This is a genomic window from Pyxidicoccus xibeiensis (assembly GCF_024198175.1).
In the GTDB taxonomy this organism is placed as follows: Bacteria; Myxococcota; Myxococcia; order Myxococcales; family Myxococcaceae; genus Myxococcus; species Myxococcus xibeiensis.
On record NZ_JAJVKV010000004.1, the window covers coordinates 57,672 to 115,342 of the forward strand.

Annotated in this window: 41 protein-coding genes and 2 pseudogenes (1 of these 43 only partly in view); 24 read left to right on the forward strand and 19 right to left on the reverse strand. The window is 69.9% G+C overall.

All coding sequences use genetic code 11. The features are described from left to right. The first annotated feature begins 101 nt into the window (after positions 1-101). Positions 102-317: a hypothetical protein gene (locus LXT23_RS18090; protein WP_253981448.1), complete on the forward strand. Its 216-nt coding sequence runs from the start codon at positions 102-104 to the stop codon at positions 315-317. Positions 318-334: 17 nt separating this feature from the next. On the opposite strand, the gene LXT23_RS18095 is transcribed toward LXT23_RS18090, so the two are convergent. Continuing rightward, positions 335-1,387, reverse strand: coding sequence for a Rieske 2Fe-2S domain-containing protein (locus LXT23_RS18095; protein ID WP_253981449.1), 1,053 nt, complete (start codon positions 1,385-1,387; stop codon positions 335-337). Between the two features lie 167 nt (positions 1,388-1,554). On the opposite strand from LXT23_RS18095, the gene LXT23_RS18100 reads away from it, so the two are divergent. Then, entirely contained in the window at positions 1,555-2,451 is an 897-nt protein-coding gene (locus tag LXT23_RS18100; protein WP_253981450.1) for a DUF547 domain-containing protein, read from the forward strand. Between the two features lie 2 nt (positions 2,452-2,453). Here the strand turns inward: LXT23_RS18100 and LXT23_RS18105 are convergent, their stop codons facing one another. Then, positions 2,454-5,297, reverse strand: a complete 2,844-nt coding sequence (locus LXT23_RS18105) for a cation-translocating P-type ATPase (protein WP_253981451.1) — start codon at positions 5,295-5,297, stop codon at positions 2,454-2,456. Between the two features lie 281 nt (positions 5,298-5,578). Between LXT23_RS18105 and LXT23_RS18110 the strand changes: the two genes are divergently transcribed. Then, the gene (locus LXT23_RS18110; RefSeq protein ID WP_253981452.1) at positions 5,579-7,576 is read left to right on the forward strand and encodes a CBM96 family carbohydrate-binding protein; all 1,998 of its coding nucleotides are present in this window, start codon (positions 5,579-5,581) and stop codon (positions 7,574-7,576) included. Between the two features lie 155 nt (positions 7,577-7,731). Next, entirely contained in the window at positions 7,732-8,031 is a 300-nt protein-coding gene (locus LXT23_RS18115; protein ID WP_253981453.1) for a hypothetical protein, read from the forward strand. Between the two features lie 27 nt (positions 8,032-8,058). Here LXT23_RS18115 and LXT23_RS18120 read toward each other — a convergent pair whose 3' ends face one another. Further along, positions 8,059-11,667: a hypothetical protein gene (locus tag LXT23_RS18120; RefSeq protein WP_253981454.1), complete on the reverse strand. Its 3,609-nt coding sequence runs from the start codon at positions 11,665-11,667 to the stop codon at positions 8,059-8,061. Between the two features lie 87 nt (positions 11,668-11,754). Between LXT23_RS18120 and LXT23_RS18125 the strand changes: the two genes are divergently transcribed. The 6 genes from LXT23_RS18125 to LXT23_RS18150 all read left to right on the forward strand — a co-directional run bounded on the left by LXT23_RS18125 (position 11,755) and on the right by LXT23_RS18150 (position 19,147). After that, on the forward strand, positions 11,755-13,188 hold the full coding sequence (locus LXT23_RS18125; RefSeq protein WP_253981455.1) for a right-handed parallel beta-helix repeat-containing protein: 1,434 nt from the start codon (positions 11,755-11,757) through the stop codon (positions 13,186-13,188). Between the two features lie 157 nt (positions 13,189-13,345). Continuing rightward, on the forward strand, positions 13,346-15,034 hold the full coding sequence (locus LXT23_RS18130; RefSeq protein ID WP_253981456.1) for an isovaleryl-CoA dehydrogenase: 1,689 nt from the start codon (positions 13,346-13,348) through the stop codon (positions 15,032-15,034). Between the two features lie 91 nt (positions 15,035-15,125). Continuing rightward, positions 15,126-16,277, forward strand: coding sequence for a pectinacetylesterase family protein (locus LXT23_RS18135; protein WP_253981457.1), 1,152 nt, complete (start codon positions 15,126-15,128; stop codon positions 16,275-16,277). A 155-nt stretch (positions 16,278-16,432) separates the two neighbouring features. Further along, positions 16,433-17,551 carry a HEAT repeat domain-containing protein gene (locus LXT23_RS18140; RefSeq protein WP_323379008.1) on the forward strand — a complete coding sequence of 373 codons (1,119 nt, stop codon included), beginning with the start codon at positions 16,433-16,435 and terminating at the stop codon, positions 17,549-17,551. Beyond that, positions 17,551-18,546: a HEAT repeat domain-containing protein gene (locus LXT23_RS18145; protein ID WP_253981459.1), complete on the forward strand. Its 996-nt coding sequence runs from the start codon at positions 17,551-17,553 to the stop codon at positions 18,544-18,546. Before LXT23_RS18140 ends, LXT23_RS18145 begins: the two co-directional genes overlap by 1 nt. Before the next feature lie 52 nt (positions 18,547-18,598). Continuing rightward, a complete protein-coding gene (locus tag LXT23_RS18150) occupies positions 18,599-19,147 on the forward strand; it encodes a peptidase M23 (protein WP_253981460.1) in 549 nt (182 codons plus the stop codon). Between the two features lie 75 nt (positions 19,148-19,222). Here the strand turns inward: LXT23_RS18150 and LXT23_RS18155 are convergent, their stop codons facing one another. After that, positions 19,223-20,017 (reverse strand): helix-turn-helix domain-containing protein, encoded by a 795-nt coding sequence (locus LXT23_RS18155; RefSeq protein WP_253981461.1) that lies wholly within the window; start codon positions 20,015-20,017, stop codon positions 19,223-19,225. Positions 20,018-20,221: 204 nt separating this feature from the next. Between LXT23_RS18155 and LXT23_RS18160 the strand changes: the two genes are divergently transcribed. Beyond that, a complete protein-coding gene (locus LXT23_RS18160) occupies positions 20,222-20,626 on the forward strand; it encodes a hypothetical protein (RefSeq protein WP_253981462.1) in 405 nt (134 codons plus the stop codon). 1 nt (position 20,627) lies between these two features. On the opposite strand, the gene tpx is transcribed toward LXT23_RS18160, so the two are convergent. Genes tpx through LXT23_RS18180 form a run of 4 tightly spaced genes read right to left on the reverse strand, consistent with a single transcriptional unit; the run spans position 20,628 to position 24,028 of the window. Then, positions 20,628-21,143: a thiol peroxidase gene (tpx, locus tag LXT23_RS18165; RefSeq protein ID WP_253981463.1), complete on the reverse strand. Its 516-nt coding sequence runs from the start codon at positions 21,141-21,143 to the stop codon at positions 20,628-20,630. Between the two features lie 14 nt (positions 21,144-21,157). Continuing rightward, complete coding sequence (locus tag LXT23_RS18170) at positions 21,158-22,090, reverse strand: ROK family protein (RefSeq protein ID WP_253981464.1); 933 nt, start codon at positions 22,088-22,090, stop codon at positions 21,158-21,160. Positions 22,091-22,104: 14 nt separating this feature from the next. Continuing rightward, positions 22,105-22,656: an NADPH-dependent FMN reductase gene (locus LXT23_RS18175; RefSeq protein ID WP_253981465.1), complete on the reverse strand. Its 552-nt coding sequence runs from the start codon at positions 22,654-22,656 to the stop codon at positions 22,105-22,107. Between the two features lies 1 nt (position 22,657). Next, positions 22,658-24,028, reverse strand: a complete 1,371-nt coding sequence (locus LXT23_RS18180; RefSeq protein WP_253981466.1) for a phosphomannomutase/phosphoglucomutase — start codon at positions 24,026-24,028, stop codon at positions 22,658-22,660. Positions 24,029-24,341: 313 nt separating this feature from the next. Between LXT23_RS18180 and LXT23_RS18185 the strand changes: the two genes are divergently transcribed. Together LXT23_RS18185 and LXT23_RS18190 are read left to right on the forward strand one after the other, a co-directional pair. Then, positions 24,342-26,543: a toll/interleukin-1 receptor domain-containing protein gene (locus LXT23_RS18185; RefSeq protein ID WP_253981467.1), complete on the forward strand. Its 2,202-nt coding sequence runs from the start codon at positions 24,342-24,344 to the stop codon at positions 26,541-26,543. Between the two features lie 27 nt (positions 26,544-26,570). Further along, positions 26,571-28,322 carry a DUF4231 domain-containing protein gene (locus tag LXT23_RS18190; protein ID WP_267146697.1) on the forward strand — a complete coding sequence of 584 codons (1,752 nt, stop codon included), beginning with the start codon at positions 26,571-26,573 and terminating at the stop codon, positions 28,320-28,322. A gap of 9 nt (positions 28,323-28,331) precedes the next feature. Here the strand turns inward: LXT23_RS18190 and sitI6 are convergent, their stop codons facing one another. Further along, on the reverse strand, positions 28,332-29,054 hold the full coding sequence (gene sitI6, locus LXT23_RS18195; protein WP_253981468.1) for a SitI6 family double-CXXCG motif immunity protein: 723 nt from the start codon (positions 29,052-29,054) through the stop codon (positions 28,332-28,334). Between the two features lie 31 nt (positions 29,055-29,085). Continuing rightward, positions 29,086-29,223: pseudogene (locus tag LXT23_RS18200) on the reverse strand (SitA family polymorphic toxin lipoprotein); the annotation flags it as partial. A 215-nt stretch (positions 29,224-29,438) separates the two neighbouring features. Between LXT23_RS18200 and LXT23_RS18205 the strand changes: the two are divergent. Then, positions 29,439-30,476, forward strand: a complete 1,038-nt coding sequence (locus LXT23_RS18205; protein WP_253981470.1) for a vWA domain-containing protein — start codon at positions 29,439-29,441, stop codon at positions 30,474-30,476. A 189-nt stretch (positions 30,477-30,665) separates the two neighbouring features. Here LXT23_RS18205 and LXT23_RS50645 read toward each other — a convergent pair. Together LXT23_RS50645 and LXT23_RS18210 are read right to left on the reverse strand one after the other, a co-directional pair. Then, positions 30,666-31,013: pseudogene (locus LXT23_RS50645) on the reverse strand (transposase); the annotation flags it as partial. After that, complete coding sequence (locus LXT23_RS18210; RefSeq protein WP_253981471.1) at positions 30,977-31,528, reverse strand: winged helix-turn-helix domain-containing protein; 552 nt, start codon at positions 31,526-31,528, stop codon at positions 30,977-30,979. The pseudogene LXT23_RS50645 and the gene LXT23_RS18210, both read right to left, overlap by 37 nt. A gap of 322 nt (positions 31,529-31,850) precedes the next feature. Between LXT23_RS18210 and LXT23_RS18215 the strand changes: the two genes are divergently transcribed. Together LXT23_RS18215 and LXT23_RS18220 are read left to right on the forward strand one after the other, a co-directional pair. Next, on the forward strand, positions 31,851-33,773 hold the full coding sequence (locus LXT23_RS18215) for a serine/threonine protein kinase (RefSeq protein WP_253981472.1): 1,923 nt from the start codon (positions 31,851-31,853) through the stop codon (positions 33,771-33,773). 113 nt (positions 33,774-33,886) lie between these two features. Next, the gene (locus LXT23_RS18220; protein WP_253981473.1) at positions 33,887-34,810 is read left to right on the forward strand and encodes a DUF2381 family protein; all 924 of its coding nucleotides are present in this window, start codon (positions 33,887-33,889) and stop codon (positions 34,808-34,810) included. A 95-nt stretch (positions 34,811-34,905) separates the two neighbouring features. Here the strand turns inward: LXT23_RS18220 and LXT23_RS18225 are convergent, their stop codons facing one another. Then, a complete protein-coding gene (locus LXT23_RS18225) occupies positions 34,906-36,726 on the reverse strand; it encodes a CotH kinase family protein (protein WP_267146698.1) in 1,821 nt (606 codons plus the stop codon). A gap of 119 nt (positions 36,727-36,845) precedes the next feature. After that, positions 36,846-39,011 carry a serine/threonine-protein kinase gene (locus tag LXT23_RS18230; RefSeq protein WP_253981474.1) on the reverse strand — a complete coding sequence of 722 codons (2,166 nt, stop codon included), beginning with the start codon at positions 39,009-39,011 and terminating at the stop codon, positions 36,846-36,848. Positions 39,012-39,269: 258 nt separating this feature from the next. Here LXT23_RS18230 and LXT23_RS18235 point away from each other — a divergent pair, with 258 nt between their 5' ends. Then, positions 39,270-40,592: a hypothetical protein gene (locus tag LXT23_RS18235; protein ID WP_253981475.1), complete on the forward strand. Its 1,323-nt coding sequence runs from the start codon at positions 39,270-39,272 to the stop codon at positions 40,590-40,592. 43 nt (positions 40,593-40,635) lie between these two features. Here LXT23_RS18235 and LXT23_RS18240 read toward each other — a convergent pair whose 3' ends face one another. After that, positions 40,636-41,700 carry a mannose-1-phosphate guanylyltransferase gene (locus LXT23_RS18240; RefSeq protein ID WP_253981476.1) on the reverse strand — a complete coding sequence of 355 codons (1,065 nt, stop codon included), beginning with the start codon at positions 41,698-41,700 and terminating at the stop codon, positions 40,636-40,638. Between the two features lie 70 nt (positions 41,701-41,770). On the opposite strand from LXT23_RS18240, the gene LXT23_RS18245 reads away from it, so the two are divergent. The 6 genes from LXT23_RS18245 to LXT23_RS18270 all read left to right on the forward strand — a co-directional run bounded on the left by LXT23_RS18245 (position 41,771) and on the right by LXT23_RS18270 (position 53,391). After that, a complete protein-coding gene (locus tag LXT23_RS18245; protein WP_253981477.1) occupies positions 41,771-43,042 on the forward strand; it encodes a metallophosphoesterase family protein in 1,272 nt (423 codons plus the stop codon). A 12-nt stretch (positions 43,043-43,054) separates the two neighbouring features. Continuing rightward, positions 43,055-44,008 carry a trypsin-like serine peptidase gene (locus LXT23_RS18250; RefSeq protein WP_253981478.1) on the forward strand — a complete coding sequence of 318 codons (954 nt, stop codon included), beginning with the start codon at positions 43,055-43,057 and terminating at the stop codon, positions 44,006-44,008. Positions 44,009-44,016: 8 nt separating this feature from the next. Then, positions 44,017-46,566, forward strand: coding sequence for a caspase family protein (locus LXT23_RS18255; RefSeq protein ID WP_253981479.1), 2,550 nt, complete (start codon positions 44,017-44,019; stop codon positions 46,564-46,566). 147 nt (positions 46,567-46,713) lie between these two features. Next, positions 46,714-49,455 carry a GDSL-type esterase/lipase family protein gene (locus LXT23_RS18260; protein ID WP_253981480.1) on the forward strand — a complete coding sequence of 914 codons (2,742 nt, stop codon included), beginning with the start codon at positions 46,714-46,716 and terminating at the stop codon, positions 49,453-49,455. A 1-nt stretch (position 49,456) separates the two neighbouring features. Further along, entirely contained in the window at positions 49,457-50,872 is a 1,416-nt protein-coding gene (locus tag LXT23_RS18265) for an MBOAT family O-acyltransferase (RefSeq protein WP_253981481.1), read from the forward strand. A 146-nt stretch (positions 50,873-51,018) separates the two neighbouring features. Further along, positions 51,019-53,391, forward strand: coding sequence for a glycoside hydrolase family 140 protein (locus LXT23_RS18270; RefSeq protein WP_253981482.1), 2,373 nt, complete (start codon positions 51,019-51,021; stop codon positions 53,389-53,391). A gap of 42 nt (positions 53,392-53,433) precedes the next feature. Here LXT23_RS18270 and LXT23_RS18275 read toward each other — a convergent pair whose 3' ends face one another. Further along, on the reverse strand, positions 53,434-54,045 hold the full coding sequence (locus LXT23_RS18275) for a CoA pyrophosphatase (protein ID WP_253981483.1): 612 nt from the start codon (positions 54,043-54,045) through the stop codon (positions 53,434-53,436). A gap of 16 nt (positions 54,046-54,061) precedes the next feature. Further along, positions 54,062-54,955, reverse strand: coding sequence for an undecaprenyl-diphosphate phosphatase (locus LXT23_RS18280; RefSeq protein ID WP_253981484.1), 894 nt, complete (start codon positions 54,953-54,955; stop codon positions 54,062-54,064). A 124-nt stretch (positions 54,956-55,079) separates the two neighbouring features. On the opposite strand from LXT23_RS18280, the gene LXT23_RS18285 reads away from it, so the two are divergent. Further along, positions 55,080-55,553, forward strand: coding sequence for a YchJ family protein (locus LXT23_RS18285; protein WP_253981485.1), 474 nt, complete (start codon positions 55,080-55,082; stop codon positions 55,551-55,553). A 544-nt stretch (positions 55,554-56,097) separates the two neighbouring features. On the opposite strand, the gene LXT23_RS18290 is transcribed toward LXT23_RS18285, so the two are convergent. Both LXT23_RS18290 and LXT23_RS18295 read right to left on the reverse strand, forming a co-directional pair. Continuing rightward, positions 56,098-56,730 (reverse strand): hypothetical protein, encoded by a 633-nt coding sequence (locus LXT23_RS18290; protein WP_253981486.1) that lies wholly within the window; start codon positions 56,728-56,730, stop codon positions 56,098-56,100. Positions 56,731-56,772: 42 nt separating this feature from the next. Next, a protein-coding gene (locus tag LXT23_RS18295; protein WP_253981487.1) for a CHAT domain-containing protein crosses the window boundary here: on the reverse strand, positions 56,773-57,671 show its final stretch. Its footprint extends 1,573 nt past the window's final position; the window shows 899 of its 2,472 coding nt (coding positions 1,574-2,472); the start codon falls outside the window, past its right edge; it ends in the stop codon at positions 56,773-56,775.

Sequence of the window (57,671 nt, forward strand, 5' to 3'; positions counted from 1 at the left end):
GCCCGCCCTGGAGCGCGGGTGGCGAGCGCCGCTTGTGGGCGCCCACCACCGGCCCCACCCTCGGTGGAGAGGAACTCACCCCTTTCCCGAAGGAGCAGGTCATGGCGGACGGACAGTGGGGAAACTGCAAGGGCTGCCGGCACTTCGCCAGCCACAACGCCCAGCCGAGCGAAGACGAGACGAGCCGGTGCATGCAGCCGGACCTCAGCGAGTTCGAGCTGGAGGTGTCCGGCAACAGCGGCTGCAACGCGTACGAGGCCCGCGCCGGCATGGGCACTCCCGCCACGTACCACGAGCCCGCCCCCTCGGTGCACTGAAGGGGCCCCCGGGGCCTTCAGCCGCCCGAGACTTCGCGCACGAGCGGCACCGGGGCCGGAGGCTGCGCCTCCGCGCCCACCCGGTAGTAGATGCGCTCCATGAGCTTGCGCTGGTGGACGAGCGGCTTGTCGTACTTGTCCAGGCGCATGCCCTTGTGGCTGTAGGGCGTGTCCGCCACCGTGGGAATGAAGCGCGAGTCGTCGCGCACCTCCCACCAGGTCAGCGCGACGGCCGCCTTCGCCGCCAACGGCAGCAGCGGGCGCATCGACGGCACCTCCGTGCGCAGGAACGAGAAGACGACGAGGCGCGTGGTGCGCACCGTCTCCGGCACGAAGAAGATGTTGGCGCGGGTGATGAAGGGCCGCGCCTTGCCGGACGGGGACGTCCAGCTCACCGTGTACTGGCTGCGCACCGGGTCGAAGCGCGTCACCCACTGGTTCTCGAAGAAGTCGCCGTCGCGCACGCCCAGCAGCTTGATGAGCGGCGCGGCCCGCTGGGGCGCGCGGTAGCGCACCTCGGTGCGGTCCTCCAAGGTGCGCGCCTCGTACTGCACCTGGTCCGCGCGCGGGTCGTCCCAGCCCAGGCGCGTGTGGACGTAGGGCGTGTGCTCGTCCTCACTGAAGTTGTCGAGTGACACGTGCAACGGCGCCTCGAAGAGCGTGGAGAAATGCCCGCCGTAGACGTAGCCCTCCGCCTCCATGTCCGGCAGCGCGGACAGCGGCGTGCTCCGCTCCGCCAGCCACAGGTAGCCATGGTGCTCCGCCACCTGGAAGCTGCGCGCGTCGCAGTGCTTCAGCTCCGGCTGGCTGGGGTTGACGCCCTTGCCCTCCGCGTCGAAGCGCCAGCCGTGGTACGGGCACTGGAGCCGCCCGTCCGCGCGCACCTTGCCCTTGGACAGCGGCGCGAAGCGGTGGGGACAGGCGTCCGCCAGCGCGGCGGGCCGGCCGGACGCATCCCGGAAGAGGGCATAGGCGCGACCGGCCACCTCCACTCGCACGGGCTGCTTGCCGAGCGCGCGGGCGGGGAGCACGGGATGGAAGTGACGGATGACGTCGGGCGTGGGCTCCATGACGCCTCAAGTATAGCGACGTCCAGCGCGGGGCCGAGTGCGGACCGCGTCACGACGCCTGAATCCGAACGCTGCGCCGGCCCACGGGGCTCTGTTGCACGCCATGCAGCCTGGGTGCCCGGCGGGGCAGACGCCTGCGGGGCGCCCTGGATTATGCTGAGCCTTCCGTGGACGCTCCCCTCTCCCACCGCCGCCGCTTCCTGGTGCTGGCCGTGTTCCTCATCGCGACGGGTGTGCTCGTCGCGAGCGGGGCGCTGTACGTCCAGGGACTGCTGCCCGCGCGGGTGCCCTCCGCCGACGAGCCCTTCCACTACCAGGGCTATGCGCGGGTGCTGCGGCACGTGCGCTCGGACGGGGACGTGGACTTCGCCTCCGTGGGACGCGAGCGCCAGGCGCTGGATGGCTTCGTGCGCTCACTGGCCTCCTTCTCGCCCCACAACCGGCCGGACGTCTTCCCCACCTCCGAGGACGCGCTGGCCTACTGGCTCAACACCTACAACGCGCTCGTCCTCCAGCAGGTGGTGGACGGCTACCCCTATCTGGAGTCCGTCCGGCAGCCCTGGCTGGGGCGCTTCTTCTGGGGCCGCGCCTGGCCGGTGGGCGGAGAGCGGCTGACGCTCTGGGCGCTGGAGCACCGCGTGCTGCGCGCGGAGTTCGCCGACCCGCGCATCCACTTCGCCCTCTTCCAGGCCGCGCGCGGCGGGGCCCGGCTGGACGGCTCGCACTACCAGCCGGAGTTCCTGGACGCCCAGCTCAACGATGCCGGCCGCCGCTTCGTCGGCGACCAGCGCAACGTGGACCTCGACGGCGACACCGTGCGCCTGGCCCGCCTGTTCGACACGTACCGCGACGACTTCCTCACCGCGGTGCCGGAGGGCCGGGACGGCAACGTGCTCCAGATCGTGTGGGCCTTCCTCCCGGACACCTGCGAGGAGCGGCCCGGCTGCACCACGCGTGGAGACCTGGACCGCGCCTGCGGCCCCAGGCTGGACCGCTGCCGAATCACCTTCGCGCCGGAGGACTGGACGCTCCCGGACGCCGCCGCCCGCGAGCCCCGGCCCTGACGTCACGCCGGCAGGCGCTCCCCCCGTGACGTCCCGGTGGGAGGCGGCGGGCGCGGCCCCTCCTCGTCGCGGTGTACCTGCTTCACCACCGAGTAGCCGCCCCGGTGCAAGAGCCACTTCTCCAGCCCCACCACCGGCAGCACCACCGCGCCAATCAGCACGCACAGGCCGATGGACTCCACGCTCAGCGGCGCGGTGCCGAACACCCGCTGCATGAAGGGCAGGTACATGAAGGCCGCCTGCAGCAGCACCAGCACGGCGATGCCGGCGAAGACGGTGCGGTTGCTGAACAGCCCCACCTCCCGCAGCGAGCCGGTGAGGGTGCGGCACATCCAGAGATAGAAGATTTGAAAGCTGATGACGGTGTTGACGGCCATCGTCTGCGCCTCGGCCAGCGCCACCCCGTGACCCACGCGCGGCAGCTCGCGCCGGTACTCCCAGAGGAACAGGCCGATGGCGCCCGCGCCCATCAGCAGCGCCACCAGCCCGGTGCGCATCAGCACGAAGCGGTTGAGCACCGGCGCGTCCGGGTCCCTGGGGGCCCGGCGCATGACGTCCGCCTCCGGCGCCTCGAAGGCCAGCGGCAGGGCCAGCGTCACCGTGGCCACCAGGTTTATCCAGAGCAGCTGCGTGGGGAGCATGGCCATCAGCGGCACCAGGTCCCCGCCAATGGCCTGGATGGGGAAGAAGGCCACGCCGAACATGAGGATGAGGGCCAGGCCCAGGTTGGTGGGCAGCACGAAGGCCAGCGACTTGATGAGGTTGTCGTAGACGCGCCGCCCCTCCTCCACCGCCGCGGCGATGGACGCGAAGTTGTCGTCCGCCAGCACGATGTCCGCCGCCTCCTTGGAGACCGCCGTGCCGGTGATGCCCATGGCCACGCCGATGTTGGCCTGCTTGAGGGCGGGCGCGTCGTTCACCCCGTCTCCCGTCATGGCCGCCACGTGCCGCCGCGCCTGGAGCGCCTTCACCAGCCGCAGCTTGTGCTCCGGCGCCACGCGCGCGAAGACGTGGTGGCTCACCGCCACCTCCCGCAGCGCCGCGTCGTCCAGCTGCGCCAGCTGCGCGCCGGTGATGCCGCGCGTCCCCTCCGCCTGGAGCCCCAGCTGCGCGCCAATGGCCTCCGCCGTCGCAGGGTGGTCACCGGTAATCATCTTCACGACGATGCCGGCCTCGTGGCACGTCCTCACCGCGGCGATGACCTCCTCGCGCGGCGGGTCAATCATTCCCTCCAGCCCCACCAGCCGCAGGCCCCCGGCCACGTCCTCCTCGCGAATCTGCGCCTGTGAGGCGGGCACGTCCCGGACGGCCACCGCCAGCACGCGCATGCCCTCGCTGGCCAGGCGCTCCACCTCGGCGAGCACCTCCTCGGAGGTGACGCCGTCAGCCGGGGCGCAGCGGCGCAGGACGACCTCGGGGGCCCCCTTGAGGAGGATGCGCCGGCGGCCGGGCCCTTCGTCGTGGAGGGTGGCCATGAACTGGTGCTCCGACTCGAAGGGGATGGCGTCCAGGCGCGGGCACTCCGAGCGCACCGCGTCCACGCGCAGCCCGGCCTTCTCCGCGGCCACCACCAGCGCGCCCTCCGTCGGGTCCCCCGTCATCTCCCACCCGTCACCCTGGCCGCGCAGCGCGGCGTCGTTGCACAGCGCGCCGGCCACGAGCAGCTCGCGCACGTCCCCGGGCAGCTCGCGCAGCGCGTCCGCGCCGCGCCGCAGCTCCCCCGTCGGCGCGTAGCCGACGCCGGTGACGTCGTAGCGGCCCGCGGGCGTCCACAGCGCCTGCACCGTCATCTCGTTGCGGGTGAGGGTGCCCGTCTTGTCGGAGCAGATGACGGTGGTGCTGCCCAGCGTCTCCACCGCCGGCAGCTTGCGGATGACGGCGCGCCGGGCGGCCATGCGCTGCACGCCGATGGCCAGGGCGATGGTGACGATGGCGGGCAGCCCCTCGGGGATGGCGGCCACCGCCAGGGTAATCGCCACCACCACCGCCTCGCTCAGCTCGTAGCCGCGCCACAGCCCCACGCCCAGCAGCACCACGGACACCACCAGGATGGCCCCGGTGATGTACTTGGCGATGGTGGCCAGCGCCTTCGTCAGCGGCGTCTGGAGGTCGGTGGCTTCGCTGAGCATCTGCGAGATGCGCCCCAGCTCGGTGGCGCCGCCGGTGGCCACCACGCTCGCGGTGCCCGTGCCGGACGTCACCAGCGTGCCGCCGAAGACGAGGCTCGTCCGGTCTCCCAGCTCGGCCCCCGCGTCCACCGCCTCCACCCGCTTGTGTGCCGGCACCGACTCGCCCGTGAGCGCGGCCTCCTCCACCTGGAGGTTGCGCGAGGACAACAGCCGCATGTCCGCCGGCACCTTGTCCCCCGAGGCCAGCTCCACGATGTCCCCGGGCACCAGCCGCGACGCCGGGACGGACAGCTTCCGCCCTCCGCGAAGCACCGTCGCGTTCTCCGGCACCATCCGGCTGAGGGCCTCAATCGCCTTGCCCGCCCGGTACTCCTGCACGAAGCCGATGAGGGTGTTGAGCACCACCACCGCGGCCACTACCAGGCCGTCCGTCACCTTGCCCATGGCGATGGCCAGCACGGCGGAGGCGATGAGCACCCAGATGAAGGGGCTGTTGACCTGACGCCACAGGAGCTTGAGCGGCCCCTCGCCCTTCTGGCGCTCGATGACGTTGGGCCCATGGCGCTCCAGCCGCGCGCGCGCCTCCTCCTCCGTCAGCCCCTCCTGGCGGCTGCCGAGCAGCGACAGCACCTCGTCCGGTGTCCGTGCATGCCAGGAAGGCGAGGTGGCAGGCAGTCCATCGGCGGGGGAGCCACGCGTGGGCGGCGCGTCTGTCATGGGGCGCATCCTCCTCGCGGCAATCTGGGGATGCGGGGACCGCCGAGGCGCGCATGCTCCCTCGTATCCCCACCGCGCGGGCGGCGCCGTCCGTCGTCGGATGGACACCCCGGTGCCCTCGCAGGCCGCCTGGATGTCACATGCAGGGAAGTTCGCCACTGCGCGTCTTCCCGGACACTTCCCTTTCCACCCTCGATTCGCCGGCCCCAGCTGCAAATGCAACTGGCACCACGAGTGCAATACGGGCTCGCAGGACATCCGTCCGGGAGGAGCACGTGAACATGAAGGGATGGAGGAAGGGGCTGGGGTTGCTGCCCGCCCTTGGGATGATGGTGGGTTGCGGCGGCGTGGCGGGACCCGAGGAGACGGCAGAAGCGCCTGCGCTGAAGTCAGCGGAGGCCGCGGCGGTGACGGAGGCGTGCGAGCCGAGGACTGTCCATACGGACGAAAGCTACGGTGTGACGTACGACACCTATGTCGAACAGGACGCAGCGGGGACGGCGCACGGCACGTCCACGAAGCTGGTGTCAGACGGCTCGCCCCGGCAGGACACCTACCTGGACTTCAGGTTCTCGCTCCTGGACGAGAGCTTCATCCGGGCGCGCATCCGGCTCTACGCGACGGACGGCTCCACCAATGGCCCGGCCCTGTACCGCACCAGCTCGGGCTGGACGGACACCCTGACCTGGAGCACGCGTCCGGCCCCCATCGGCGGCGCGGTGGCCAACGTGGGTGAGGTGGCCTCCGGAAGCTGGGTGGAATACGACGTGACCTCCGTCGTCACCGGCAGCGGCGCGCACGCCTTCGTCCTGATTCCCGAGGGCGGCAACGGCGTGGACTTCGTCTCCCGGGAGGACTCGCGCCAGGACCTGCGCCCGCAGCTGGTGCTGACCTACGCCCATACCGTGTGCACCTACCAGGGCACGGGCGGAGAGGTCACCGACGTGCAGCTGGAGGGTGGCGCGGGTGACGAGACGATGCAGGCCCTGGCCACCGACAGCACCGGTGCCTACGTCGTCGCGGGCTACTACAACGGGTCCGGCAACCTCGGCGGTGCGACGTTCCCCGGGCCGAAGGGGCTGCTGCTCGGCCGCTTCCGCGCGGATGGCACGCACGAGTGGTCCAGCGGCTTCCCGCAGGACTCCGCGGAGATGAACGTCACCGGCGTGACGCTCACCCCGCTGGGCAACGTGCTGGTGGTGGGCTACTACATGGGCACGCCGCAGCTCGGCACCTTCACGCTGCCCACGGCTCCGCTCTACGGCACCTTCCTCGCCAAGTTCTCCCCCAGCGGCCGCCTCACCTGGGCGCGGGGCTTCACCGCGAGCTACGGCCATGGCGAGGACATTGACCACCTGAGCGTCATCCCCAGGGCCGTGGCCACCGACGCCAATGGCAGCCTCATCGTCACGGGTTTCTTCTTCGGCAACACCAACCTGGGCGGTGGCCTCCTGTACGCGGGCCCCTCGAGCACGCCCTACAACGACGCGTACCCGGGTCTGTTCATCGCGAAGTACTCCTGGGAAGGCAACCACCTCTGGTCCAAGGCCTACGACGCCGGTAGCTATGGCACGTGGGGCGAGTCGCTGGCCACGGACAGCGCGGGCAACGTGCTGCTCGGTGGCTATGCGAGCAGCACCTCCGGTGGCGCCCCGGTGCTGGGCGCCACGAGCCGGGAGACCCCCGTCATCGCGAAGTTCTCTCCGGACGGGACGCTCCTGTGGAACCGGGCGCTCAATGGCGCCAGAGGCACCGTGGTGGGCGTGGCGGCGCTGCCTGGAGACGCGGTGGCCTTCGCCGGTCGATTCAACAGGACCTTCACCTTCGCGGGCCAGACCCTGGCGAGCAGCCAGGCGAACGAGCCCGATGGTGGCAACACGGACGTGATGCTCGGCGTGCTGGAGGCGGTCGGCACGGACCGCTGGGCGCGCCGCCACGGTGACGACAACACCGAGAGCGTGACGCGGATGGTGGTGGACGCGCAGGGGAACTTCCGGCTGGCGGGAACCCACGTCGACCCGGTGAACCTGGGGGGTGGCACCATCGGCGCGCCGAGGGGAACGAGCGCGCATGTCTTCGTGGCGAGCTACGGCCCCGATGGCGTCCACCAGTGGTCCCGCAGCGTGGGTCCGAGCTTCAGCTGGCAGCCCCTGCTCGGTGTGACGCCCGACGGCTCCACCCTCTTCGGCGGCACCATCAGCGGCCCCACGTTCGTGCATACGACGCAGTACGGCCCGCCCCAGGGCGCGGACCTGTTCCTGCTGAAGCTCACGCCGTGAGGCGTGCGGCAGCGGTGTGATTGAACACGCGAGGCCGGGGGCACCACGCTCCCGGCCTCGCGACTTTCCGAAGCCGCTGGACGAATTCTGGGACGCCACCAACTGGCCGGCCTCTTCGGAAGGGAGTGCATCCCATCCGCAGTGGAGGAACCCCCATGAAGCGTCTGCTCGCGTGCGTCCTGCTGTTCTCGGCTCCCCTCGTGGCCTGTGGCGGAGAAGAGTTGCCGTTGGCGGAGACGGAAGAAGTGCAGCAGGAGCAGGTCACCCCCGCTCCGGAAGCAGCGGTGGCGGAGGAGGGCGAGGTGGAAGCCGCCGCGGGGTGCTGGGTCACCCTGCGCACGTGCAGACTCATTCCAATCGCCGGGGGCAGCATCCCGGACTGCTCGGCGACGAACTGCACCGTGTCGCAGCGGCTCAGCCACTGCTGGGGGCTCTGGAACGACATCTGTAGCTGACAGGGCCGGTGTGTCGGCCCTCCCTGGCTACACCGCAGGGAGGGCACGCTTCCGGGCCGAGGGCCGCCAGCTGAACTTCACCCGCCGGAGCGGCTCGAGGACCAGCGTCCGGTCCGACACGCGGAGCATCTCTCCGCTGTCGAGCGTCACCCCGCGCCCGCCGTCCGCGAGCAGGAGGAAGTCGCCAGGGCGGGGCTTCGCTCCGAGCAGGACACCCTCGCCGTACTCCATGAACCAGGCGAGCCAGTCATTCGTCTCCGAGGGGCCCCTGCGCAGCAGGGCCTTCAGCTCGGGCTTCAGCTTCGACTCGGACAGGTACGCGTCGTGCCGGAAGAAGGGGTTGTCGCTGAACGTCTCCTCCGCCTGGGCATGGGCCCAGAGCCGCAGCCGGCCGAGCTCCGCGCCCAGGTCGGAGTAGGCCTCGTCGTTGGTGTCGTCGGTGTAGCGCCGCGGCGTGACGGAGGGCCTCCAGAACGAGTGGGGCCCCACCGCGTCGAAGGGCTCGTAGCTCAGCTCCTTGTCAGCGTACGTGAGCAGCACCGCCGGCAGGCCCTCCTCCGTGCTCGCCACCAGCACGCCGAAGGCGTCGTCCGAGAAGCACCACGTGCCTGTCGGGAGCTGCGTTCCCGGCGTGTAGCGGACCACGCCCTCTCCGAGCGTATCCACGGCGACGCGGACGCCTTCGAAGCTCGCGCGCGGAACGATGCGCGCGCGAATCCAGGCCGGCGCCTTCAGGGAGACGAGCGCCGCCAGGTCCTTCGGCTCCTTGTAGAAGAAGGTCCGCTCGGCCCCGTCCACCGTGCGGTCCTCCCAGCTCTTGTCCGGGTCTCGGCGGGCGACGAACTCCGCCAAGGCCGAGGAAGCACCGTAGAACTCGCGGGCTCCCCCTTCGCCCGCCAGCTCCCGGGGCTGGAGCGACGGGGTGAAGACCTCGGTGAGGGCCGCCCGGGAGATGGGCGCGTCGGACACCTGGAGCACGCCCTGCTCCGTCAGGGCCAGCGTCTTCGCCGGCGCTCCATCCGGGCGCGCCTCCAGCACGAGCCCCTCCCGCCGCACGCCGCCGTCATCCGTCCAGGAGAAGAGGTCGCCGGGCTTCACCCCGGAGCGCCCCCGTGCACCGGCGTGACGGTAGAAGAAGTTCCGGAGGGCGGAGCGGGGCGCCTGCCAGCACAGGGGCCCCAGGGCCCGGCGTGCCTCGGGCGTGCTCCCCTTCTCCAGCATCAGGCCGAGGAGGACCTGGAGCGCGGTGTGCTTCGAGAAGTCATGGGTCTTCTCGCCCCGGCGGACCTCATCGAGGCCCACATGGCCGCGAGCATGGTTGAGCGCGGCGTTCAGGTCGCTGAAGACAGCAGGCATGGAGTCCTCGAGGCCCCGCGTCCAGGAGCGGGGCTGGGGTGAAGGCACCCAGATGAAGTGGAAGTCGGCGGCGTCCACGCCGTGGCTCAGCTTCACGGCGGCCGGAGCCTCGCCGATGCGGCCCGGCGCGTGGGTGCCGCCGGTGAGGACATCCACCGGCTCGCCCTTCGCGCTGACCCGCGTGACGACGGCGAGCGTGTTCCGGTGGAAGGGGATGAGCACGTCACCCACGCGCACGCGGTCCGTGCCCGGCACGTAGGGCCTGAGCCCCTCTCCGTGCGTGTCCAGGTACGCGAGCACGCCGTGCAGGTCCTCGGTGCCCTGGAGCGCGCGGGACGCGTCGGCGAGCCCGGCCGTGGTGACGAGCTCGCGAAGGAAGCCGCCCATGGACCGCAGGCTGCGCTCCTCCTTCGCGCCGGGGACCTCCTCCTCGCCCCACAGCCGGATGAGCGTGCGCAGCGTGGCGTTGACGTCCGCGTAGGCGGGAGAGGCCGTGTCGCCGGAGGCGAAGAAGCGCGGCTCGACGGTGGGCGGCCAGTGGTAGACGAGTTGCTCCTTCGGCACCGTCAGGTCCTTCTCCGCCAGGCCGGGCTCGGTCGCTACCCGCCCCGTCGCGGCCGTCACCCGGCCCCGCGCATCCACGTGGGTGACCATCCAGACGGTGGCGTCCCCGCCGAGCAGCAGGTCGCCCTCCGCCGCGGGGTGGGGCGCCGCTTCCGTCTCCGCGTACCGGCGCAGGCCGTCTCCATGCAGCTCGGCGTTGCGCGCGAGCGTGACGGCCGTAGGCGTCTCCGTGGGCGGCAGGATGACCTGGAGGATGTCGCGGTTGCGCTCGACGTGCCTGCCGGGGCCCTCCTTCCAGTCGGCCAGGAGCTGCCGCACGCCCTCCATGTCCCGGGCGTGCGCGGCCCGGGCCTTCACGGCCTCGGTGCTCGCGGTGCTCGTTCCCTCCGGAGGCTTCGGGTCGACCTTCCACCACGTGGACCGGGGGGCCTGCAGGTGGTCCACGTCGTACCGGCGCTTCGGAAGCGCGGGTGGCACGGCGGGCGCGGGAGGCTGCCACCCCTTGGGAAGCAAGCCCTCGTCGGTGAAGAAGGTGAGGCGCTTGCCGCCGAGCGTTCCCAGGTCCCCGGGCCGCTCGGTGTGGACGATGTGGCTCTTGCCCACCAGCGCGAACATGAGGGAGTCGGCGAAGTCCTCCTGGGGCGAGGCCGCGGCATACAGGGAAGGCATGCCCGCGGCGGAGAGCTGCTGGGTCATCTGCGCCGCTGGAAGCAGGCCCAGCGCGTCGTGCTGGTCCACGAGCTTCGTGTTCCTCATGTTGAGGAGCCAGGGACTCATGGTGGCCGCGATGTAGTTGGGCGGCTGCGTGCGGAGCCACGGGAGGATGAGGCCCAGCAGGGGCACCTTCGTCGCGCTCCAGTCGTTCATCACCCAGTCTGTGTCTTCGGAGTACTCCGACATGAAGTCGCGGGCGCGGTGCTCGTCCACCTTGGAGCCCATGAAGCCCAGCACGATGCCCGCGGGCACCAGCGGCCACACGAAGAAGGACCCGATGCCCGCCAGCTGCGTCCCAATCGCGGAGATGACCGCGCCAATCAACCCGGCGATGTCACCGATGCGCTTGGGATGCCCGCCACAGCGCTCGGACATCACCGCGTGCGCGAGCTCGTGCAGCAGCATGTCGCCGAGGCCCCGGTAGTCATTGCTCGAAGGCGGGTACTTCTCCAGGTACTCGTAGGGGCGGCTCTTCTTGGGGAGCGAGGCGGGCTTGGGGTCTGGCTCCCTGTCCAGGAAGTCGAGGGCGCCCTCCTCGGGCAGGTCGATGAAGTCCGAGGTGAGGTGGTAGTAGTAGCGGGCCCCCACGTCCGGCCCCAGCCCCGTCGCGCGCCGGATGGGCCAGGGCCTCAGCTCCCGCTGCAGCTCGGGAGGCAGGTTGGACAGGACGTCGTAGAGGATGCGCGCCACCCAGCTCCGGACCGGCTCGTCCCAGGGATGCAGCTCATCCGACAGGTACGGCCATCCCTCCGGCCAGGGGATGACCAGCTCCACCTTCGCGGTGGCCGTCTCACCGGTGGCCGGGTTCGTGGCCCTGACGGTGACGACGTTGTCCGAGGGCTTCGTGCTGCTCGCGGTGAAGGTGCCGTCCGGCTCCAGGACACCGACATCGGAAGGAACAGACGCGTCCAGGCTGAGCGTGGCGGAAGAGTCGTTGACGGTGAAACGGACACTCTTGCCGAGGTGGACCTCGGCCTGGGACGACTGAATCGCGAGCGGCATCGCACTCCGGAGGAAGGGAGGGCGCACAGTATGCCCCTTCCGGGTGTCACTGGCCGGCCCCGGGCGTCCGTGTTAACGCGGCGGGCCATGCACCCCTCCTCGGTTCTTCATCGCTGGAAGCACTCCCTGCTGGCACTGGCCCTGGGAGCGCTCGTCGCGGCCTGTTCCTCCAACCCGGGCACGAAGCCTGATGGCGTCACGCAGGATGAGGACTCGGGCACGACGGATGGAGTCGAGGATGGCGGTCCCACGCCAGCGGGCGACGCGGGCACGGACGATGCGGGCACCGATGCCGGAACGGGGGCGGGCACGGACGCGGGCACCGATGCCGGAACGAGCGCGGGCACGGACGCGGGCACCGATGCAGGCTCGGACGGTGGCACGGGAGGCGGCGCGGACGCGGGGCCCGTCATCCCCGTGCCGACGGACGGAGGCACCGTCATCACCAGCACGCTGTCGGGCCGGCTGACGGCGGCGGGCTCGCCCTACCGCGTGGTGGGGGATGCGAACGGCGTCGTCACCATTCCGCGCGGCCAGAGCCTCACGGTGGAGCCGGGCGTCATCCTCGACTTCCGCGGCCGCCCGGACGTGACGGAGGCGGACGTGGACCGGGCCTCTCCCAACAGCGTGATGAACCACCAACGCGGCCGGGTGGAGGTGCGCGTGTACGGCGCCATCCGCGTCCAGGGCACCGCGCAGCAGCCGGTGCTGCTCACGTCCACCAACCCGTATGGCTGGTGGGGGGTGAACTTCTACGGCCAGAACTCGGTGGGCGACGGCCACCCCGTCTTCGCGCACATGGTCTTCGAGAAGGTGCGGAAGAATCAGTACAACGGCGACCGTGACTGGACGCGTGGCGCGCTGTGGGCCTACTACCCGGGGCCGGTGACGATTACGGACTCGGTGTTCCGCGACAACGAGGCGTCTGCCCACTGCGGCGCCGTGGACCTGATGTTCACGGACGGCTCGCGCATCGAGAACACCGTCTTCGACAACAACCGCATCGTCGAAATCGACCGCTTCGCCCAGCCTGGCACCTTCTCCATGTCCGGAGGCGGAGCGCTGTGCATCACCCACGGCCGCAACTCGGTGGTGCGCGGCAACACCTTCCGCGACAACACCGTCGAGGCCTACGGCGGCTTCGTCACCACGGCCCTCCAGCCCCGGCCGCTGCTCACCTACCCCAACCCGCAGGGCATCGTGGACCTGGGCGGCGGCGGCGCCATCCTCTACTTCCAGCCGGACAATGACCTGCTGGAGGACAACCTCTTCGAGGCCAACGAAGTCGTCCTCGGGCCGGGCGCGGCCATCTACCTGGAGGACGTGGGCACGCGCACAGTCACCATGCGCCGCAACCGCTTCGTGAACAACCGGGGCGGCGCCGGGGGCACCCTCGTCTGCAACCGGGGCGCGGGCACCGTGGAGCTGGTGGTGACGGCCGACAACGTCTTCACCGGCAACACGCTGAACGGCCAGCCCGCCGCCAACCTGACGGGCGACTGCAACTCCGCCACGCAGTAGCGGGACTGAAAACTTCGGCTGCCTCCGAATCGCCAGGAGGCAAGCCGGCGAGCGGAGCCGCGCCGGCCGGGTCAGGTCTTCCGGACCCGGGTGGCCCGGTGCGCCCGTTCACGGTAAGCCAGCACCTGGGCCCCAGGCCCGCGGAAGGACCTCCACCATGACCGAACACAACGCCATCGCCGCCGGCTTCGTCACCCACGACGTCACCAACCAGCCGCCGCCGCTCGTCTACGACGCCTGGAAGACGGACACCGTGCTCCGGGAAGTCGTCGCTCGCGAGGGTGGCGGCTGGGCGGAGGCCGAGCTGGCGAAGTACGGCCCCGTGGTGGGCGGCGAGATGCAGCAGCTGGCCGTCCTCGCCAACGAGAACAAGCCGAAGTTCCGCCCGTTCGACCGCTATGGCCACCGCCGCGACGAGGTGGAGTTCCATCCCGCCTACCACCGCCTGATGGAGCTGGGCATCGCCCATGGCGTGCCCGGCTTCGCCTGGCGCAATGAAGAGAAGCCCGGGGCCCACGTGGCCCGCATGGCGCTCTTCTACCTGCACAACCAGGCCGACCAGGGGACGAGCTGCCCACTCACCATGACGTACGCGTGCGTGCCCGCGCTGCGCCACCAGCCGGAGCTGGCGCGCGAGTGGGTGCCGCGCGTGAGCTCGGCCTCGTATGACGCCCGCTTCATCCCCGCGTCGCAGAAGACGGGCGCCACCGTCGGCATGGGCATGACGGAGAAGCAGGGCGGCTCGGACGTGCGCACCAACACCACGCGGGCCCAGCCGCTGGGCAGCGCCCGGGGGCCCGGGCAGGCGTACGCGCTGGTGGGCCACAAGTGGTTCTTCTCCGCGCCCATGTGTGACGCCTTCCTCGTGCTGGCCCAGGCCGACAAGGGCATCTCCTGCTTCCTCATGCCGCGCTTCACGCCGGACGGCGAGCTGAACGCCATCCGCATCCAGCGCCTGAAGGACAAGCTGGGCGACTGGAGCAACGCCTCGTCCGAGGTGGAGCTGCACGGCGCCTTCGCGTGGATGGTGGGTGAGGAGGGCCGGGGCGTGGCCACCATCCTGGAGATGGTCGCGATGACGCGCCAGGACTGCATGATTGGCTCCAGCGGGCAGATGCGGCAGGCGCTGGTGCAGGCACTCCACCACACCCGGCACCGGACGGCCTTCGGCAAGCGGCTCATCGACCAGCCGCTGATGCGCAACGTCCTCGCGGACCTGGCGCTGGAGTCGGAGGCGCACCTGGCGCTCACCGCGCGCGTGGCCCGGGCCGTGGACGCGGGCCGGCGCGACGCGAAGGAGGCCGCCTTCGGCCGCATCGCCACCGCCGTGGGCAAGTACTGGGTGTGCAAGCGCACGCCCGTCTTCATCAACGAGGCGCAGGAGTGCCTGGGCGGCGCGGGCTACGTCGAGGACGCCCCGCTGGCGCGCCTGTACCGGCAGGCGCCGCTGAACTCCATCTGGGAGGGCAGCGGCAACATCCAGTGCCTGGACGTGCTGCGCGCGGCCTCGCGAGAGCCGGCCAGCCGCGAGGCCCTCTTCGCCGAGCTGCTGGCGGCGCAGGGCGGGCACGCCGCGTACGACGCGGCCACGGCGCGCCTGGGCAAGGAGCTGGCCAACACCGACGCGGTGGAGACGCGCGCGCGCTTCATCACCGAGGGGCTCGCCGTGGCACTGCAGGCGTCCCTGCTCATCCGCGCGGGCAACACCGCGGTGTCGGACGCCTTCTGCGAGTCGCGCCTGGGCGGCGCCCACGGGCAGACGTTCGGCACCCTCCCCGCCCACGCCCCCATGCAGGCGCTCCTCGAGCGCGCCTTCGCCGGCGAGGAAGCGGCACCGCGCCCCTGACGTCGGGAGCGTGCAGAAGTCCACGGCCTCCCGGGCGCGCCGGCAATGGACGATTGCCGGCCGCCCATGCCGCGGGGACACTTCCGCTCCCATGCGCAAGCCCCTCCTCGTCCTCCTCCTCGCCTCGATATCCCTGTGGTCCACCGCGTGCGGTGACGACAACGAAGACAAGGACCCGTGCGACACCGCGGGCGACTTCGACGTCGCCTGCGCAGACCCCGACGCCGGCACGCCCCCACCCGACGCAGGTGGCACCGACGCCGGCACGGATGCGGGCACCGACGGCGGACTGGTCATCGTCGCGGCCCCGGAGGTCTGGACCTGGGTGGACATCCAGGGCACGGCGTGCGGCAACGGCGCGCAGACGGGCATCGGCGTCAATCCCACCGACGCGAGCACCGACCTCTACCTCTACATGCAGGGCGGCGGCGCCTGCTGGGACGAGCAGACGTGCTTCATCTGGGCGACCGCGAGCAACCTGAGCACGGGCTACCAGGCGGCCCAGTTCCAGACTGAGAGCTCCCGCAACCTCTACATGTTCAACCGGGCCCAGGACGCGAACCCCTTCCGGGACATGTCCTACGTCTTCGTCCCGTACTGCACGGGCGACGTCCACGCGGGTGACGCGGTCCAGACCTACGGCTCGCGGCAGGTGCACCACAAGGGCGCCGCCAACGTGGAGGCGTTGCTCCCGCGCCTCGTCGCCACGTTCCCGAACACCCAGCGCGTGTTCCTCGCCGGCAGCAGCGCGGGGGCCTTCGGAGCGCAGCTCAACTACGAGCAGGTCGCCGCCGCCTTCCCCACCGCCCGGGTGCACGTCCTCGCCGACTCGGGACAGATGCTCACGCCCGCCGGCAACCTCTACAGCACCTGGGTTGCCAGCTGGGGCCTGACGCTCCCGGAGGCGTGCCCCGACTGCGACACGGACTTCACGAGGTTCCCCGCGTACCTGACGGACACGTATCCCGACTCGCGCTTCGGGCTGCTCGCCTGGGACCAGGACACCGTGCTGCGCACCTTCTTCGGCTACAACGCCACCACCTACGAGACGCTGACGCGCCAGCTGCTCGTGTCCGCCTATGACGGCCGCGCCAACGCGAGGTACTTCCTGAAGAACGGCGCCCAGCACACCTTCCTGAGCGGGCTCGGCACCATCACCAGCACCACCGGGGTGACGCTCAATGCCTGGGTCTCCGGGTGGGTCTCCGGTGACGCGTCCTGGAGCAACGCGCTGGAGCCGTGACGCGCGCAGGGGTCTCGTGACAAAGCCGTTGCCATATTCTCGAATTCTAAGTATTCAGGAATTCGCAGGTATCAACGGCTGGCTCATTTCCCCTGATGACCCCAAAAAACCTTCGTTGGACCGCTCTCGCGGGCGTCCTCCTGCTGGCAGCAGCCGTGGCCCTGCTGCTGCCCTGGGGCGCCCGCGCTCCCTCCCCTGGTGACGGCCTGTCGGCCGCGGCGCCGTCCTCCCTGACCGCGAGCGCGGCGGGTGGCGGGGCCTCGGAGCCGGGCACCACCACGCCCTCGCCCGAGGAGCAGCCTCCGGCGGTGGAGCAGATTCCGATGCCGGGGTGCTGGGACGGGCTCCAGGCCTTCGACCGCACCGCGTCCATGGACACGTTCCGCGACGCGCTGCGGGCGGCCATCGCCAACCGGGACAGGTACCTGGCCGGCTACCTCCAGGAGCGGCTGACGGAGCTGGTGGGCAACGACGCCAGCCGCGCGCTCCAGGTCATCGAGTGGGCGCAGGGCACGCACCACCCGGAGCTGGGCGTGTACCTGGAGGCGCTGAAGGCGGCGCCCGCGGTGCACGACGCGAAGGTGGCCGACCGCCTGATGAAGATGGGCGAGGACAAGGCCGGCACGCTGCAGAGCCGCTCCGCCGCGCTGGACGCGCTGGAGACGCAGCGGCGCCTGGGCCCGGCGGACCTCAAGCGGCTGAAGGCCGTGGCGCTGGACGAGACGGTGGACTCGGTGGCCTGGGTGGCCACGCGCACCCTGGGCCGCGTCATGAAGGAGGACTTCGAGCGCACCGGCAACTACGCGCCGTACTGGAAGGAGCTGCTCGACGTCAGCACGAAGTCGGACGACATGGCCGTCCGGCTGCTCGCGCTGGAGATGCCGTCGTACTCCAACCCCCTCATCGAGGAGGACTCCTTCGACGAGCTGGCGAAGATTCTCTCCAGCGACCGCGAGCGTGACGTGCGGGAGATGGCCGCCTTCCGCCTGGGCGTCACCAGCGAGCCGAAGAAGGCGCTCGAAATCTACCGCGCCGCCTTCGACAAGGAGCATGACGTCTGCGTGCGCTGGGCCATCTTCCGCTTCGCGGTGCGGGTGGCCGGCGCGGACGCGCTGCCGCTGCTCCTGGAGTTCTCCCAGAAGGACCCGCGCTTCGTGCGCGACTACACCGAGTTCAGGGACCTCTACGCCTCCGGCACGGTGGACTTCGCCCGCATCTGGCTGGGCAAGGGCGAGCACCACTCCTGCCTCGTCGAGGAAGGAGCGCCGCACTGATGCACCCCGTGATGAAGAAGTGGCTGGGGCGCACCGCGCTCCTGTCGGCCCTGCTGTGCCTGCCCCCTCCTTCCGCCCTGGCCACCGGCCCGGTGGAGCCGCTGCGCCCGGCCACCTGCACGGTGGAGTCCATGCTGGAGGACGTGCGCGCCGGGCTGAAGGGCGGCTCTCCCGCGCTCCAGCGCTACCTGAAGCTGCGCCTCAAGGAGGCCGCCATCGCCATGCCGGCGGAGGCGCTCCAGGCGGCCCTGGCCCGCGAGAAGGACCCGGCCGTGCTCGAGGCGCTGGGCGCCGCGCTGGCCACCAAGGCCAGCAACGCGGAGAACCCCTCGCTGGTGCAGCCGCTGCTGGCGCGCGCCACCGGTGACGCGGACCCGTCCGTGCGCGCGGCGGCGGTGCGCTCGCTGCGGGCCATGCCCTCCGTGGAGTTCATGGCGAAGAACGGCGGCGTGGTGAACTACGAGCAGCTCGTGAGGGACCCGTCCCCCGAGGTGCGCACCGCGGTGGCGGAGAACCTCGTCGCCGAGAGCGCGGAGGTCTACAGCGGCCACGACCGGAGGGTGTCCGAGACGGCCGTCTCGGTGGCGGCGGCCGCGAACGACCCGGCCGTCGCGGCGAAGCTCCTGGGCGAGGTGTCCATGGAGGCGGTGGGCCCCGAGGCGGTGGCGCAGGTGACGAAGCAGCTGCGCTCCGACGACGCCCGCCTGCGAGCCTCGGCGGCGACGGCGCTGGGCGGCGTGCCCGGCGGCGAGGTGGAGGGCGCGCGCCGCTCGCTGGTGGAGCTGTACCGGACGGACTCGGACCCGGCGGTGCGCAAGGCGGCGCTCCAGGGGCTGGCGCGGCTGGGCCAGTCCGGCGCGCGGCCCTTGCTGGAGTCGCTGCGCGGCGTGGACCGCGCCATGGACCCTGAAATCGATGCGTGGCTGTCCGCGATGAGCCTCAACCTCCAGGAGTGGGAGTTGCTGCTGCGCGAGAAGCAGCGGCTGCGGAGGTGACCCCTGCTTCACCGCAGTACCGCAGCGCAACAACCAGAGGAGGAGTAACACCATGAAGACGATGAAGTTGACGATGGCCGCGGTGGTCCTCGTGGCGGCCGGCTGGGCCACCACGGTGGCGGCCGCGACGGCCGTGGGCCCCATCTGCGACGCCGCCGCGCGCGTGGGCTCCACCACCTACTACTCGTGCTCGGGCAGCGCCCACACCGCGCTCGACATGAGCAACGGCACCTGCAGCGTGTGGAACCACCGCGGGATGATCAACGTCAGCCGCTACTACGCCTACTACGGCGGGTGTGCGGCCAACTGCAGCGGCGGCACCACCTGCAACGGCGGCGCGGGCAACTACTACGTCGTCACCGGCGGCAGCGGCTGGGACTTCCGCCAGCTGCACCTGAACGCCAACGGCTCGTCCGGCTCCAAGACGTGCGACCGCTGCGCGCTGGGCCTCGTCGGCTCCACCGGCAACTCCACGGGCGCCCACGTGCACGCGGACAACCGCCAGTACGGCACCCGCAAGTCGGCCTGGTACACCAGCGTCGGCACCACGTGCGGCTCCAGCGCCTACTGCAACAACCGCGTCGGCACCCCCACTCTGTAGTCGGCACACTCCCCACGCCCCGCCCTGGCTCTCCTTCGGAGCCGGGGCGGGGCGTCCCATTTCAGGAGCGGCCCCTCACGCATCCCCGGGCTTCGCGTCCACCGAGACGCGGCGCAGCAGCTCCGCCGTCTCGCGGTCCGCGGGGAAGAAGGACTCGATGGCCAGCTCGGCGAGGGTGATGTCCACGGGCGTGCCGAACACCGTCGTCGTGCTGAAGAACGACAGCACCCCGAAGGGGCTGGTGAGCTTGAGGGGGATGACGACGCCCGCCACGCCCGGCTCGCGGGCGGGCCCCTTGGGCCACGCGCCGCCACCGGGTGGGGGCATCTCACGCAGCTCCGCGAGGAGCGCGGCGAGCTTCTCGTCGGCCGTCACGTCCACCTGGTGGTGGAGCCGGGTGAGCACGTGGCCGCGCCACTGCGCCAGGTTGACGATGCGAGGCGCCAGCCCTTCCGGGTGCAGGCTCAGCCGCAGCACGTTGACGGGAGGCTGCATCAGCTCCGGGGAGATGCCCTCCAAGAGCAGGCCCACCGCGCGGTTGGCCGTCACCAGCGTCCAGTACCGGTCCACGGCCAGCGCGGGGTACGGCTCGTGGCCGGTGAGCACCAGGTCCACCGCCTCGCGCGCGGCCTGGAGCGCGGGCTCGTCCAGGCTGCCCTCCGAGTAGACGGGGGCGAAGCCTCCGGCCACCAGCAGCGTGTTGCGCTCGCGCAGGGGAATGTCGAGCTCCTCCGCCAGGTGGAGCAGCATCTCCCGGCTCGGCTTGGAGCGGCCCGTCTCCATGAAGCTGACGTGCCGCGCGGACACCTCGGCGCGCAGGGCCAGGTCCAGCTGGCTGAGGCTCCGCCGCTGGCGCCACGTGCGCAGCATCTCTCCCACAGGTCGGCTCTGCGTCATCATGTCCGGAAAGATAGAAGTGCGGCGTAGGGCCTCCAATTACCTCCCACGTAATTGAGACCCGGAGCCCGGACGCGCACATTCAGGTCCATCAACGACGGCGGCACCGGTTGCCTCTGTCGCTGACCCAACCCCAGGTGCGCCTTCGCGCACCGCCATAGGTCGGAGGACCTGGACATGACCGCGATGACCTCTACGAAGTCCCTGCTCGGCCGGACCCTGCTGCTGGACGGCATCATCACCGGAGCCACCGGCGCCCTGATGTTCCTGGCCGCGGCGCCGCTGGCGGACCTGCTGGGCCTGCACGAGCGCCTGCTGCGCATCGCCGGCTTCAGCCTGCTGCCCTTCGCGGCCCTGGTGGTGTTCCTGGCGGTGCGCCCGCTCGTGTCGAGGCCCCTCGTCTGGGCCATCGTCTGCATCAACGTGCTGTGGGCGGTGGACAGCCTGCTGCTGCTGACCACCGACTGGGTGGCGCCCACGGCGCTGGGCTACGCCTTCACCGTGTTCCAGGCCGTGACTGTCGCGGGCTTCGCGTGCCTCCAGTACGTGGGGCTGCGCGGCGGCCGCGTGGTGACGGCCTGAGTCAGAGCGCCGACTTCACGGCGCTGAGCGCGGCGTCGTAGTCCGGCTCGTGCGTCATCTCCGGGACGATTTCCCGGTAGACGACCTTCCCGTCACGACCCACCACGAAGGTGCTGCGCGCCAGCAGGCCCAGCTCCTTCATGTAGACGCCGTACTTCTGGCCGAACTCGCGGTCCTTGTAGTCCGAGAGCACCGTGACGTTGTTGATGCCCTCGGCGGCGGAGAAGCGCCCCAGGGCAAACGGCAGGTCCAGCGTGACGTACCAGACCTTCACGTCCGGCCCCAGCTCCGTGGCCTTCTGGTTGAAGGTGCGCAGCTGGATGGCGCACACCTTCGTGTCCACGCTGGGCGCCACGCTGAGCACCACCACGCTGCCCTTCGCATCGGACAACCGCACCGCGTCGTTGAGCCCCTTGAAGACGGTGAAGTCCGGGGCGCTGTCGCCCTCCTTCACCTGCTCACCCACCAGCGTCAGGGGCTTGCCCCTGAAGGTCACCACACCCTTGAGCTCGGACATCGACCCCGTTCCCTTCAGGCGGCCAGCAGCGCCGCGCCAATGAGGCCGCTGTCGTCGCCCAGCTCGGCCTCGGTGATGAGCAGTCCCTCGCGGGACGTCTGGGACGCCCACGCCTGCACGCCCTCGACGACGCGGCGCCGCAGCCCGGGACAGTGGTTGAGCACGCCGCCGCCCAGGATGAGCCGCGCCGGGTTGAGCACCGTCACCTGGTTGGCCACGGCCATCGCCAGGAACAGCGCCGCGCGCTCGTACACCTCGCGGGCCGCCGCGTCCCCGGCCTCCGCCGCCTGCTCCAGCGTCACCGGGGTGATGCGCGCCGGGTCGCCGCCCGTCAGCTCCGTCACCCGGGGGGAGCGCCCCCCCGCGAGCAGCTCGCGCGTCTGGGCGATGAGGTTGTGGCCGCCCGTGTAGGCCTCCAGACACCCCTGCTCGCCGCAGCCGCAGCGCCGGCCGTTGGGCACCACCTTTATATGTCCCAGCTCGCCCGCCACGCCGCCCGCGCCGTCCAGCAGCCGCCCATTGGCGATGATGGCGCTGCCCACGCCCGAGCCCACGAAGACCACCAGCAAGTCACTGGCTCCGCGGCCCGCGCCGGCATGCAGCTCGCCCCACGCGGCGGCGGACAGGTCGTTCACCACGCGCACCGGCTGGCCCAGGCGCGCGGTGAGCAGCTGGCCCAGCGGCACGTTGCGCCAGCCCAGGTTGGGGGCGACCGACAGCACGCCCGAGTCCTTGTGAATCTGCGCGGCGGCCCCGACACCGCAGCCGCCCACCGGCACACCGGCGGACTTCACGGCCGCGGAGGCGGCCTGGGCAATGGTCTCCACCACCCCGGCCGGGCTGCGCTCGGACAGGGCCACCTTCGCGGAGGCGAGCATCTTCCCCGCCGAGTCCACCACGGCGGCGCGAGCGAACGTCCCACCCAGGTCGATTCCCAGTGTCGGCATCGCAGTGTCCTTTCTCAGCTCTTCAGCCTGGAAACCAACGCGGAGACCAGCGCATCCACTTCCTTCATGCGCGCCTCGTCCTTCAGCTTCCCCTCCGGGGTGAAGGCCTCGGCCGCCCTGGCCAGGTGCACCTGTGTCGGGAGCACCAGGGCCCCCACGGCGGACAGCACCTGCCGCAGGTGGGGCTGCATGCGCGCCGTCCCGAAAGGGCCGGGCGTCGTGCCCATCATCGCCGTCCACTTGTCCTTGAAGAGGCCGCTCGGCGGGCGAGACACCCAGTCGATGGCGTTCTTCAGCCCGCCTGGGATGGACGAGTTGTACTCCGGGCTGGCGATGAGCAACCCCTGCGCCTTGCCCAGCCGCTCCCGCAGCGCCTGGACGGGGGCCGGCAGGCCCTGCGCCTCCACGTCACCATCGTAGACGGGCAGGCCTGGCTCCTTCAGGTCCACCACGTCCACGTCCGCGCCGAGCGCACGGGCGTGCGCCACCGCGAGGTCCAGGAGCTTGCGGTTGAAGCTCCCGGTCCGGAGGCTGCCACAGACGGCGAGGATGCGCGGGCCGGTCATCTCAGCCCCCGACCTCGCGCTGGACCTTGGCCACGGTGCCCTCGATGAGCGCCTGGATTTCCTTCAGGCGCTCCGGGGTGTTGGCCTCGAAGCGCAGCACCAGGATGGGCTGCGTGTTGGAGGCGCGGATGAGGCCCCAGCCGTCGGGGAACGTCACGCGCACGCCGTCCACGTCGATGATGCTGTGGCCCGCGGCGCGCAGCGTCTCGGTGGCGCGCTTGACCATCTCGAACTTCTTCTCCTCCTTGGTGTCGAAGCGCAGCTCCGGGCTCGCGTACGTCTTCGGCACGTCGGAGAGCAGCTGCGACAGCTTCTGCGGCTCGTGGGTGAGGATTTCGAGCAGGCGCGCGGTGGAGTAGATGGCGTCGTCGAAGCCGAAGTAGCGGTTCTTGAAGAAGATGTGGCCGCTCATCTCGCCGGCCAGCTCCGCGTGCTCCTCCTTCATCTTCGACTTGATGAGCGAGTGGCCCGCCTTCCACATGACGGGCTTGCCGCCCTTCTGCGCGATGTCGTCGTACAGCGTGTAGCTGCACTTGACCTCGCCGACGATGGCCGCGCCCGGGCTCTCCTTCAGCACGTAGCGGCTGAAGAGCACCATGATTTGATCGCCCCAGAGGACGTTGCCCTGGTCGTCGATGACGCCGATGCGGTCGGTGTCGCCGTCATAGGCGATGCCCACCTCGGCCTTCTCGCGCTTCACGGCGGCGATGAGGTCCTGGAGGTTCTCCAGCACCGTGGGGTCCGGGTGGTGGTTGGGGAAGTTGGCGTCCATCTCGCAGAAGAGCGGGACGACGTCGAAGCCCATGGCCTCGAACAGGGGCACGGCGACGGCGCCACCGGTGCCGTTACCGGCGTCGATGACGATGCGCATGCCCTTGCGGCCCACCTTGATGGTCTGCCGGATGAAGTGGTTGTACGCGGTGATGATGTCGTAGGGCTCGACGCGGCCCGGCTTCTTCGCCACCTCGAAGTCCTTGGCCTCGATGAGCTTGCGGAGGGCCTGGATTTCGTGGCTGTGGAAGGTGGTCTTCCCGGCGCCAATCTTGAAGCCGTTGTACTCGGGCGGGTTGTGGCTGCCGGTAATCATGGCGAGCCCGTCCACCGGGAGGGTGTTGGCGGCGAAGTAGGTCAGCGGCGTGGGGACCACGTCCACGTCGAGCACGTTGAGGCCGGTGGAGGTGAGGCCGGCGCAGAGGGAGTCGCGGAAGCGGGTGGAGGACTCGCGGCAGTCGCGGCCCACCACGATGGAGCGCCCGCCCTGGCGCCGGATGATGGTGCCCAGGCCCTTGCCCAGCAGCTCCACCACCTCGGCGGTGAGGTCCTTGTCGACCAGACCCCGGATGTCGTACTCGCGAAAGATATGCGTGTTCATTGAAGGTGTCCCCGCCCTCCGGAAACCCGAGGGCATGGCAGAGGGCGGCGGACTCTACACGAGCGCGGGGTGAGGGGGCACCGGCCTCGAAGGAGGCTACCGGACCCGGAATGCCCCCTGCCCCCTGGGTCACCTGGGAAGTTCGGACGGCAACCTTCTTCCGTTCTCTTCTCAACTTGCCTGATTTCAGGGCATCGCAAGGTTCTAGCGGCGTCGCGTTTCCGAGCGGGGTGTTCCGGTGACGCAGGCCGGCCTCCTGGCAGGCGGACAGTCGGCAGGTGCCTGACATGTCCTGGAATGAGACGGGGGAGCCATGGACACGGGTTCTGTGGGGCGGCGCTATCGCGCCTTCATCAGCTACAGCCACAAGGACAGCCACTACGCGCGGCGGCTGCACCGCGAGCTGGAGACGTACCGGGTTCCAAGGGACCTCCGTGCGAGGCCGGGGCTGGCGGAGGTGCTCCCGGAGCGCCTGGGCCCGCTCTTCCTGGACCGGCTGGAGCTGCCGGCCGCGGCGGACCTGTCCGCCACCATCCAGGAAGCGCTCGTACGGTCCGATTCTCTCATCGTGCTCTGTAGTCCCCATGCCGCGAGGAGCCGCTACGTCGACGCGGAGGTGCGGTACTTCAAGGAACTGGGGCGCGAGGCGCGCATCCTCACGCTGATTGTCCCCGGCGGCGCGGGCCCGGCAGCCCTGCCGGAGGAGCTGTTCCCTCCCACGCTGCTGGCCCGCTACGGCCCGGATGGACAGCCGACGGGCGAGCGCGTGGAGCCGCTGGCGGCGGACCTGCGTCCGGAGGGGGATGGAGACAGGGCGGGGCTGCTCAAGGTCGTCGCCGCGCTGCTGGGGCTCGGACTGGGCGTGCTGTGGGACCGGGATGCGCTGGAGCAGCGCCGGCTGGTGCGGCGCTACCGGTTCGTCGCGGGGACGATGGCACTGCTGACGCTGGTGTCATTGACCGCGACCTGGGCAGCGCTCGACTACCGGGACCGCGCGGAGCGGAACTTCGAGCAGTCGGTGTCCATCGCCTCGGGCATCCTGGAGCAGACCGGCAGGCTCGTGAATCACTTCGGCGTGCCGCGCGACGTGGTGGCCACGATGCTGACCGAGGCGGAGGCGCGGTTCCACACGCTGGCGCGGGACGGGTCCAACAGCCGCAAGCTGAGCCTGAGCCTCATGCAGATCCAGACCGGCTTCTCCGACCACTACCAGCTCATCGGCGACACCGGCGCGCAGCTGCGCTCCGCGGAGCAGGCGCGGGAGCTGGCGCGGGTGGCCAGCGAGCAGTGGCCCGACGACGTGGACGTGCTGCGCATCCTCGCCAACGCACACGAGCGGGTGGGCTTCGCCTACCTGGGACGCAACGACACGGCGGCGGCCCTGGCGGCCTACGAGCAGTGTGCCCAGGTCCGGCAGCGCGTCACCGAGCTGATGCCGGGGAATGGAGACCGGGTGCGGGCCGTGGGCATCGCGCGGGTGAACATCGGCGAGGCCCTGCGGGCGGCGGGCCGGCATGACGACGCGCTGGTGGAGTACGAGGCTGCGCTCGCCGCCTTCGAGCAGGCGAAGGCGCTGCATGCGGACGCGCGGCTCATCCTGCTCGGCCAGGCCACGGTGCTGCAGCGGATGGCCATCGTCCACCGGCATATGGGCCGATGGGAGGAGTCCCGGAAGCGCTATCAGCGGGCGATGGCGGTGTTCGACGAACTGCGGGAGCACGAGCCCACCCAGCTCGGCCACAGGGTCGCCCAGGCGGAGATCTGGAGTGACCTGGGCAAGCTGGAGGTGGAGCAGGAGCGGTACGCGGAGGCGGCGGCCGCGTTCCAGCGCGCCTGCGACATGACGGAGCAACTGCTGAAGGCCGACGGCACGAGCCTCACCTTCCGCGTGTCCGCGCTGTGGTGCCAGTTCCGGCGGGGAGAGGTGGAGGCGCTGCAGGAAAACCCCGCGGAGGCGCTCGCGAAGTTCCGCCAGGCGCTCGACATCAACGAGGCCCTGCTGGCGAAGGACCCGAAGAGCAGCCTGCGCCAGAAGGAGGCCGCCGTCATCCGCACGCGGCTCGGAAGTGTGCTGGCGAAGCTGGGGAGGCATGCCGAGGCGGAGGCGTACCTGAAGGAGGCGGACGGCATCCTCCAGGACCTGCATGGCAGTGATTCGGGCAATCGGGAGTGGCTGCTCCTGGGCGCGGAGAACGACCGCATCTGTGGCGAGGTTCTCGCCTTGCTGAAGAAGCCGGAGGAAGCGCGTCAGCGGCTGGAGCGCGCGGTGGCGCGGGGAGGGACACTGGTGGGGCGTGAGCCGTGGAGCGTCTACCACCAGCGCGAGCTGGCGGAGCATCGCCTGGCGCTGGCCGACTTCGAGCTGGCGCAGGGACAGGGGGAGCAGGCCCGCCTGCGCTTCGGGCAGGTGCTGGAGGCGGCGAAGCGGGCGCAGGCGGATGCGCCCCATCCGGAGTGGGCGCGCTTCGAGGCACGGGCGCGGGCGGGGCTCGAACCGCGCACGGCGAAGAAGTGAGCGGCGGCTATTTCCATCGAGGGCACCATGACCACTCCGCGTAGCTCTCAGGGGTTGAAGGTCGCCGTGCTTCGCGCTCCGCACGTGCGGGCATCGAAGACGGTACGGGCGCCACGGGGAGTGGCCCCGGGACAGGTGCTGCGGGCCCTGGGGCTGGGGCCGGCTCCGACGCTGGTACTGCTCGGAGGGACGAGCGGGCTGTCGCCGGCCCTGGATGAGCGGCTGTGTCGGCTCGTGAGCCAGGGCATCGCGCGAGCCGCTGCGGCCTGCGGCGCCGTGCTCCTGGATGGAATGGGGAGCCAGGGCTTGATGGCGCTCCTCGGACAGGGCGTCGAGGACCGGGGCGCTGGCACGACGCTGGTCGGGGTCGTACCGGCGGAGCGCGTGGTCCATCCGGACGGGGACGGGCGGCTGCGGCTGGACCCGCATCACTCCCACTTCGTGCTGGCGGACGACGTGTCGGCGCTGCTGCCCGGGCTGGCGGAGCACCTGGGCGCGCGGGTGCCTCCGGTCGTGGTGGTCGTCCAGGGAGACGAGGCGACGAGGCACGAGCTGCTTCAGGTGGTGCGCCGTGGCTGGCAGGTGGTGCTGCTACAGGGGAGCGGCGGGCTGGCGGACCAGCTCGCGGGGCTCCTCCGGGAGCGGGCCGACGCCATCGAGGACCCGTTGCTCGCGGAGCTCGTCGCGGAGGGGGACTTCACGTGCTTCCCGCCGGAGGGACGGGCGCCCGAGCTCGGGCGCTTGCTGGAGCACTGCCTGGGCCAGGGAGAGCTGCTTCGCGTGGCCTGGAGCCGCTTCGCGCTCTACGATGCCAACGCGAAGCGCCAGCAGGCGACCTTCGATGCGCTCCAGCGATGGATTCTGCTGCTCGGGTTCATGAGCACGGTGCTGGCGCTCTTCAAGTCGTCGCTGGTCGGCATGGGAGGCGCGGTCCGAGGGGACGCGATGAACACGCTGCTCCATACGGTGGTGGTGACGCTGACAGCGGCGGTGACGGCGCTCGTCGCCGCCGTGAGCCGCTTCAAGGTCGGCAACCGGTGGGTGCAGCTTCGCGCGAGCGCGGAGATGGTGAAGGGGGAGCTCTACCGTTATCGGTGCAGGCTGCTTCAGGGCGCGGACGTGGCGGCTACGCGAGAGGCAAGGCTCGCGAGCTGGCTGAGGTCTTCGAGTCAGCAACTGCTGGAGACGGACGCGAGCCTGTCGGCGCTGCGGCCCTATCCCGACGATGCGCCGCTGCCGCCTCCGCGTGGGGTGGCGGCCGGGGACGATGGCTTCAGCGCGCTCACGCCTTCGCGGTACCTGAAGCTGAGACTGGAGGACCAGCTCGCCTTCTATCGAAGCAGTGCCCGCCGGTGCAGCGCGGAGTCCACGCGACTGCAGTGCGTCACCCTCATCTTCGGAGCGGCGAGCACAGTGCTGGCGGCGCTCCAGTTGGAGCAGCCCGTGGCCATCGCGAGCGCGCTGGTGCTGGCCATCGGTGGCTACCTGGGGCAGCGGCAGCTGGACGCGCTGGTGATGAAGCACAACCGGGCCGCCACCGAGCTCGACTGCCTGAGCGACTGGTGGCGCGGCCTGTCGGCGGAGGAGCGCAAGGACCCGCGAAGCTTCACGGCGCTCGTCAGCGGAACGGAGCTCGTCCTGCAAGGCGAGCTGACCGGCTGGGTGCAGCAGATGCGAGACGTGCTGAACCGGCTCCAGGCCCAGCAGGCGCCACCGCCACGCACCGAGCCGCAGCACCGCCCCACCCCAGAAGCCCAGGTCCGAGGCGCGAGTGCATGACAGCATGGGTCAGCGGGCTTCGAGTTCCTGGAACACCCCACCGTCCAGCGCCAGCCGACGGGCCGCATCCACGAAGCGCTCCGTGGCGAAGAGGAGGGTCGGAAAGTCCACCAGCCTGAACACATCCACATCCGTAGGCAGTGATGTCTCGGAGAGCCAGTACCGCTCCGGCAGGCTGACGGCACCTTCAGAGCCACAGCGCGAGCACGGCGGATTGCGGAGGGGCAGGCAGTCGGGATGCAACCGCCCGTGCGGGAGCACCTGCAGTTCCAGCAGCTCGGGTGGGCTCTTTCCCCGGAAGCGAACCTCCGGCGGACAGCCCTGGAGCCCCGCCACACCCGCCTCCCGCAGGAGCTCGAACGCGTCACGGCGAACGACCAGGGTCCAGTCCGGTATGTGGAGCGCTCCAAAGGAGCCGGAGCCCGTGCCTGTGAGTGGCCCCAGGCACGTGCCAGGCACCAGCACGGCCTCTTTCGGAACCCGGGGGCGCACCAGCTCTCGCAACCGGACGAACTCGTCGAACGGCACTGGCCAGGGGTCCGACAGGCATCTCAGCTCCGCGCCCGGCAGGCCCGACAGGTCCACGCGGGGATACTGAATCCCCAGCCATCCACCGCCGGTACCGCACAGCGCACAGGGCTCGACGCCCGGCAAGCCCCACCTGTGGGCGGCGTTGCGCAGGTTGCCCGTGTAGCGCGAGGCCGGGTCCCCATCAATGCGATAGAACCTCATGTCCTCCTCCTCACCTGTGAGGCAGCGCCCGTCAATAGGCCTCGATGCGCGGGCCCGGGTCCTCGGGAACAAGCCGGGTGTTGTAGGGCACGACAGGTCCTGAGAGCTGGAAGCGGAAGGCCAGCTCGAGCGCGTGGCGCATGAGGACGTCTTTCGCTGGAGGCTGGGGTTGGCCCTCATTCAGCACAGGGCATCCTCTCGCACACATCTACTACGTGTGATACTGTGCAATCCGGACCCAAGTAGGGGGGGGACATGCCTCATAAATTTCGTACTTCAGCTCACAGGCGCGTACCCGAGCCTGTGGTAGTTCTCATCCTTGCCCTCGCAACTGCAGGGGCTACTGCCTGCAAAGAGGACGAAGATCCGCGCAAGAACCGAGTCTTGTCGATTGAACTCGTGAGTCCACCCTCTGCGCTCTATCGCCCCGGAGATGGAACAACAGAGATTGCTGTCCAGTTTTTGGTGCGCGAGGCGGATGTGTCGCAAGCCGCTAGCGAGGCCATCCCTCTTGAGCCGAACGAATACATAATTGATTTGGCTCTGGACAACAAGCCTGTCGACAATGAATTCATTCCCGATCAGAGTTCGGAGAAATTGGCATCCAGTCTTCATATCGGCCTTGTGTTAGATGCGAGCTTTTCCATGCTCCAGCATGGGAATTTCAAGGACAATGATGCTTTCACTCCGATGAAGTCAGCTGCAACGAAGCTCATTGAGAACGGGGTTAGCCTCTGGAGAAATCGACCCGGCTCCTTCTCTTTCCAAGCTTCATGGTTTAACAATGCCGTATACATTCAAGAAGGCGCGTGGAGACCCAACGACATCAACTCCATTGCAAAGCCAGAACAGGGGAACTTCACTCGGCTTCTTGGGGCTGTAGGCGTTATGGCAGACCGGCTTAAGCAAGCGCGAGACACAGGCGTTGCTAGCGACATTCGAGACCGACACATGATGATTGTCTTCTCAGATGGTGCTGATAATTATAGCTACTTTGACAATTCAAGCATCGATCAGCATGGGGAAACATCTAGCGGTGCCGATTTCCGGAAGATTGGGACCACGCCTGTCACGATGGAGAATGTCTTGCAAAAACTGGGAAACCACCCCAGTTTGTCAGTGCACGTCCTAGGATTTGGTGAGGCAATCAATAGCGCCGAGCTCAAACAACTCGCCGCCACTGGTGGAGGTCGATTCTTTGCAAACCCATCTGCTGCGGATCTCGATAGCCTGTTTGAGCGCGTATCCAAGGAGTTTGCTACAGTGCAAACACGAGGAGCAGTCATCCCTTTGCCCCCCGGTGATTACACGTTTACGTTGAAGGTGACCAGCCCTACAGCGAGTGAGCCGAGATTGTGTAATCTGCGACTTGTTGGCGGGAGGGAAGCTGTAGACCAGATTGCATCGCAATGTTCCCCCTAACCTGCTTAAGGGAAGTCCGGTAAGGCGCAGGCCAGCGTGAAGGAAGAAGGCAGCGAGAACGTCGTGGCGGTGGCCCAGGCGTACGAATGAAGCGCGTGCCTGGGCGCGCAGCTCGGCGACAGGGTTGGGCGTGGCATTGCGCAGTTCGGCCTTCACCACGCTGTTGCAGCCCTCCTCATGATTGAGGTCTGGCGCATAGCCTAGCAGCCGATCAAGGCGGAAGTCCTCGGGGTTGCGGGCGACGAAGTCGAGCGTCTCGGCGCTGTGGTGCTGGTTGAGGCCGTCCCACACGATGGTGAGAGGACGGCCTACCTTCCTGCGGAAGTAGCGCAGGGCAGCGATGATGTCCTGGCTGGTGAAGCTTCCCTCCCGGTGGCGCGAATACAGGCGCGCCGGTTTGTGGCCGTACGGAGCAACGAGGGCGACGATGCTGGAGACTTCGCGCCACTTGTCACGACGGCGCAAGGTGGGCGGATGCCCGACGGGCGCCCAGGCAGACGCTACGCGGGCCCGAAACGAACTACCCGTCTCGTCCACGAAGGCAATGGCCCGCCCGCTTCTTCGAGCCCCCTTTTGATGCGGGGCCAGTCGCGCTTCAGCCAGGCCTCCACCAACGCATCGTCACGCTCCTTGGCCCGCGTGCGGGGCTGCTGCGGACTCAAACCCAGTCGATGAAGGCGCTCGGCCAGGTAATTGGGGTGGTAGCGCACTCTGAACGTGCGGTGGATGAGGTGCGCCACTCGCGTGAGCATCCAGCGCTCGGTAGGGAAACCGTAGGTGCGCGCCCCTGCCCGTACCAGCCCCGCCACCTGCCGCCATTCTCCCGAGCTCAACTTCGACGGCCGGCCCGTGCGCGGCCTCGCCTTCAACCCGCGTGTACTGCCGCCTGCCTCATGCAGTCGCCGCGCCCAGCGGCTGACGGAGGACTCGCTGACACCCACACGGCGCGCCACCTCCGCCTGCGACAGGTGCCCCCGTCGCAGGAGTCGTCCGGCCGCAAGCCGCCGCTCCTCAAGCTGCTGTGCCGTCCAGTGCTTTGGCTGCCACGCCATGGCCCCCCATGACGTAACCCGTCAGGCCCTTACCCAACTTCCCTGAAGGGGGTTAGAAAATTCCGATTCTATGTAGGACCGTGGCTTTGGGACGAGCGCCCGCCTGGGGCGAGCTGCGCCAGACCGCGAGAATCGGCGGTTGGCCAAGCCCGACGGAGGTCCGTCGGACTTCGGCCGACACCAAAGCCCCGGGCCCACGTCAGAGCGGCACCACGCGGCCGGGCGGCCGTCGCGGGCTGTGAAGCCGTGCCCCTCCGACTCTGCTAAGAAGAGACTCAGCAAGTCACCTTCCTTCGTCCCAACCCATGCAGGGCGCCGCCGTATGAGCATCGACATCCCGCATCCCGACCGGCTCGCTCCGGGCGACTTCGTTGGCCCCTGGAAGCTCCTCGAAGTGCTCGGCGCCGGAGGGCTCGGCCGCGTCTTCAAGGTCGAGAGCGAGGGCAAGGTCTATGCGCTGAAAATGGCGGTGCGGTTGCCCGGCGAAAAACTGCCAGGCGAAGAAGACGTGGACGGATGGTGCATGCGCGAGGCTACGGCGATGATGGGCCGCTCTCCGCATCCGAACATCCCTCGCGTGTTCCAGGTTGGCCGTTGGCCGAATCCGGAATCGGGGTTCTTGTTCGTCGTCATGGAGTACGTAGACGGCCTGAGCTTCACTGACTGGAGGTACGAGACTCATCCGAGCGCCGCTCAGCTCGTGGACGTGATGCTCCCTCTGGTGCGAACGCTGGCGGACTTGCACAAGGCGGGTATTCAGCACCGTGACCTGAACGCGCAAAACGTCCTCATCCGGAGGGACGATGGCAGGCCGGTCCTGTTGGACTTCGGCAGTGCCTCGCTTCCTGGTGCTCGCACGCTCACGCAGGGAATTCCCCCTGTGAACCTCTCCGTGGTTCCGCCTGAAGCCTTCGAACACGCACGCCTGAATGGCGAAGACGCGAGATTCCGGGGAGGCCCGTCCGCCGATCTCTACGCGCTCGGCGTTCTGATGTATCAGGCGCTCGCCGACGGGTATCCGTTCAACCCGGAGCTGTCGCCGGAGAGGTTGCTGGCGGCCATCACCCTGCGCATGCCGCGCGCCCCGCACCGGGTGAATCCCAAGGCGCCGAAGAGTCTGAGCGCCATCAGCATGCGGCTCCTGGCGAAGCGCCCCGAGGACCGCTTCGACAGTGCGGAGACTCTCTACAAGTCCCTCTGGGAAGCCAACAAAGAGAGAACGTCGCGCGAATGGAAGGTTCCTCTGGGTCTGCCTGAAAGCGGACCCGCCCCGGTGACGGACGAAGAGATGCAGGAGCGCAAGCGGGATGATGAGCGAACCCGCCTCACCGTTGAAGCGCGCGAGGCTGAAGAAGACGCAGCTTCGGCTAAGAAGGACTCGACGGATGCGCCTCCGTCCGAAGAGGTCTTCGCGCGCATGAACACAGTGCCTGTGCGGCACACGAAGACCCTCTGGACTTGGGCGCGCGTTCGCCGTCCAGTGTTGGGGATGACCACGGCCTTCGCGCTGGTGGCAGGCCTCGTCGTCCTTGCTTCGTGGTGGAGCACGAACCGGCCGGACGCACTTCCCTCGATGGCGCCTCACGCTTCGACACGGCCAGTGCAGCCAGGGCTGGGCCAGGAAGTGGCGCCGCCCTGGATGCCGCCGGAAGCTAACGCCGTCGCAGCCTCACCCGAGGCCGCATTCACCCCAACGACCCTCGCATCCCCCGCGATGCTCTCCGAGGATTCAGCTCCCGTGAAGACGCCTACGACTCTGCCTTCCACCCCCCTCCGCGCCGCGCGAAAGGCGGTCGGAGTGGCGACGACCTGCACCTTGCTGACTGGGTGTCCAGGTGCCCAAGTGCGTCCAGATCCTCCCCCAGAGGCGTGTCCCGAAGGCGCCGTGGAGGCCATGGAGAAGTGGAACATCACCCCCGGAGAGGAGCACGTCGGGGTATTCGTCCGGCGGGTCAACCCCCACTACATGGAGGTGAGCGAAGGCCCGACCACGGTCTACATCTCCGGTGGCCAGTTCAAGGACATGCCGGGCGCAGCGGCGCTGTCGGGGCGTCTGATCTTCGGAGCTCGCGTGTTCGGGCGACTCACGCAGGCGAAGACGCCCGATGGCAAGACCTTCCCGGTCTGCTTCGAGTTGGAGGACGAAGAAGGCGGGCGCGGGCTCATTCGTGAGGCCGACGGCGGCCCTGGCACCGCCAAGGTCTTCAGCAGCGTCACCGTGAGAGCGGTTCGTAAGTTCCAGTAGGGCCGTCCGGGCGAGCGGGTAGGAGGAGCGCGGACACCTACATGGGTCGTGGCGTGGTAGAGACTACGCATTGAGTCCCTGCGTTGGGCTCCATCCCGTGAGGTCTGCTCTCCGTGTTCGCCGCCCCATCCTTCGTCCTGCTTGCGCTCATGCTCTTGGATGGGCCCGCCGTTGCACAGCCGATTGCTGCTCCTTGCCAGACAGGCGTTCAGCACATCGAGCTACCAGCGGTACCCTCGGACGAACTCCCGACGGTCTGCGTCAGCGCAGGGCAGGCCACCACCCTCAGCTTCGATACGGACTTTCTGCATGAATCACTGACGCTGGAGGGCCGGGAGAAGTTCGCCAAGGCGCACGTCAGCGAGAGCACCGTGAAGCTGGTGCCCTCGGAAAAACTGGTGCCTGGGGAGAAGCTGAAGCTGACGTTGCGCTTCAAGGGCAATGATGCACCGGCCGGTGCTGCATTGGTCCTGGTGGTGCACGCTGTGCAGGCGACTCCGTATGTGGAGCTACACCGTGAGAAGCGCACGGTGGAGTCATGTCAGAGGGAGTTGAAGGAGAAGGAGGCTGCACTCCAGCAGTGCCGCGCGGACAACGAACGGCTCCGCAACGAGCGGACCGGACCGGGGGGAATCATTGGGCTGCGTGCGTCCGGGCTCATGGATAGAGGCGGGGTCGCAACCCGCGCCAGCACGAAGAACGTCGCCCAAGCCGCCACGAACGCTTTCACTGTGTCGAGAATCACTGCATACCGCTCTGCTCTGCGCGTGGCCGTGGAGGTGTTCTTGGACGTTCCGGAGGACGCGCCACCCTGGAGAGCGGAGAGCGCGACGCTGACGCTCCAAGGAAGGAAAGGGGCCGAGCTGAGGGTCGTCGCGCTCTGGCCAGCTGAGCCCATTGCTCTTGGAGCGCTCGGCGGAAGCGTCTTCGTGGAAGCAGAAGCGCCAGCGGACGCGATGGCGGGAACCTTCGTGCTGCGGCTCTGGGATGCGAGCGGGGCTCGCACCGTCACCATCAGCGATATCACCTTCCCATAGGCGACGAGTTCGCGTTCGAAGCTTCCCGCTAAAGGAAACGGGGCCCACGGCATTCGCGCCATGGGCCCCGCCCCCTACCCTGCCTTCACTTCACTTCACTTCCCGGGCTGGCCTTTGAACGACTCCGCCCCCCGGGGCTCGCGGCCGTACGCCTCTCCGTGTGCCAGCGGGGCGAACCACAGCATGTCCAGGGCCTTCATCCCCGCCGCGTCGAACAGGCCCACCTCCGTCCGCGCCGGGTCCAGCGCCAGGTCGAACGTCGCATGCTCCCCCGGCGCCAGCGTCCGCGCCGGCAGCTGCGGAGCAAACGGCACCCGCGTATCCGCCGACAGCCGCAGCCCTCCCAGCTCCACCGGCGCACTGCCCCGGTTGTAGAGCTGCACCCAGAAGCCACCCGACTCCGTCCGCCCCACCCGGTCGATGACGATGGCGCCCTCCCCGTGCTTCTCCAGGTCATCCAGGTGCGCCAGCAGCCACGCCCGGCGCTCCTTCACGAAGCGGCGCAGGTACTTCGCGCTCTCCCTCGCATGCGGGACGCTCACCGTCTCGTCCAGCGGCTTGTCCGCACCCTCCTGGGGCAGGATGAAGGGCTTCAGCAGCGCATGCATCTTGTCGATGCGCGCCCCCAGCTCCTCCTCCGTGAGCCGCGTCTCCAGCAGCTCCCGCATCCGCGCGATGTACCGGGTCCGCAGCTTCGGGTCGTCCAGGATGCGCGTGGTCAGCGTGCTCCACGTGGGCCGCATGTCCTTGTAGCCCAGGTCATCCCGGCGGTGGACGTACAGCTCGTAGACCTTGGGGTCGTACCCGCTGAAACCCGGGTGCGGGTAGTCCTTCTTCACGCCCTGGATGGGGTTGGGGTTCGTGCGGTTGTAGAGGCTCAGCGCGTTGTTCAAATCCCAGGGGACGAACGTCCACCTGCCCGTCTCCCGGCTGTAGATGAGGTAGCTGCGCGCGTCCTGGTGCGTGTGATTGACGATGAACGAGTCCAGCACCATCCAGGTGAGGTAGTCCTCCAGCTCCAGGTTCTTCTTCAGGAACGCCTCGAACTGGTCCGGCGACGTGCGGTTGAGTCCGTCCAGGAACGTCCACAGCCGGTCCCACGGCTCCTTCTCGTTCGTCTGCTTCTCCCACTTCTCCATGTACGGCTGGTATGGCGGCTGCCGCAGCTCGCAGTCGTGCATGCCGCAGCGGTAGATGTCGCCGTCGTCATCCAGGGCGTGCGACTCCAGGAAGTCCTTGGTGATGGACTCCAGCTCCACGTAGACGCCCGAGTACTGTCCATTGAGGTACAGATTCACGTAGCGCGTCCGGGGCACCTCCAGCCCCACGCTGGCCGCCGTGTCGTACCAGAGCTTCTCCGTGAGGTAGCCGCCGTCCTTGTACGCCGCGAGCAGCTCGATGCGCTTCACCCCCTGGAAGCGGTCCGCCTTGTCGAAGCGCACCTGCCAGGGCTTCTTCGTCTCGTAGCGCGTCGACCGGCCCCGGTAGCGCACGTCCACCGAGTAGTCGCGCCCCGCCGCGGTGAAGGTCGCCGGCACCTGGTAGTCCCGGTTGTCGATGTTGTCGTTCAGCGCCTTCAGGTGCTCCGGGGACACCGTGAGGTGGTACTCGGGCAGCGACGTCTGGAGCGCGGGCCACGTCGGCGGCGGCGTCGTCGGTCCCCCATCCGGCGTGCCGGAGTCCGGAGGCCCCGCGTCGGGCGTGCCGGAGTCCGGCGGCCCCGCATCGGGCGTCCCGGAGTCCGGGGCGCCAGCGTCGGGTACCCCGGAGTCGGGCGTGCCCGCATCAGTGGGGTCCGGCCGTTGGTCAGGGCCGGCGTCCTCAGACGGAGTGTCTGGAATTGGAGGGTCGGTGGACGCATCACCACACGCGCCCATCAGCAGCATCAGTCCAGCAAGCAGGGCAAGTCGTTTCATGTCACCGGGCTGTAGGAGCAATTCGTACGCCAGGGCATCTGGCCCGGGTCTTGCCAGGAAAGGCGAACCGCGGGGGTACAGAGAGGGAAACGCTTTGCCCGACGCGGGAGCTTTCCCGCTCAGAGCATGGCACTCGAGGGCTGGGGCCGGGTCTCCGGGGCCACACCCCACGACTCCTGGCGCAGCGCCTGGTAGTGGCGCAGCCAGGACACGTTGAGCGGATCCAACGCGAGCGCCTCGGCGTAGCGAGTCAGTGCACCGCGCAGGGCCCGCTGCACCTCCAGCGCATGGCCCTGGGTGAAGAGGGTGCGCGCGCGGGCCTCCGCCTCGGGCCGGGCGTTGAGGAAGGCGCGGCGCAGCGGCTCGATGGCCTCGTCCGTGAGGCCCGCCTCCACGCAGCGCGAGAGCCCGGCGAGGTTGCCCCGGACGGCGTCGAAGCCGGCGCGGTTGAGCGGCTCGCCCAGGGTGCGCCGTGCGGCCTCCACGCGCTGGCGCAGCGTGTCCAGCGCGCGGCGCTGCTCGGTGGGCAGCGTCCGCTGGCGGAAGCCGTCCAGCCGGCGCAGCGCGGCACTGGCGCGGCGGCGCACCTCGTCGAAGTCCACGCCCGGCTGCGCACCCAGCAGGGTGTACGGGTCCTTCGCCACCATGGCGGCCCGCGACAGCAGGCGCGCGAGCTCGGCGTCCGGCCGGGGCTCTCCGCCCGGTGCGCGCGGCGCCGTCCCCGTCCACAGCGCCTGGGCCAGCAGCTGGCGCAGCGGCTCCTCGGGGCTGTCGAACTGCACGAAGACGCCGGCGGCCACGTTCCAGATGCGCGCCTCGTCCCGCGTGACGTGACGGACGACGTCGCACTCGCACGCCACCGTCCGGCCCCCGAAGGACAGCTGCGCCGGCAGCCGCGCGGCGAGCGGCGGCAGCGGCCCTTCCCAGGCGGCGAAGAAGCCCTCCGTCGTCACGTCACCGGCCTTCACGGGCACCAGGCCTTGCGAGGCCCCCAGGCCCAGGCGGACCTCCAGGCCCGCGGGCGCGGCGGCGCACGGCGCGGAGACCTCCACCACGGAGACGGTGCGCGCGTCGCCATGGGCCGCCTCGCGGAGCGCCAGGTGCAGCGGCGTGGCGCCGTCCGCCGGCATGGCATGGCCGAAGATGCTGGTGATGGAGTGGCCCGCGTGGCCCCCGAGGATGCGCACGCCATTGCCCGGCACCAGGGCGATGGGCTGCGGAAGGATGTCCCACGGAACGCCCGGGTAGCCCTTCGAGGCTGTCGCGCGCGCGGCGGGCTCGGACGCGGGGCCGGGCACGTCCACCAGCGCGTCCACCACGATTTCGATGTCCGGCAGCGGCTCGTGCTCGTCGACGAGCGGCGAGGACGCCACCGCCGTCTGCGAGAAGGGCGCCAGGCAGTCCATCAGCGCCAGGCGGAACGTCCGGGCATCCGCGAAGCGCTCGTCGGGGCGCTGGGCCAGGGCGCGCAGCAGCACGGCGGACAGGCCCGGCGGCACGCCCGGGTTGAGGACGTGCGGCTCCGGCGGCGTCAGGTCGCCCACGCGGCCGAAGCCGAAGGGCAGGCGCCCGGTGACGAGCAGGTAGCCCACCACGCCCAGCGCATACAGGTCCGCGCGGCCATCCACGGCCTCGCCCGACCACTGCTCCGGCGCGATGAAGGCGGGCGAGCCCACCACCATGCCGCACGCCCGCTCCTCCTCGGAGAGGCTGGCGGACAGGACGGCGCTGGCGCCGAAGTCGAGCACCTTCACCCGCCGCTCGCCGTGCCTGTCACGGGTGAGGACGAGGTTGTCCGCGGACAAGTCACAGTGCAGCAGGCCCCGCGCGTGCGCGGCCTCCACGGCGGACAGCGCCTGGCCGAGCAGCTCCACCGCCTCCACCGGCGCCAGCGGCATGGGCAGGCGCGAGAGGGGCTCGCCGTTGGCGTACTCCATCAGGAGGCACGGCAGGCCCCCGGGGCCGGGACGCGCGTCGAGCACGCGGGCCACGTGGCGGTGGGTCAGCTCCCGCAGCGCGCGCGCCTCCTTGTAGAAGCGGGTGCGCATCTCCGGCCGCGCGGCCAGGTGCGGGTGCAGCACCTTGACGGCGAAGCGGTGCGCGCTGGGCAGATGCTCGGCCAGGTACACCGTGCCCAGCGCCCCCGCTCCCAGCCGGCGCTTCAGGACGAGCGGCCCGTGCCGCTGCCCCTCCAGCGCGACGTCGGAGGAAGCCGCGGGGACGGAGTGGACGGCCGGGCAGGCAGTCCCGACCGGGTGGGTCACCGCGCAGTGCGTGCATGCCATGGAAGTCACCACCCTCGAGCGCCCCGGAAGCGGGGCGGGCGGCGTCGGCTCTGCAACCTTCGTGCATGGCCCCTTCGTCCACGAGTGGACAGCACAACCTCCCGATGGAGCGAGAACGCCCGAAACCGGGTCAGCGCGCACCCGTAATTCTTCCAGCCCGGGACACGAAGATTCTCCCGCGCACATCCGGCGACAAGGGGGCGCTCGCCAGGGCTGTCACCCCTGCCTGCTACTCCGATGTGGAGCAGGAGGCCCTCCATGCCCGTCCATCATCCCGGCCGCCACGGCTGTAGCAACCACAAGCACAGCGGTCCATTCTCCCTCGTCGCCGTCGGGCTCGCGCTGGCCCTCGGAGGCTGCGCGACGCTCAAGGACATGCCGCTGAGCGAGCTGGATACCGGCTCGCTGCGCTACCGCTCCGCCTCGCCTCCGTCCTTCGTGCCGGCGCCCGAGGCCGGGGCACGGGCGGAAGGAGCAGCCGCCGAGCGGACCGCCACCGCCGCGCACGCGATGAAGGCGCGACTGCTGCGTCCGGACGCCTTCGCGGAGCTGCTGCCACGCGCCGGGCTCGCGAGCATCCCGAAGGTCTCCACTGCGCTCACCCCGGCGGATGCGGCAACGCTGTTCGACGCGTTGCTGGAGCAGCCCGTCACGACGACGGGCTTCGCTCCCCGGCGCGTCCTCTCGCGGCTGCTGCGTGAGGTGCTGGAGGGCAAGGTGGCGGTGCCGCGCTCGGAGCTGCTGGCGCGGCTGAAGCGCTTCGAGTCCCTGGCCGTGGTGCGTCCGGATGGCTACCTCGCACGGGCCCTCACGGGCGAGACGCGCCAGCGCGCGGGCGAGGTGCAGTGGCGTGAGGGCGCCTTCCGCGCGGGCCCCTTCGAGGTCGGCGCCTTCTACGAGGAGACGGCCAGCGGCTGGCGGGCCGTGGATGGGGCCCTGCGACTCCACGACGGGAGCCCCGTGCTGGCGGAGCTCACGGCCGGCAAGGGCACCACGCCGGCCACGAGCAAGAGCACCACCGCGTCGGCGGAGCTCGAGACCTCCGGAAGGGGCACTCCGGCACTGGCCGTGCCTCGAGCCACCGGCACGAGCACCACCGCGCCGGAGCAGGCCACGCCCATCGAGCTGGTGCTCGCGCTGGGGCAGCTCCTCACGAAGCCGGGGGACACCCTCCTCGCGCTGTCGCAGCTCCCCGAGGGGCTGGTGAGCCTCATCACCGCCTCGCCCGCGTACCAGGAGCGCTTCCGGCAGCTGACGCGTGGCGAGCAGGTCCAGGCCCTGGCGAAGCTCACCACCGAGCTGCTGTCCACCTGGGGCACGGCGACGGGCCCCACGCGCACCCTGGCTGCGATGGGCCTGGGCTGGGAGCCCCATGACGTGCAGGAGCTGTCGCTCACCGCCGGGGGCACGCTGACCCTGGGGTACGTGGCGGTGCCGATGTGGAGGACCGTCACGGTGCTGGGCGAAGGCCCGGCGGCGCCGGTCATCCTCCACGTCACGTCGGGCCCGCCCGCCGGAGCTGACGCGCCGACCCCTCCTCCGGCCGCGCTCCCCGTCAGCGATGCGACTCCGCTTCCGTGAGGTGCAGGGCCGCTCACCGCGAGCGGCCCCGCGCCCCGGGGCACTACAGGAACTTCGTCAGCTTGCGAGCCTTGAGCGCCTCGACAACCTTGCGCACGTCCTGGCTCTTGTCCTTGGGCACCACGAGGACGGCGTCGCCGGAGTCGACCACCACCACGTCGGTGAGGCCCACCACGGCCAGCGGGCGCTTGTCGGCCAGCACCACGCAGTTCTTGCAGTCCACCACCACCGCGGAGTCGCCGGACACGACGTTGCCGTTGGCATCCGCGGGGCGCACCTCGGGAATGGCGGCGAAGGAGCCCACGTCCGACCAGCCGAAGTCCCCGGGCAGCACGGCGATGTTGGACGCCTTCTCCATGACGCCATAGTCGATGGAGATGGAGGGCAGCTTGGGGAACACCTTCTTCAGCACGGCCGCGAAGGTGCGCTTGCCCGCGGCCTTGCGCAGGGCGTCCAGCCCCTTCTGCATCTCCGGCATGTGCCTGGCGAAGGCCTCCAGGATGACGTCCGCGCGGAAGACGAAGATGCCGCCATTCCACAGGTAGTCCCCGGAGGACACGTAGCCACGCGCCGTCTCGAGGTCCGGCTTCTCCTTGAAGGCCTGCACCTTGCGGCCGCCGCCCTCCAGGGGCTCACCCACCTGGATGTAGCCGTAGCCCGTCTCCGGGTGCGCGGGCTTGATGCCCAGCGTGACGATGTGGCCCGCCTCGGCGAGCTGCGCGGCCTCGGCCAGCGTGCGCTTGAAGCCGGGCACGTCCGCGACGTGGTGGTCCGAGGGCAGCACCACCATGACGCCCTTCGGGTTGCGCGCGGCCACCTGCACCGCGGCCAGGGCGACGGCGGGCGCGGTGTTGCGGGCCACGGGCTCCACCAGGAGGTTCGCCTTGGGCAGCCCCTTCACCAGCTTCGCCGCGGCCTTCGCGTGCAGCGGGCCGCAGACGATGAAGGTGTCCTTCACGGAGGCGAGCCCCTTGAGGCGCGCGGCGGTGTCGGTGATGAGCGGCTGCTTGGAGGCGAGCGGCAGGAACTGCTTGGGCCGCGCCTGACGCGACAGCGGCCAGAAGCGGGTGCCGGAGCCACCGGCCATGATGACGGGGTAGAGGGCCATGGCGGCGCACCATACCGTTTCGGCCCCTGGGGGAGGTAGAATCGGTGGCCTACCCTGGGGGGGAGAAGACATGGACCGCGTCAACCCGTCGTCTGTCGTTGTTTCGTTCTCCAACGTCAGCAGGATGCTGGGCAAGGAGTCGGTCGCGGAGACCGTCCCCGCGGAGCTCGCGGCCCTGGACCCCGCGGAGAGGGCCCGGCTCCAGGCCGGCCTGGAGGCGGCGCTCACCATCCTGGAGGACGACCAGCGGGAGCCCGGGGTCATGGTGGCCCCCAACCACCGCCCCGCGGCGCTGTTCCAGTCCTTCCTGGCCGAGCAGGCCGCCACGCAGGGCAAGGTGGAGCCCACGAAGGCCGGCGGCTACGAGGCGAAGTTCGACGAGAAGGACTGGCTGGGCTGGGCGGGCAGCTTCTTCTCCTGGTGGCGCAAGCTGAAGAAGCACGACTGGCTGTCGGCGCACCCGGACCCGCTCCCGATGCCGTCCGGCGCGAGCATCGCCATGCTGTCCGACTGGGGCACCGGGCTCTATGGCGCCCCCATCTGCGCGGACAGCATCCAGCGCGCGAAGCCCCAGGTCATCCTCCACCTGGGAGACGTCTACTACGCGGGCACGGAGACGGAGGTGAAGGAGCGCTTCCTGCGCTTCTTCCCGCAGGTGCCCGGAGCCATCCGCCGCGCCTCCAACTCGAACCACGAGATGTACTCAGGGGGCTACGCGTACTTCCGGAACACGCTCCCGGCGCTGGACCAGTTCGCCAGCTACTTCGCGCTGGAGAACGACCGCTGGCTGCTGGTGGGGCTGGACACGGGCTACGCCGAGCACGACCTCTTCGGCGACCAGGTGGCGTGGCTGGACAGGCTGATGAAGCGCGCGAAGGAGAAGGGCCAGAAGGTCATCCTCACCTCGCACCACCAGCCCTTCTCCATCTTCGAGGGCCAGGGCCCCAAGCTGCTCGCGAAGGTGCAGCATCTGCTGACCTCGAAGCAGGTCTTCGCCTGGTACTGGGGCCACGAGCACCGCTGCGTGCTGCATGCGAAGCACCCGGCATGGGCGATGTACGGGCGGTGCATCGGCCACTCGGGCTTCCCCTACTTCCGGGAGACGGTGGGCCACACGCCGGTGGTGAAGAAGAACGCGGACGGCTCGCAGTGGCACCAGCTCGACGCGAACGATGGCGTGCCCGGCGCGCTCTTCCTGGACGGGCCCAATGCCTTCCTGCCGGGACACGAGAACCGCTACGGGCCCCACGGGTACGTGAGCATCCAGCTGGGTCAGGACTCCATCCTGGAGACGGTGCACGCCGCGGATGGCTCGAAGCTGTACGAGCACGAGCTGCGCTGAGCGGACACGGCCATGAGCACGACAGCCGAAGAGGTGGAGCAGTTGCGGGCGCGGGCGGCACGCGCCTTCCAGAAGGCCACGGCGGAGCAGGTCATCGGCCGCCTGCGTGCCATCATCGGCCCCACCGCGCAGGAGGGGCTGGTGCGCGACGCGCTGAGCGCGCTGCAGAACGGTGAGCTGCCCACGCCCATGCAGATGGCCGCGCTGGAGCAGGCCATCCGCGTCTTCCGTCCGTCGCTGCTGTCGAAGGGCGGCCAGCTCCCGCCGCTGTCACCGGAGGTGGGGGCCTCCTTCCCGGACTGGGAGGGGTTCCGGGCGGCCGTGAAGCCGCTGCTCCCCTCGGTGGGTCGCATCGAGCTGATGGGGCCGCAAGGCAAGCAGCGCAGCGTGGGCACGGGCTTTCTGGTGCGCCCGCACCTGCTCGTCACCAACCGGCACGTGCTGGAGGAGCTGTCCTCGGGGACGGGGAAGCTGGAGCGGGGCATGGCGCGGGTGAACTTCGGCCAGGAGTACGGGCAGGTGGACGCCGAGGGCCCCGTGGACATCGTCCGCGAGGTGGCCGAGCACCCGGACCTGGACCTGGCGCTCCTGGAGGTGGACACCGCGCAACTGTCCGCCGCGCGCACGCCGCTGGAGCTGGAGACGGAAGCCGTCGGGCGGGGCGCGGACGTGGCCGTCATCGGCTACCCCTTCCCGGATGCCGAGCGGAATCCCTCCTTCGTGACGGCGGCCTTCGAGGGGAAGCTCGGGGTGAAGCGGGTGGCGCCGGGCGAGGTGATGAAGACGGCGGGCGCAACGCTGCACCATGACTGCTCGACGCTGGGTGGCAACTCCGGCTCGCCGCTCGTATCTCTCAAGAGTGCGAGGGTGGTGGGCGTCCACTTCCGGGGGAGCTTCGCCGTGCGCAACACCGCCGTCGCGGCCTCGGAGCTCGGCGCGTTCCTGCAGGCCCACGCGCCGCAGTGAGGACTCGAATGCCCGTGCCCATCCGCGCGCTCGTCATCGCCATCGAGGAGTACCCCGCCGCCGAGGGCATCTCGCCCCGGCTGGAGGGCACGCACCAGGCGGCGGAGGGCTTCATCTCCTGGCTGAAGGAGAAGAAGGGCGTGCCCGCGGAGCACATCCGCTACTGCGCGGCGGAGGGCCGGCCGGGGCGCACCACCGGCACGCTGAGGACGGACATCGCCCGCGAGGCGAAGGCGCTGGCGGACGCGGGGAGGGACCAGACGCAGGAGCTCTACGTCTTCTTCTCCGGGCACGGCTTCTCCTTCAAGGAGAGCCCGGGACAGAAGCCGTCGGACATCCTCGTGACTTCCGACTACACGAACCCGGGTGACTCCGGAGGCTCGTGCATCCGCCTGAGGGAGCTGCAGGAGAAGCTGCAGATGTCCTTCGGGCCGGGGGACCACTACTACTTCATCGACGCGTGCCGGAACCTCATCTCCGAGGACGACATCGAGCCCACGAAGCTGGGGGTGAAGTTCGAGCCCTCGATGCTCGGCATCGGGACGCTCTTCACCCTGTACTCCACTGCGCCGCAGTCGGTGGCGAGCGTGGACAGCGGCTTCGCGCGGCACCTCGTCGAAGGGCTGAGCGGGAAGGGGCGGGCGAAGGGCTGGGTGGGCAAGGGGATGTACGTGACGTTCGACCTGCTGCGCAGGTACGTGCGCGCGAAGATGCCCAACCAGGACGCGGACATCCGCATCGAGGGCTCCGGCGACGGGCTCATCATCGAGCTGAAGCCGGTGCCCAAGAGCGACTGCCGCGTCCGGGTCCTCAATGCGAGCGAGCAGGACACGTTCACCGCGCTCATCCGTGAGGAGCGGGGTGACCAGCGCCTCGTGCTGGAGGAGCGCAGCTTCACGGGTCCGGAGGCGAAGTTCCCGGTGGCCCCGGGCGAGTACGTCATCGAGGTGGAGCACCCCAAGGCGGTCGTGAAGCGGCAGACGCCCGAGGAGGGGAGCCCCGTCGACGCGTATGACGCCTGCGAGGTGGTGTTCGAGAAGCAGAAACCCCCAAGCATCCTGGAGCCCCTCTCCTCGCCGGGCCGACCCACGAGCATCCGGGGGCCCGAAGCGGCCCTCAACATCCGGGGGGCCTCGGACGTCCACATCGAGGTGACGCTCGCCCGGGACATGACGCGCCCCTTCCACATCGAAGCCCCCAAGGGCCTGCCGAAGCGCTCCCTGCGCAGAGAGGTTCCTCCGGGCGACTACAAGGTGATCCTCTCCCGGAGAGGGAAGCTGCTCCGGGACCTGGACCTCAAGCTCGACAAGGGCATGGAGGTGGACGTCAATCTGGAGGAGGACGACCGCACTCCACGCGCGCTGCGCGCATTGGGCCTGGAGACGACCATGCCCCCGGAGGAGCGCACCACCGCGCTGCTGCTGAGCCTGCTCGGGGCGGGCCACATCGTCACCCCGGAGGAGCTACCGGAGCGCGCTCGTGCGCTCCCGCTCCAGGACCTCTCGGGTGTGGAGGCCGGCGAGTCGGTCATCCATGTCCTCGCCTTCTTCGAGAAAGGCATCTCGGAGCTTCGCGTCGCGGTCGGAACGGGAGCGGACAGTAAAGAAACACCTGAAGGTGTTCGAACGCCGCGCGCGGGTCGCGAAGACCGAGGAGACCGAGGAGACCGAGGAGACCGAGGAGAAAGGTCGTCGTTCATTCAATCGATGCGCGCGGGTGGCAAGAACTGGGGGGTGAGACCGGAGCGGTCTCGAGTCAAGCGCGCGACTCGAACAGGCCGGAGAGCATCGCTGAAGTGGCGTTCGATGCGGAGAGTCCCCGGCGTTGATGGCCTCTGGGAAGGCGCCCTCTCTGCACCTCCCGGCTCCCAGATCCTCTCGGTGCAGCTCGTTCACGACGAGGGGAAGCAAGGTGCGCAGCCTCCGCTCAGTGTCGTCACGCACCTGCTTGCCAATCGGGCCACGCTGGTCACCCTGGCCGAGGGCACAGGCGAAGGCGTGGAGCTCAACCAGTACCTGCTCCCCCTGCACCACCTGCGCGACAAGCTGCCCTCCAGGGTCCAGGGCTACCTCCACCCTGCCACGCTGCGCTTCGTGCAGGCGCTGTGGGAGGTCCAGCACGAGTTTGCCCGCAAGCGCGCGCTGGAGACGAGCCTTGAGGAGGACAACCGCGGTTACTGGGAGGAGGCGCTCTACGGAAAGTGGCTCGACCCGAACATGGCCCTTTTCGCCTTCTACGAGCTGCTCCGTCGCCGTCGCAAGCCCTTCGACACGTCAGGCCTGCTGGACGAGGTTGTCAGAAATCTCCGGCACTATTTCGGCGGCATCCCGGACGTCGAGCTGCTGGCGAAGCTCGCCGGACTTCCACACCAGGAGCCTCAGCTCCCACCCCTCATCCTCGACGGGCTCCTGGCCTGGGAGTCCGCGGAGGACCACCTGCCCCTGTCCTCCGGCAAGCTCACCTACGAGGGCCCCTGGGTGATGTGGCGCAACGCCGTCCGTGGCCCGACAGCCACGCCCCCGCCCGCCATCCTGAAGCCCCGGCGCGGCCCCAGGTAACCCGGATATCCGGACTGCCACCAGCCAGGTGTCCCGGAGCGGGCCATTCCGCTCCGACGCCCCCCTGCCCGCCCCCCAGACTGCGGGCCAGCCGAGAGCGGCGGGAGTTTTGACCCGCCCCCAAAAAGCCAGTCTCATGCCGCGCTGTTGGACTTCCTCAAGGCCAGATCCACCGGGCTGACGCTCGTCCTCACCGTCGCGATTGCGCTGGGGCTGTCGCTTGCCCCGGTTCCAGAGTCGCTGCGGCCCGTGCCGAGCCTCCAGCGGGGCCCCCTCGGCCCGAAGCTGGTGGCGCTCGTGGCGCCGCCCTCGCTGACGGGCAAGAAGCCCGTGCGCCTGCCGTCCGACACCATGGTCGCGGACACGACCGGCACCCCCACCCTCCCCCCGGACGAGGAGGAAGAGCCGGACGCCGGCGCCGCCCTGGTGGAGACCGTGCCCGCCCTCCCCCCGGTGCCCACCACGCCCGGCATCGGCCTGGAGGAGCTGAGCGCCCCCACCCTGGCCCGCGCGCTGGAGCTGGAGGCCCTGCGCGAGCGCATGGGCGCGCAGCACGTCGACCTCGAGCTCAACTGCCGCAAGCCGGCCGCCGACGGCACCTGCGCGGAGGACGGGCTCGCCCCCTTCATCCGCGCCCTGGCCGAGCTGCGCGCCGACACCCGCCGCACGCCCGTGCGCGTCGTGCACCTGGGTGACTCGCTCGTCGCGTCGGACCACATTACCGACGTGGTGAGAGACCGCCTCCAGGAGCGCTTCGGCACCGGCGGCAAGGGCTTCCTCTTCATCACCCGCCCGGCCAGCGCCGGCCGCTGGACGCGCTCCGGAAGGGGCTCGGACGGCTGGGAGATTGCGCGGCTCGTGGACACGAAGTGGCCCCGCGACAGGGTGGGCTGGACGGGCGTGGCCTTCACCTCGGGCGGAGGCTCGCAGAGCACGCGCTATGACGTGGAGGGCTCGCGCGTGGCGGAGCTCTTCTTCCTCGCCCAGCCCGCCAGCGGCTCCGTGCAGCTGTCCGTGGACGGCAAGCCCGTGCAGCGCATCCAGACGCGCGGCTTCTCCAAGAACAAGTCGGAGGCGGCCTTCGCCCGCGTCTCCCTGCCCGAGGGCGCCAAGACGCTGTCGCTCACCACGTCCGGCAAGGTGGAGCTGCACGGCGTGACGCTGGAGACGGGCGCGCCCGGCGTCGTCTACGACACGGTGGGCCTGCTCGGCGGCATGGCGGAGGTGTACCTGCGCGCCCAGCCCGCCGCCTTCCGCGCGCAGCTGCGCCAGCGCAAGCCGTCGCTCGTCGTCCTCATGGTCGGCGGCAACGAGGCCTTCTTCTACTCGAGGGACCGCACCACGTTGGACGAGGTGCGCCAGCAGATGAAGGAGCTGGTGGCCCGCGTGCGCACCAACGTGCCGGACGCCGCGTGCCTCGTGATGTCCCCCATCGATGCGGGCGTGCGCACCATGAGCGGCGAGGTGATTGCGCGCCGGGGCTCCAAGGAAGTCGGCGACATCTTCCGCGAGGAGGCCCGCGCGGCCGGCTGCGCCTTCTGGGACGCCTTCACCGCCATGGGCGGCGAGGGCTCCGCGCAGCGCTGGCTGGAGGAGGGCCTGCTGATGGAGGACCTGGTCCACCCGCGCACCAAGGGCTCGGACCTGCTGGGCCACCTCTTCGACCTGTCGCTCCAGCGCGCCTACGCGAAGGGCCGCTCGCCGCTGCTGAACGTGGCGGACCCGCCGGGCCTGCAGGGCGCGGACGTCGCGCTGGTGAAGACCTTCGCCCGGCTGGGCCGCCGCGAGGCGGGCGACGCCGTGCGCGTGGGCATCTCCCAGCTCGGCGCGTCGCACACGGCCTCGCACTACTTCTCGGACGCGGTGCGCGAGGTGCTGACGAAGCGCTTCGGCGACGCGGGCCGGGGCTTCATCGCCGCCGGCAAGCCGTCCCCGCACCTGGAGACGGCGCGCGTGGCCCGCGAGCTGGACGGCGAGTGGACGGTGGAGGACGCGCTGGAGGCGCCCGCCGGCGGACTCTGGGGCCTCACCGGCATCCGCGCCGTCGGCGGCCCGGGAGCGAAGCTCCGCATCCAGTTCTGCAAGGGCTGCCCGGACGCGAAGACGCCCGCGGGCCGCCTGGACCTGTACACGCTGGACATGCCGGGCGCGGGAGCTCCGGACCTCCAGGTGGACGGCGAGGCCGTGCCGCCGGAGGCCCCGCTGCCCGAGCCCCTCACTGCCCCGACGGTGCGCATCCGCTCCTTCCCCGTCACCGGCCTCGCGCACACCGTGCAGGTGTCCGCGCCCGAGGGCAGCGGCGTCACCGTGCTCGGCGCCTCGCTGGAGCACGACACGCCGGGCATCGTCTTCGACGCGCTGGGCCTGCCGGGCGCTACCGCCTTCACGCTGCGGGACATGGACGCGGCGGCGGTGGACACGCAGCTCACCTCGCGGCGGCCGGACCTGCTCGTCTTCTGGTACGGCACCAACGAGGCCGGCAAGGCGGACCTGGACGCGGCGGAGCTGCGCCGTGACTACGCCGCGCTCATCTCCCGGCTGCGCAAGGCCACCAACGCCGAGTGCCTGCTGATGGGCCCCACGGACCGGCTGCAGCAGGACGCGAACGGGCAGTGGCGCGAGGCGCCCGCGCTGGCCTCGGTGCTGGGCACGCTGCCGCAGGTGGCGAAGGACGCGGGCTGCGCATACTGGTCTCCTCGCGCGGCCATGGGCGGCGAGCGCGCCATGCTGCGCTGGCAGCGCACGCAGCCGGCGCTGGGCCACCCGGACGGCATCCACCTGACGCCCGAGGGCTACGCGCGGCTGGCGGGGGCCTTCGTGCGCGACTTCCTCGCCGCCTACGAGGTCCACAAGAAGGGCCAGCCCACCGCGCGCGTGGAGGACAACTGACGTGCTGTCCCACAGCCTCCAATACCTGGCCTTCGTCATCGCGGTGTTCGCCCTCTACTGGGCGGTGCACAAGCAGTACTGGCCGCGCCTGCTGACGCTGCTGGTGGCGAGCCTCTACTTCTACGCCGCCTTCACGCCCTTCCCCATCCTCATCTTCCTGGCGGGCGTCACGGTGGACCACCTGTGCGTGAGGGGCATGGCCCGCGCGCAGTCACAGGGCGCGCGCAAGGCGCTCGTCACGCTGTCCATCGTCTCCAACCTGGGCCTGCTGGCGGGCTTCAAGTACCTGGAGCTGCTGCGGCAGACGGTGCTGGCGCTGCTGGCGCCGCTGGGCATCGAGGTGCGGCCGGAGCCCTTCAACCTGCTCTTGCCGGTGGGCCTGTCCTTCTTCGTCTTCCAGGCCATCAGCTACACGGTGGACGTGTACCGGGGGAAGGCGAGCGCGGAGCACACGTTCCTGGAGCACCTGCTGTACCTGATGTTCTTCCCGCGCGTGGTCAGCGGCCCCATCGTCCGTGCGTCGGAGCTGATGGCGCACTTCCGCGACACGCCGAGCCTCACCCCCGAGCAGGGCGGCCATGCCCTCTTCCGCATCGCGGTGGGCCTGGTGAAGAAGCTGGTCATCGCGGACGTGCTGGGCGCGGGCATCGTGGACCCCGTCTTCGCCGCGCCGGAGAAGTACGCCTCGGCCGAGTGCATCGTCGCGGCCATCGCCTACACCTTCGAGCTCTACTACGACTTCTCGGGGTACTCGGACATCGCGCTGGGGGTGGCGGCGCTGTTCGGCTTCAAGTTCCCGGAGAACTTCAACCGGCCGTACCTGGCAAAGAACATCGCCGAGTTCTGGAACCGGTGGCACCTGAGCCTGTCCACGTGGCTGCGGGACTACCTGTACCGGCCGCTGGGCGGCAACCGGGTGTCGAAGCCGCGCGTGCTGTTCAACCTGATGACGGTGATGGTGCTGGGCGGCCTGTGGCACGGGGCGGACTGGCGCTTCGCCGTGTGGGGCGCGGTGCATGGCGTGGCGCTGTGCGGGCTGCGCTGCTGGGAGTGGGCGGTGGGCAAGCCCGAGTCGCCGGGCATCCCCCGCGTGGCGCTGGGCATGCTGGCCACCTTCATCATCGTCGTGCTCACGCGCGTCGTGTTCCGGGCGCCGGACATGACGCACGCGGGAGAGTTCTACGCGCGGATGATGGCGGGAGTGCCCGGCATCGCCAACGTCAGCCCCCTGGTGTGGGCCATGCTGGCGGCGGCGGTGCTCTTCCACGCCGTGCCGCTGAAGCTCTACACCGTGTCCTCGGAGCTCTTCGTGCGGATGCCCGTGCCGGTGCGCGCCGTGGCGCTGGTGCTGCTCGGCCTGGGCATCCGTCACCTGTCCGCCGTGGAGACGCGCCCGTACGTGTACCTGCAGTTCTAGACGGCACGGGCGCAATATCCTCGCATTTCTAGAATAGCAGCGATTCCAAGTCGTACCGGGTATCCTGTGACTCGGCCCTCGGCCCTGCTGGGGAAGTCCGCCCTGCCAGCGAGTGCCGCAACCCGTACGACTCCAAGGGAATCGCCATGCGCAGACACCTGCTATCCCTGCCATTTCTCACGCTGCTGGCAGCGTGCACCCCCGAGCCGGCGCCAGAAGCTCCCGCGCCGGACCCGACCGGGACATCCGCCGCCTCGCTGGCTCCCCTGCCCCAGCTGCGCGTGAGCAGCAACTCGCGCTTCCTGGTGCGAGCGGACGGCACCGGGTTCTTCTACCTCGCGGACACCGCGTGGGAGCTGTTCCACCGGCTCAACCGCACCGAGGTGGTGACGTACCTCCAGAACCGCGCGGACCGGGGCTACACCGCGGTGCAGGCGGTGGCCGTGGCCGAGCTGGACGGGGTGAACACGCCCAACGCCCAGGGTGACCGGCCGTTCCTCAACAACAACCCGGCGACGCCGGCCACCACGCCGGGCGCGGACCCGGCGGATGCCACGCAGTACGACTACTGGGACCACGTCGACTACGTCGTCGGCGAGGCCGAGGCGCGCGGCATCTACACAGCGATGCTGCCCACCTGGGGCAGCCACGTGGTGAGCGGCCTCATCAACACGTCCAACGCGGAGGCGTATGGCCGGTTCCTCGGCAGCCGCTACGCGAGCCGCTCCATCATCTGGGTGCTCGGCGGAGACCGCCCCGCCGCCGGCTACGAGGCGGTATGGCGCGCCATGGCGCGGGGCATCGCCCTCGGCGTGTCCGGCACGGAGGACTACACCCGGGTGCTGATGACGTACCACCCGCCGGGCAGCGCGAAGTCCTCCACGTGGTTCCACAATGACGCGTGGCTGGACTTCAACATGCAGCAGAACGGGCACTGCGCGAACGTGGACGTGTGGAACCGCATCTCCGCGGACTACGCCCTCACGCCGACGAAGCCCACGCTGGACGGTGAGCCGCTCTACGAGCAGCACCCCATCTGCTTCAACGCGGGGACCTACGGCTACTCCAACGACTACGAGGTCCGGAAGTTCGCGTACTGGAACGTGTTCGCCGGGGCCTTCGGCCATACGTATGGACACCACTCGGTGTGGCAGATGTACGCGCCGGGCCGCTCGCCGGTGAACGGGCCGCAGAACTACTGGTACGAGGCCATCAACCAGCCGGGCGCGGCGCAGATGAAGCACCTGCGCCGGCTCATCGAGTCACGGCCGTTCCTGGTGCGAATTCCCGACCAGGGCGTGCTCGCCTCGGCGGCGGGCTCGGGCACCAGCCGCGTGCAGGCCACGCGGGGCTCGGACGGCAGCTATGCCTTCGTCTACAGCGCGGCAGGGCAGCCCTTCACGGTGAACATGGACCGCATCGCCGGTGGCACCGTGCGCGCCTCCTGGTACGACCCGCGCGTGGCCACGTCCCAGGTGCTTGGCACGTACCCGAACACGGGCACGCGGCAGTTCACCCCGCCGAGCAGCGGGGCCGGCAACGACTGGGTGCTGGTGCTGGACGACGCCTCGCGGAGCTTCCCGCTGCCGGGGGACGTGCTCCAGCAGGGCACGCTCTACCGCGCCATCAACCTGAATGGCTCGGCCACGGTGATTGATGGGCAGAGCTGGGAGGGGAGCAACGCGCCGAACTACACGTACACGGGGACGGCGTTCGAGAACCCGTCGGTGACGCTCAACCCGGCGACGGATGCGAACCGGGCGGCGATGATTCGCTCCTCCATCTACAGCGGGACGGCGGCGGTGCGCCTGCAGTCGGTGCCGTCGGGCACGTACACGGTGTACCTGTACACGTGGGAGGACAACGCGGCGGAGACCTTCAGCATCTTCCTGGAGGGCGCGGTGGTGCAGGCGAGCTACAACAGCGGCGCGGCGGGCACGTGGCGGCGGCTGGGGCCCTGGACGGTGAACGTCACCGACGGGACGCTGGACCTGACGACCTCCGGCGGCGCGGCGAACCTCTCCGGCCTCGAGGTGCACCGCGCGGGGACGCAGCCGAGCGGCTTCGTGCGCGGCATCAACTTCAATGGTGCCGCGGTCACCATCGAGGGCAACGCGTGGCTGTCCTACTCGGCGGCGCTGGCGGCGGGGCTGACGGTGAACGCGCCCAACCTGACGACCACGTCGGTGACGCCGAACCCGGCGACGACGGCGGACACGAGCGCGATGCTCAACTCGGCCATCTGGAAGCAGGGGGCGGACCTGCAAGTGGGGCAGCCCGTCTCCAATGGCAGCTACCAGGTGTACCTGTGGGTGATGGAGAACTATCAGTCCAACGCGCGCTCGTTCCGGGTGCGGCTGGAGGGCGTGGAGGTCGCCAGTGGCGTGGGCAACCTCACGCTCGGGGCGTGGAGGAAGTACGGCCCCTATACGACGACGGTGGGAGACGGGTTCCTCAGCCTGGACCTCGTCCCCACCACGGGTGACACTCACCTGATGGGCATGGCGGTGTTCCGGTAGCAGCAGCGCGGGCACGTCAGGGCAGAGTGGGCCCTGGCGTGCTCAGTTCCGCGGCCCGAGCGCCGCGCCCAGCTCGGGCACCTCGGTCACGTGCTGGAGCAAGTCCCGCAGCATGCGCGCCGTGGCGCCCCAGATGACGTGGGAGCCGTAGGTGTAGGTGTACAGCTCGCGCTCGGCGCCCATGATTTCCAGGCGCTCGGTGCGGAGGATGGCCGGGTCCAGCAGGTGCGCCAGCGGCACCTCCAGGATGAAGGCCACCTCCTCCGCGCTCGGGCGGTACTGGCCGTCGCCGGGGATGACGCCCACGAAGGGGCTGACGCGGTACATGGAGATGGTGGGCACCTCGTCCAGCATGCCCAGCACCCGCACCCGCCGCCGGTCGATGCCCAGCTCCTCTTCCGTCTCGCGCAGCGCGGTGTGCAGCGGCGTTGCGTCCTCCGCGTCCCGCCCGCCCCCGGGGAAGCTGTACTGGTCCGCGTGGGTGCGCAGCGTGGGCGGGCGGCGCGTGAAGAGCACGTGGGGCACCCCGTCCCGCTCGAAGATGGGGACGAGCACCGCCGCCTCGCGCAGCACCTGCCCCGGCAGGTCCACCGCGCGCGCCGGCCGTGACGACAGCCGCGCCTCCAGCGATTGGAACAACGCCTCCACGCTCAAGACCCACGTCCCTCTTCTAGTCCGTGACCTGCTTCTCTATCTGCTGCTTGCCCGGCTCTCGCGGCACGTCGATGTTCTCCACGCCCGACAGCGGCTTGAGCTTCCCCGCCTGGAGCAGCACCAGCAGCAGCACGCCCAGGGCCACGCGGTACACCACGAACACCAGCATGGAGTTGGAGCGCAGGTACCTCAACAGCCAGGAGATGGCGGCCATGCCCGAGCCGAACGCCACCAGCGTGCCCACCCAGAGGGACAGGGCGGAGGGCCGCTCGGTGGCCTGGAGCAGGTGCTTGAGCTCGAAGATGCCCGCCAGCGTGGTGGCGGGGATGGACAGCAGGAACGAGTAGCGCGCCGCGTCCTCGCGCTTGAGCCCCAGGGACAGGCCGCCGGTCAGCGTGGTGCCCGAGCGCGACGAGCCGGGGATGAGCGCCAGCGCCTGCCACAGGCCGATGGCGATGGCGTCCTTCCAGCGCATGTCCGCCAGCGTCCGCTGGTGGGAGGCCCTGCGCTCCACCACGAAGAGGATGAGCGCCAGGACGATGAGGCTGCCGGAGATGACGTAGAGCGAGCGGAACTGGTTCTCGATGACCTTCTTGAAGGCCAGGCCGCAGATGCCGATGGGCAGCGTGCCCACCAGGACGAACCACGCCAGCCGGGCCTCGAGCGTGCCGAAGGGCTCGTGCCGGGCCAGCCCGCGGAAGAAGGCCGCCACCAGGGCGACGATGTCCTTGCGGAAGTAGATGAGCACGGCGGCCACCGTGCCCAGCTGGATGACCGCCGAGTACGCGGCCCCCGGGTCCTTCCAGCCGAACAGCTCCGGCGCGATGCGCAGGTGCGCGGTGGAGCTGATGGGGAGGAACTCGGTGAGGCCCTGGACCAGGCCCAGGACGATGGCTTCGATGAGGCTCATAGGGCGCGGTCCCCGGATGTATGTCCGGACTCCCCTGCCAGCAAGGGCGTTCGTCCACCTCTGTGCGGGCGAACACGTCGCGCCCACGTCCGCCCACCCGCCCGGGTAGGCTGGCACCCGCGCCATGCCCCCTGCCCCCCTGTGTCCCTGCTCCTCCGGACTCCGCTACCGCGAGTGCTGCGCCCCCTTCCACAAGGGAGAGGCGGAGCCCCCCGACGCCGAGCGCCTCATGCGCAGCCGCTACAGCGCCTTCGCCCTGCGCGACGCGGCCTACCTGTGGAAGACGCTGCACCCGGACCACCCCTACCGCTCGCGGCCCCAGGGCGAAGTGCTGCGCGAGCTGCGCGCCTTCGCGCAGGGGCACCAGTTCCCGAAGCTGGTGGTGATGGACCGGCGGCCGGCGGACGCGGCCGGCGTGGCGCAGGTGCTCTTCTTCGCAAAGGTGTTCGAGAAGGGGAAGGACCGCTCCTTCGTGGAGCGCTCGGACTTCCGCCATGACGGCACCGGCTGGCGCTACCTGTCCGGAGTGACGCTCCAGCTGAAGGAGCTGCGCGGGCCGCCGGAGGCCCTCACGCTGGCGACCTTCCCGGAGCCGTAGAGAACCGGGGCCGTCAGGGGGCCGGGACTCGTGCGTCAGAAGGACAGCTGACCGGCCGGAGAGGCCCGACACGCACACGGAACATCGCCTGCTAAGCGATGCGGCTCATCACCGCTCCGGGCCCGAGAGGGTCCACCAAGACCGGCTTCTCCACTCGGTCAGCACCCTTCTTCCCAGCGCGAGACAACGTCCCGGACGCGGAGAGCCACCTGCTCACCGCGTCCAGGACGTCAGTCGTTTACTCGAACCGTGCCTTGGTGGGGCCGGGCTCCTTCGGGCGGGCGCCGCCAGTGTCCTCCGGATCCTTCGGCGGGTTGTCACCGACCTGCGTACCCGTTGCTCCCGGGTCCGTCGGTATCGTGGGAATCATGATGGGGCCCGTTGGCGCGGCGATCCCCACCGTTGGCCCTACAACCAGCGCCAGCACCCCAAGCATCAACATTCGCTTCGTCATCGCATCCCCCTCGTCAAAGACCGAGGCGGAACCGGCCGCCTCGGTCTGAAACTAGCGAGAGGCTCTGACAAAGCCCTTCACCGTGCAGGATTACCTGGGGACGCTGGTCCCAGGCGCCGGCCCGGTGGTGGGAGCAGGCTTCGTCTCGCTGACCCCGTCGACCGCGTTGGCGCTGGTCCAGGCGAGCACCGAGAAGACCTCGATCTCCTTGGGCACGGCGCCACCGGTGTCATCCGGGTCCTTCGGAGGAGTATCGCCAATCTGCGTTCCGCTCGCGCAGGGGTCGAACGTCGGCTCATCCTCTGGCGAAGTGGGCGGCTGCGTCGTCGCCGCCGAAGCCACGACCGCGCTCCCGGTCGAGCCGGAGCCGCCGCTCACCTTCGTGGGCCGGGTGTACAGCACCACGGGGACACCTGCGTTGTACGCCCAGGACAGGAAGGACTCGCGTGACGTCCGCTCACCCGTCACCAGGTACGTGAAGCGGCCGGTCTTCGAATCGACGCCTGCGGACAAGAAGGTGCCGGTGCCCTGGCAGAGCCCCGCGACGATATGCGTCGTCGTCCCCTTGGTCGGCGTCGTCCCCGGCTGAAGCACCTGGATAGGAGGCAGCTTTGGCACAGGCCTGGGTTCCGGGCAGGCATCCGGCGGAGGCCGGCTCCCCAGGGTACGGCACCCCGTCAGGGCGCTCGCCAACACGACACACAGCAGCAGCTTCTTCATCATCGTACTCCCCCTCCTCACAAACCAGGCGGGTGCATCCCGCCCTCAGTCGAACACCAGCACAGCGCGCACCCAGCTCTGTGGATCGCGCGCCAGCCACTCCATCCGCACGTCACGGAGCGCGGAGGCCGCATGCTGCCCTCGCTGGATGCGCCCTCGAACCTCGTTGAAAAAAGGTCCTGCTTCCGCGTCCGGCACGTCTACCGTGGCCGCGAGCACCGTGCGCGCTCCCGCGTCGATGAAGGCCACCGGCAAGCTGAATCGCTCATGCATCCACGGCGCGCCCTTCGCAGCCCGGCACGCTGCCAGGATGACCAGCGGCTGACCTCGCAACGCTCGGGCCTGGACCTCTCCCGCAGTCAGCGCATAGCGCCCGCTGCTCTCCGGAGAGAGCACCAACAGTGAGGCCTCGGAAACGTTCGGGTTCACCAATCCGTGAGCATGAACCTCAATCTCGGTGGCGTCCGCCATCGCCTCCAGAACGCGGGAGGGCGTCGCCTTCGAACCCGACAGGACCCGCGTCCCCTCTCCCGGCGACTGCTCCCAGACGCCCAGGGGTGGCAGCCCCAGGGCGGATGGTGCCTCAACGTCAGCCACAACCAACCTGGAGCGGGCGACCGTGGGCACTCTCGTCGGCGGTGGCCTGAGGACGTAGTAGGCCCAGGCAACATCAGGTGGCAGCAGTTCCGCCTGCCCATGCAGCGGTGGGCGCGCCACCACGTCTACCTGCGGGCATGCTCTGAGGGCCTCCACGAGCTCGTCGGGAACGACCCCTCGCGCATCCGTGCCAAGCGGCTTGCTGTGATTGGCTTCGAAGTGTCCCTTCGTTCTGCCGTCAGGACCGATAGCCAGGATGAGCAGTCGTCCATCGTCTGCCGAAACGGCCATCAGGCATCGCTTGGGAAGAGTGCCTCCCAGCTCTTCTCCAAAGAGTGCCAGCGCCC

Bases quoted from the DNA above. Each gene is read 5' to 3' on its own strand.
- LXT23_RS18090 (WP_253981448.1), top strand. From the start codon at position 102: ATGGCGGACGGACAGTGGGGAAACTGCAAGGGCTGCCGGCACTTCGCC.
- LXT23_RS18095 (WP_253981449.1), bottom strand. From the start codon at position 1,387: ATGGAGCCCACGCCCGACGTCATCCGTCACTTCCATCCCGTGCTCCCC.
- LXT23_RS18105 (WP_253981451.1), bottom strand. From the start codon at position 5,297: ATGACAGACGCGCCGCCCACGCGTGGCTCCCCCGCCGATGGACTGCCT.
- LXT23_RS18110 (WP_253981452.1), top strand. From the start codon at position 5,579: ATGAAGGGATGGAGGAAGGGGCTGGGGTTGCTGCCCGCCCTTGGGATG.
- LXT23_RS18115 (WP_253981453.1), top strand. From the start codon at position 7,732: ATGAAGCGTCTGCTCGCGTGCGTCCTGCTGTTCTCGGCTCCCCTCGTG.
- LXT23_RS18120 (WP_253981454.1), bottom strand. From the start codon at position 11,667: ATGCCGCTCGCGATTCAGTCGTCCCAGGCCGAGGTCCACCTCGGCAAG.
- LXT23_RS18125 (WP_253981455.1), top strand. From the start codon at position 11,755: ATGCACCCCTCCTCGGTTCTTCATCGCTGGAAGCACTCCCTGCTGGCA.
- LXT23_RS18130 (WP_253981456.1), top strand. From the start codon at position 13,346: ATGACCGAACACAACGCCATCGCCGCCGGCTTCGTCACCCACGACGTC.
- LXT23_RS18135 (WP_253981457.1), top strand. From the start codon at position 15,126: ATGCGCAAGCCCCTCCTCGTCCTCCTCCTCGCCTCGATATCCCTGTGG.
- LXT23_RS18145 (WP_253981459.1), top strand. From the start codon at position 17,551: ATGCACCCCGTGATGAAGAAGTGGCTGGGGCGCACCGCGCTCCTGTCG.
- LXT23_RS18150 (WP_253981460.1), top strand. From the start codon at position 18,599: ATGAAGACGATGAAGTTGACGATGGCCGCGGTGGTCCTCGTGGCGGCC.
- LXT23_RS18155 (WP_253981461.1), bottom strand. From the start codon at position 20,017: ATGCTGCGCACGTGGCGCCAGCGGCGGAGCCTCAGCCAGCTGGACCTG.
- LXT23_RS18160 (WP_253981462.1), top strand. From the start codon at position 20,222: ATGACCGCGATGACCTCTACGAAGTCCCTGCTCGGCCGGACCCTGCTG.
- tpx (WP_253981463.1), bottom strand. From the start codon at position 21,143: ATGTCCGAGCTCAAGGGTGTGGTGACCTTCAGGGGCAAGCCCCTGACG.
- LXT23_RS18170 (WP_253981464.1), bottom strand. From the start codon at position 22,090: ATGCCGACACTGGGAATCGACCTGGGTGGGACGTTCGCTCGCGCCGCC.
- LXT23_RS18175 (WP_253981465.1), bottom strand. From the start codon at position 22,656: ATGACCGGCCCGCGCATCCTCGCCGTCTGTGGCAGCCTCCGGACCGGG.
- LXT23_RS18180 (WP_253981466.1), bottom strand. From the start codon at position 24,028: ATGAACACGCATATCTTTCGCGAGTACGACATCCGGGGTCTGGTCGAC.
- LXT23_RS18185 (WP_253981467.1), top strand. From the start codon at position 24,342: ATGGACACGGGTTCTGTGGGGCGGCGCTATCGCGCCTTCATCAGCTAC.
- LXT23_RS18190 (WP_267146697.1), top strand. From the start codon at position 26,571: ATGACCACTCCGCGTAGCTCTCAGGGGTTGAAGGTCGCCGTGCTTCGC.
- sitI6 (WP_253981468.1), bottom strand. From the start codon at position 29,054: ATGAGGTTCTATCGCATTGATGGGGACCCGGCCTCGCGCTACACGGGC.
- LXT23_RS18210 (WP_253981471.1), bottom strand. From the start codon at position 31,528: ATGGCGTGGCAGCCAAAGCACTGGACGGCACAGCAGCTTGAGGAGCGG.
- LXT23_RS18215 (WP_253981472.1), top strand. From the start codon at position 31,851: ATGAGCATCGACATCCCGCATCCCGACCGGCTCGCTCCGGGCGACTTC.
- LXT23_RS18225 (WP_267146698.1), bottom strand. From the start codon at position 36,726: ATGAAACGACTTGCCCTGCTTGCTGGACTGATGCTGCTGATGGGCGCG.
- LXT23_RS18230 (WP_253981474.1), bottom strand. From the start codon at position 39,011: ATGGCATGCACGCACTGCGCGGTGACCCACCCGGTCGGGACTGCCTGC.
- LXT23_RS18235 (WP_253981475.1), top strand. From the start codon at position 39,270: ATGCCCGTCCATCATCCCGGCCGCCACGGCTGTAGCAACCACAAGCAC.
- LXT23_RS18240 (WP_253981476.1), bottom strand. From the start codon at position 41,700: ATGGCCCTCTACCCCGTCATCATGGCCGGTGGCTCCGGCACCCGCTTC.
- LXT23_RS18245 (WP_253981477.1), top strand. From the start codon at position 41,771: ATGGACCGCGTCAACCCGTCGTCTGTCGTTGTTTCGTTCTCCAACGTC.
- LXT23_RS18250 (WP_253981478.1), top strand. From the start codon at position 43,055: ATGAGCACGACAGCCGAAGAGGTGGAGCAGTTGCGGGCGCGGGCGGCA.
- LXT23_RS18255 (WP_253981479.1), top strand. From the start codon at position 44,017: ATGCCCGTGCCCATCCGCGCGCTCGTCATCGCCATCGAGGAGTACCCC.
- LXT23_RS18270 (WP_253981482.1), top strand. From the start codon at position 51,019: ATGCGCAGACACCTGCTATCCCTGCCATTTCTCACGCTGCTGGCAGCG.
- LXT23_RS18280 (WP_253981484.1), bottom strand. From the start codon at position 54,955: ATGAGCCTCATCGAAGCCATCGTCCTGGGCCTGGTCCAGGGCCTCACC.
- LXT23_RS18285 (WP_253981485.1), top strand. From the start codon at position 55,080: ATGCCCCCTGCCCCCCTGTGTCCCTGCTCCTCCGGACTCCGCTACCGC.
- LXT23_RS18290 (WP_253981486.1), bottom strand. From the start codon at position 56,730: ATGATGAAGAAGCTGCTGCTGTGTGTCGTGTTGGCGAGCGCCCTGACG.